53 protein-coding genes (2 of these 53 only partly in view) are annotated in these 55509 nt (G+C 70.8%); 30 read left to right on the forward strand and 23 right to left on the reverse strand.

The genetic code is table 11. The features are described from left to right. The 3 genes in view from H537_RS0104430 to H537_RS0104440 are tightly spaced (at most 41 nt apart) and all read right to left on the reverse strand, a layout consistent with a single transcriptional unit that may run on beyond the window. On the reverse strand, positions 1 to 221 hold the 5' portion of the coding sequence (locus H537_RS0104430) for an AmpG family muropeptide MFS transporter (protein WP_084150422.1). The gene continues 1384 nt to the left of window position 1, outside the view; 221 of the gene's 1605 nt are visible here — the first part of the coding sequence; the start codon lies at positions 219 to 221; the stop codon falls past the left edge of the window. A gap of 41 nt (positions 222 to 262) precedes the next feature. Beyond that, positions 263 to 1054 carry an anti-sigma factor family protein gene (locus tag H537_RS0104435; protein ID WP_028996931.1) on the reverse strand — a complete coding sequence of 264 codons (792 nt, stop codon included), beginning with the start codon at positions 1052 to 1054 and terminating at the stop codon, positions 263 to 265. A 23-nt stretch (positions 1055 to 1077) separates the two neighbouring features. Continuing rightward, on the reverse strand, positions 1078 to 1605 hold the full coding sequence (locus tag H537_RS0104440) for an RNA polymerase sigma factor (RefSeq protein ID WP_051241821.1): 528 nt from the start codon (positions 1603 to 1605) through the stop codon (positions 1078 to 1080). Between the two features lie 110 nt (positions 1606 to 1715). Between H537_RS0104440 and trxC the strand changes: the two genes are divergently transcribed. Continuing rightward, the gene (gene trxC, locus H537_RS0104445) at positions 1716 to 2150 is read left to right on the forward strand and encodes a thioredoxin TrxC (protein WP_028996933.1); all 435 of its coding nucleotides are present in this window, start codon (positions 1716 to 1718) and stop codon (positions 2148 to 2150) included. 21 nt (positions 2151 to 2171) lie between these two features. Here the strand turns inward: trxC and H537_RS0104450 are convergent, their stop codons facing one another. Continuing rightward, entirely contained in the window at positions 2172 to 3695 is a 1524-nt protein-coding gene (locus tag H537_RS0104450) for a PAS domain-containing sensor histidine kinase (RefSeq protein ID WP_238446602.1), read from the reverse strand. 128 nt (positions 3696 to 3823) lie between these two features. Between H537_RS0104450 and H537_RS0104455 the strand changes: the two genes are divergently transcribed. Beyond that, positions 3824 to 5110 carry a solute carrier family 23 protein gene (locus H537_RS0104455; RefSeq protein ID WP_028996935.1) on the forward strand — a complete coding sequence of 429 codons (1287 nt, stop codon included), beginning with the start codon at positions 3824 to 3826 and terminating at the stop codon, positions 5108 to 5110. Here the strand turns inward: H537_RS0104455 and H537_RS41135 are convergent. The 4 genes from H537_RS41135 to H537_RS0104475 all read right to left on the reverse strand — a co-directional run bounded on the left by H537_RS41135 (position 5107) and on the right by H537_RS0104475 (position 10575). Next, positions 5107 to 7257, reverse strand: coding sequence for a hybrid sensor histidine kinase/response regulator (locus H537_RS41135; RefSeq protein WP_051241824.1), 2151 nt, complete (start codon positions 7255 to 7257; stop codon positions 5107 to 5109). The genes H537_RS0104455 and H537_RS41135 overlap by 4 nt on opposite strands. Before the next feature lie 22 nt (positions 7258 to 7279). Next, entirely contained in the window at positions 7280 to 8101 is an 822-nt protein-coding gene (gene pyrF / locus H537_RS0104465) for an orotidine-5'-phosphate decarboxylase (RefSeq protein ID WP_028996936.1), read from the reverse strand. A gap of 124 nt (positions 8102 to 8225) precedes the next feature. Next, positions 8226 to 9596: an adenylosuccinate lyase gene (gene purB, locus H537_RS0104470; RefSeq protein ID WP_028996937.1), complete on the reverse strand. Its 1371-nt coding sequence runs from the start codon at positions 9594 to 9596 to the stop codon at positions 8226 to 8228. Between the two features lie 214 nt (positions 9597 to 9810). After that, positions 9811 to 10575: a lectin-like domain-containing protein gene (locus tag H537_RS0104475; RefSeq protein WP_051241827.1), complete on the reverse strand. Its 765-nt coding sequence runs from the start codon at positions 10573 to 10575 to the stop codon at positions 9811 to 9813. A gap of 379 nt (positions 10576 to 10954) precedes the next feature. Between H537_RS0104475 and H537_RS0104480 the strand changes: the two genes are divergently transcribed. From H537_RS0104480 to H537_RS0104535, 12 genes are all read left to right on the forward strand, one after another. Beyond that, on the forward strand, positions 10955 to 11947 hold the full coding sequence (locus H537_RS0104480) for a BMP family protein (RefSeq protein WP_043458186.1): 993 nt from the start codon (positions 10955 to 10957) through the stop codon (positions 11945 to 11947). A gap of 30 nt (positions 11948 to 11977) precedes the next feature. Then, positions 11978 to 13576, forward strand: coding sequence for an ABC transporter ATP-binding protein (locus H537_RS41140; protein ID WP_051241830.1), 1599 nt, complete (start codon positions 11978 to 11980; stop codon positions 13574 to 13576). Beyond that, positions 13566 to 14621: an ABC transporter permease gene (locus tag H537_RS0104490; protein WP_028996940.1), complete on the forward strand. Its 1056-nt coding sequence runs from the start codon at positions 13566 to 13568 to the stop codon at positions 14619 to 14621. The genes H537_RS41140 and H537_RS0104490 overlap by 11 nt, the downstream gene beginning before the upstream one ends. A 292-nt stretch (positions 14622 to 14913) precedes the next feature. After that, on the forward strand, positions 14914 to 15840 hold the full coding sequence (locus H537_RS0104495) for an ABC transporter permease (RefSeq protein WP_028996941.1): 927 nt from the start codon (positions 14914 to 14916) through the stop codon (positions 15838 to 15840). Between the two features lie 31 nt (positions 15841 to 15871). Further along, positions 15872 to 17143, forward strand: coding sequence for a GTP cyclohydrolase II (locus H537_RS0104500; RefSeq protein ID WP_028996942.1), 1272 nt, complete (start codon positions 15872 to 15874; stop codon positions 17141 to 17143). Then, on the forward strand, positions 17133 to 18434 hold the full coding sequence (locus tag H537_RS0104505; RefSeq protein WP_156901391.1) for a URC4/urg3 family protein: 1302 nt from the start codon (positions 17133 to 17135) through the stop codon (positions 18432 to 18434). The genes H537_RS0104500 and H537_RS0104505 overlap by 11 nt, the downstream gene beginning before the upstream one ends. Positions 18435 to 18495: 61 nt before the next feature. Continuing rightward, on the forward strand, positions 18496 to 19125 hold the full coding sequence (gene upp, locus H537_RS0104510; RefSeq protein ID WP_028996944.1) for a uracil phosphoribosyltransferase: 630 nt from the start codon (positions 18496 to 18498) through the stop codon (positions 19123 to 19125). Between the two features lie 5 nt (positions 19126 to 19130). After that, entirely contained in the window at positions 19131 to 20465 is a 1335-nt protein-coding gene (locus H537_RS41145; protein WP_051241877.1) for an amidohydrolase family protein, read from the forward strand. Positions 20466 to 20494: 29 nt separating this feature from the next. Then, on the forward strand, positions 20495 to 21112 hold the full coding sequence (locus tag H537_RS0104520; protein WP_028996945.1) for a glutathione S-transferase N-terminal domain-containing protein: 618 nt from the start codon (positions 20495 to 20497) through the stop codon (positions 21110 to 21112). 199 nt (positions 21113 to 21311) lie between these two features. Then, positions 21312 to 22493, forward strand: a complete 1182-nt coding sequence (gene metX / locus H537_RS41150; RefSeq protein ID WP_051241832.1) for a homoserine O-succinyltransferase MetX — start codon at positions 21312 to 21314, stop codon at positions 22491 to 22493. Continuing rightward, on the forward strand, positions 22490 to 23074 hold the full coding sequence (gene metW, locus H537_RS0104530) for a methionine biosynthesis protein MetW (RefSeq protein WP_028996946.1): 585 nt from the start codon (positions 22490 to 22492) through the stop codon (positions 23072 to 23074). Before metX ends, metW begins: the two co-directional genes overlap by 4 nt. 83 nt (positions 23075 to 23157) lie before the next feature. Further along, entirely contained in the window at positions 23158 to 24627 is a 1470-nt protein-coding gene (locus H537_RS0104535; RefSeq protein ID WP_028996947.1) for a M20/M25/M40 family metallo-hydrolase, read from the forward strand. A gap of 25 nt (positions 24628 to 24652) precedes the next feature. Here the strand turns inward: H537_RS0104535 and H537_RS48865 are convergent, their stop codons facing one another. Continuing rightward, positions 24653 to 25075 carry a hypothetical protein gene (locus tag H537_RS48865; RefSeq protein ID WP_051241834.1) on the reverse strand — a complete coding sequence of 141 codons (423 nt, stop codon included), beginning with the start codon at positions 25073 to 25075 and terminating at the stop codon, positions 24653 to 24655. Between the two features lie 23 nt (positions 25076 to 25098). Between H537_RS48865 and H537_RS0104545 the strand changes: the two genes are divergently transcribed. The 4 genes from H537_RS0104545 (at position 25099) to H537_RS0104560 (ending at position 28605) form a co-directional block, all read left to right on the forward strand. Then, a complete protein-coding gene (locus H537_RS0104545; protein WP_211234962.1) occupies positions 25099 to 25518 on the forward strand; it encodes a winged helix-turn-helix transcriptional regulator in 420 nt (139 codons plus the stop codon). A gap of 160 nt (positions 25519 to 25678) precedes the next feature. Continuing rightward, positions 25679 to 26221, forward strand: coding sequence for a TRAP transporter small permease (locus tag H537_RS41160; protein ID WP_043458187.1), 543 nt, complete (start codon positions 25679 to 25681; stop codon positions 26219 to 26221). Further along, the gene (locus tag H537_RS0104555; protein WP_028996949.1) at positions 26218 to 27516 is read left to right on the forward strand and encodes a TRAP transporter large permease; all 1299 of its coding nucleotides are present in this window, start codon (positions 26218 to 26220) and stop codon (positions 27514 to 27516) included. The genes H537_RS41160 and H537_RS0104555 overlap by 4 nt, the downstream gene beginning before the upstream one ends. A 48-nt stretch (positions 27517 to 27564) precedes the next feature. Then, positions 27565 to 28605, forward strand: coding sequence for a DctP family TRAP transporter solute-binding subunit (locus H537_RS0104560; protein WP_028996950.1), 1041 nt, complete (start codon positions 27565 to 27567; stop codon positions 28603 to 28605). A 51-nt stretch (positions 28606 to 28656) separates the two neighbouring features. Here the strand turns inward: H537_RS0104560 and H537_RS0104565 are convergent, their stop codons facing one another. Then, positions 28657 to 29709: an aminoglycoside phosphotransferase family protein gene (locus H537_RS0104565; RefSeq protein ID WP_051241836.1), complete on the reverse strand. Its 1053-nt coding sequence runs from the start codon at positions 29707 to 29709 to the stop codon at positions 28657 to 28659. A 148-nt stretch (positions 29710 to 29857) separates the two neighbouring features. On the opposite strand from H537_RS0104565, the gene H537_RS41165 reads away from it, so the two are divergent. The 3 genes from H537_RS41165 (at position 29858) to rsmA (ending at position 34603) form a co-directional block, all read left to right on the forward strand. Beyond that, positions 29858 to 32422 carry an LPS-assembly protein LptD gene (locus H537_RS41165; protein ID WP_051241839.1) on the forward strand — a complete coding sequence of 855 codons (2565 nt, stop codon included), beginning with the start codon at positions 29858 to 29860 and terminating at the stop codon, positions 32420 to 32422. Between the two features lie 64 nt (positions 32423 to 32486). Next, complete coding sequence (locus H537_RS0104575; protein ID WP_238446603.1) at positions 32487 to 33821, forward strand: peptidylprolyl isomerase; 1335 nt, start codon at positions 32487 to 32489, stop codon at positions 33819 to 33821. A 2-nt stretch (positions 33822 to 33823) separates the two neighbouring features. Next, positions 33824 to 34603 carry a 16S rRNA (adenine(1518)-N(6)/adenine(1519)-N(6))-dimethyltransferase RsmA gene (gene rsmA, locus H537_RS0104580; RefSeq protein ID WP_028996953.1) on the forward strand — a complete coding sequence of 260 codons (780 nt, stop codon included), beginning with the start codon at positions 33824 to 33826 and terminating at the stop codon, positions 34601 to 34603. Positions 34604 to 34874: 271 nt separating this feature from the next. Here the strand turns inward: rsmA and H537_RS0104590 are convergent, their stop codons facing one another. The 3 genes from H537_RS0104590 to H537_RS0104600 all read right to left on the reverse strand — a co-directional run bounded on the left by H537_RS0104590 (position 34875) and on the right by H537_RS0104600 (position 38256). Then, entirely contained in the window at positions 34875 to 35270 is a 396-nt protein-coding gene (locus tag H537_RS0104590) for a barstar family protein (RefSeq protein WP_028996954.1), read from the reverse strand. Positions 35271 to 35303: 33 nt separating this feature from the next. After that, positions 35304 to 35651: a guanyl-specific ribonuclease gene (locus H537_RS0104595; RefSeq protein WP_084150425.1), complete on the reverse strand. Its 348-nt coding sequence runs from the start codon at positions 35649 to 35651 to the stop codon at positions 35304 to 35306. A 310-nt stretch (positions 35652 to 35961) separates the two neighbouring features. Further along, positions 35962 to 38256 (reverse strand): NADP-dependent malic enzyme, encoded by a 2295-nt coding sequence (locus H537_RS0104600; protein ID WP_028996956.1) that lies wholly within the window; start codon positions 38254 to 38256, stop codon positions 35962 to 35964. Positions 38257 to 38364: 108 nt separating this feature from the next. Between H537_RS0104600 and H537_RS0104605 the strand changes: the two genes are divergently transcribed. From H537_RS0104605 to H537_RS41170, 7 genes are all read left to right on the forward strand, one after another. Continuing rightward, on the forward strand, positions 38365 to 40404 hold the full coding sequence (locus H537_RS0104605) for a PAS domain-containing sensor histidine kinase (protein ID WP_028996957.1): 2040 nt from the start codon (positions 38365 to 38367) through the stop codon (positions 40402 to 40404). A 103-nt stretch (positions 40405 to 40507) separates the two neighbouring features. Then, positions 40508 to 41164 (forward strand): response regulator transcription factor, encoded by a 657-nt coding sequence (locus tag H537_RS0104610; RefSeq protein WP_028996958.1) that lies wholly within the window; start codon positions 40508 to 40510, stop codon positions 41162 to 41164. 83 nt (positions 41165 to 41247) lie between these two features. Beyond that, positions 41248 to 42216: a thiamine-phosphate kinase gene (thiL, locus tag H537_RS0104615; protein ID WP_028996959.1), complete on the forward strand. Its 969-nt coding sequence runs from the start codon at positions 41248 to 41250 to the stop codon at positions 42214 to 42216. After that, positions 42213 to 42743, forward strand: coding sequence for a phosphatidylglycerophosphatase A family protein (locus H537_RS0104620; RefSeq protein ID WP_028996960.1), 531 nt, complete (start codon positions 42213 to 42215; stop codon positions 42741 to 42743). Before thiL ends, H537_RS0104620 begins: the two co-directional genes overlap by 4 nt. A gap of 157 nt (positions 42744 to 42900) precedes the next feature. Next, complete coding sequence (locus H537_RS0104625) at positions 42901 to 43404, forward strand: CinA family protein (RefSeq protein WP_028996961.1); 504 nt, start codon at positions 42901 to 42903, stop codon at positions 43402 to 43404. After that, positions 43401 to 44327, forward strand: coding sequence for a 2-hydroxyacid dehydrogenase (locus H537_RS0104630; RefSeq protein WP_028996962.1), 927 nt, complete (start codon positions 43401 to 43403; stop codon positions 44325 to 44327). Before H537_RS0104625 ends, H537_RS0104630 begins: the two co-directional genes overlap by 4 nt. A gap of 56 nt (positions 44328 to 44383) precedes the next feature. Beyond that, on the forward strand, positions 44384 to 45340 hold the full coding sequence (locus H537_RS41170) for a DNA-processing protein DprA (RefSeq protein ID WP_084150426.1): 957 nt from the start codon (positions 44384 to 44386) through the stop codon (positions 45338 to 45340). A 47-nt stretch (positions 45341 to 45387) separates the two neighbouring features. Here H537_RS41170 and holA read toward each other — a convergent pair whose 3' ends face one another. The 7 genes from holA to H537_RS0104670 are packed head-to-tail and all read right to left on the reverse strand — an operon-like array spanning position 45388 to position 52088. Further along, positions 45388 to 46428, reverse strand: coding sequence for a DNA polymerase III subunit delta (gene holA, locus H537_RS0104640; RefSeq protein ID WP_028996963.1), 1041 nt, complete (start codon positions 46426 to 46428; stop codon positions 45388 to 45390). A gap of 4 nt (positions 46429 to 46432) precedes the next feature. Then, positions 46433 to 46921, reverse strand: coding sequence for an LPS-assembly lipoprotein LptE (locus H537_RS0104645; RefSeq protein ID WP_028996964.1), 489 nt, complete (start codon positions 46919 to 46921; stop codon positions 46433 to 46435). A 5-nt stretch (positions 46922 to 46926) separates the two neighbouring features. Beyond that, complete coding sequence (gene leuS / locus H537_RS0104650; protein ID WP_028996965.1) at positions 46927 to 49554, reverse strand: leucine--tRNA ligase; 2628 nt, start codon at positions 49552 to 49554, stop codon at positions 46927 to 46929. Positions 49555 to 49586: 32 nt separating this feature from the next. Further along, positions 49587 to 50027, reverse strand: a complete 441-nt coding sequence (locus H537_RS0104655; protein ID WP_028996966.1) for an ExbD/TolR family protein — start codon at positions 50025 to 50027, stop codon at positions 49587 to 49589. Positions 50028 to 50031: 4 nt separating this feature from the next. Continuing rightward, positions 50032 to 50688, reverse strand: a complete 657-nt coding sequence (locus H537_RS0104660) for a MotA/TolQ/ExbB proton channel family protein (protein ID WP_028996967.1) — start codon at positions 50686 to 50688, stop codon at positions 50032 to 50034. Positions 50689 to 50703: 15 nt separating this feature from the next. Next, entirely contained in the window at positions 50704 to 51543 is an 840-nt protein-coding gene (gene dapB, locus H537_RS0104665; RefSeq protein ID WP_028996968.1) for a 4-hydroxy-tetrahydrodipicolinate reductase, read from the reverse strand. A gap of 11 nt (positions 51544 to 51554) precedes the next feature. Continuing rightward, positions 51555 to 52088, reverse strand: a complete 534-nt coding sequence (locus H537_RS0104670) for an outer membrane protein assembly factor BamE (protein WP_028996969.1) — start codon at positions 52086 to 52088, stop codon at positions 51555 to 51557. Between the two features lie 100 nt (positions 52089 to 52188). Here H537_RS0104670 and fur point away from each other — a divergent pair, with 100 nt between their 5' ends. Next, on the forward strand, positions 52189 to 52617 hold the full coding sequence (gene fur / locus H537_RS0104675) for a ferric iron uptake transcriptional regulator (RefSeq protein WP_028996970.1): 429 nt from the start codon (positions 52189 to 52191) through the stop codon (positions 52615 to 52617). 43 nt (positions 52618 to 52660) lie between these two features. Here fur and hprK read toward each other — a convergent pair whose 3' ends face one another. The 3 genes from hprK to hpf form a co-directional block, all read right to left on the reverse strand. Next, a complete protein-coding gene (gene hprK, locus H537_RS0104680) occupies positions 52661 to 53605 on the reverse strand; it encodes an HPr(Ser) kinase/phosphatase (protein WP_028996971.1) in 945 nt (314 codons plus the stop codon). A 37-nt stretch (positions 53606 to 53642) separates the two neighbouring features. Beyond that, positions 53643 to 54113, reverse strand: coding sequence for a PTS IIA-like nitrogen regulatory protein PtsN (gene ptsN / locus H537_RS0104685; protein WP_028996972.1), 471 nt, complete (start codon positions 54111 to 54113; stop codon positions 53643 to 53645). Between the two features lie 225 nt (positions 54114 to 54338). Continuing rightward, a complete protein-coding gene (gene hpf / locus H537_RS0104690) occupies positions 54339 to 54677 on the reverse strand; it encodes a ribosome hibernation-promoting factor, HPF/YfiA family (RefSeq protein ID WP_028996973.1) in 339 nt (112 codons plus the stop codon). A gap of 286 nt (positions 54678 to 54963) precedes the next feature. Between hpf and H537_RS0104695 the strand changes: the two genes are divergently transcribed. Continuing rightward, positions 54964 to 55509: the 5' portion of a Stp1/IreP family PP2C-type Ser/Thr phosphatase gene (locus H537_RS0104695; protein WP_028996974.1), read on the forward strand. 234 nt of this gene lie beyond the right edge of the window; only the first 546 of its 780 coding nucleotides appear in the window; the start codon lies at positions 54964 to 54966; its stop codon lies off the right edge, out of view.

Here is a 55509-nt window from a genome sequence, read left to right on the forward strand (position 1 = left end):
AGGAACTTGAAGGTGTAGGGCAGGCCCACGAGGCTGAGGAAGCCGATGGTGGCCACGTCCAGCCCCTCGGCCGAGAGCCAGGCCTGCATGGCCTGCCCGGTGAGCGCCAGCGGCAGCCCCGAGGCGAAGCCCAGCAGCGTGACGGCGAGAAAGCGGTGGATGGCGGCGGCGCGCTGGGCCGGGGTGCGCGCCGCGGCCGCGGCGGCGGTGGAAGGAGGCATCGCGGGATTCTAGGCAGCCGGGTTGGCCGGCCTGCCCGGGCTCAGCCGCCCGTCCCCGCCTGCGCCGTCTGCTGCTTGTGGATCTCCATCGCCAGCGCCAGCAGCTGGTCGCGCGGCAGGTCGCCCACCAGCGCGTAGCCGCAGCCGCTCTCGACCCAATAGAACAGGTTGAGCCCGTCCTGGCGCTCGAAGCGGAACGCCGCCGGCGTGCCGGCCTCGGGCTTGCGCAGGTACACCGTGACGCGGTGCTTCTCGCTGTCCTCGTACATCAGCTGCGCGCTCGGCCCCTCGGCATCGGGCAGCAGCCGCCCGCCCACCAGCGTGAAACCCTGGGGCTGCAGGTCGAACAGCTTCACCGGCAGCGCGGTGCGCTTGGTGAGCCAGCGCACCAGGTGCTCCTCGTTGGCGCCCACTTCCACCGGGTGGCGCTGCTCCGGGGCGTACACCGCGTGCGCCACCGCCGCGCGGTGCACCCACTGCCGCGGCGACTGCGCCAGCGGCTCGGGCAGCAGGTCCTGCCAGCGCCACATCGCCCCCGCCCCCAGCACCGCGCCGCCGCCCACCAGCAGCAGCACCGCCGCGGCGCGCGCCCACGGGCGTTGCGACAGCGGCCGCGGGCGCAGCAGCCGCTGCATCGAGGCTGGCACCGGCTCGCTCAGCACCAGGTCGAAGCGCGCGCGCAGCGCGTCGCGGTCGGCCCCCCACTGGCGCACGCGCTCGGCGTCCTGCGGGTGCTCGCGCAGCCATTGCTCCACCTGCGTGCGCTGCGCGGGATCGAGCTCGTCGTCCAGCCACGCGCTGAGCAGTTCGTCATCGATGCGGTCGGCGTCCATTCCCTCGTGCCTTTTCACTGCGCTCAGACCACGCGCCGCAGGTGCGAGCGCGATGGGGGCTTGCCGTCGCTCAGGATCCGGCGCAACAGCAGCCGCGCGCGGCTGATGCGCGACATCACGGTGCCCGGCGGGATGCGCAGCACCTGCGCCGCCTCGGCATAGCTCAGCTGCTCCACCACCACCAGCAGCAGCGGCTCGCGCAGCTCCGGCGTGAGCGTGCGCAGCGCCGCCAGCAGATCCAGCCGCAGCCCGATGTCCGGCGGCTGCACGGCCTGGCGATCCAGCTCCTGTTCCATGCGCTCGGGCTCCAGCACCGACAGCCGCGCCTCGCGCCGCAGCCCGTCCTGGTGCGCGTTGTGCGCGATGGACAGCAGCCACAGCAGCAGGTCGCGCCGCTCGTCGAACTGCTGCCAGCGCGACAGCGCCCGCTCCAGCGTGCTCTGCACCAGGTCGTCGGCGCGCGGGCCGTCGAACACGAGCGAGCGCGCATAGCGGCGCAGCCGAGGGATGGCCGCCAGCAGCAGCCGCTTGAAGTTGTCCGGAGCATCCACTTGCGAGGGTGTACGAGTGGCGTCGCCCCATTATTCCCATGTTGCGCAATTTTCCTGGCGCATGGCAGGGCCGCCCTTGTGCGGGGCGCGTGCGCCTCCACCATCGGGAGATGGACGCCTCCAACTCCACCCATGTCGCCTGCCCGCACTGCGCGGCGCTCAACCGCATTCCCAGCGCCCGGCTGGCCGAGGACCCGGTGTGCGGCCGCTGCGGCCAGGCCCTGCTTGACGGCCGGCCGCTGGCGCTCACCGACGCCGACTTCGAGCGCGTCGTGGCGCGTACCGAGCTGCCGGTGATCGTGGACCTGTGGGCGCCCTGGTGCGGCCCCTGCCGCAGCATGGCGCCCGCCTTCGAGCAGGCCGCGCGCGAGCTCAAGGGCCGCGCGCTGCTGGTCAAGGTGGACACCGACGCCAACCCGCACACCGCCGCGCGCTTCCAGGTGCGCAGCATCCCCACGCTGCTCAAGCTGCAGCAGGGCCGCGAGGTGGCGCGCCTCAGCGGCGCGATGCCGGCGGCGCAGATCGTGCGGTGGGCCGGGGTCTGAGCGGCGGGCCGCGGCGGCCGCTCAGGCCGGCGCCTTCGCCTGCGCCCCGAAGCGCAGCGAGAAGCAGCTGCCCTCGCCCACGTGGCTTTCCACCTCGATGCGCGCGCCCAGCAGCTCCGCCAGGCGGGCGCTCAGGTGCAGCCCCATGCCGGTGCCCTCGGGGCGGCGGCGCGGGTCGCCCACCTGCGTGAAGGCGCCGAAGAGCTTCTTCTGGTCCGCCTCGCTGATGCCCACGCCCGTGTCGCAGACCTTCACCAGCGTTTCCCGGCCTTCGCGGCGCAGCTCCAGCCGCACCGCGCCGTGCTCGGTGAACTTGATGGCGTTGTTGCTGAGGTTGATCAGGATCTGGCGCAGCGCGCGGCGGTCCACCTCCAGCACCGGCGCGCCCTCGGGCATGTCGAGCTCGAAGGCCAGCGACTTGGCCTGCGCCAGCGGCATCAGGCTGGCATGCACCTCGCGCAGCAGCGCGGCCACGTCCACCGGCTCGGGGCTGAGCTGCACCATGCCGGCCTGGATGCGCGCCACGTCCAGCAGGTCGTTGATCAGCGACAGCAGGTGCTCCGCGCTGCTCTTGACGATGCCCAGCTGCCGCTCCTGCTCCGACGTGAGCTCGCCGCTGAGCCGCATGAGCAGGATGCCGGTGAAGCCGATGATGGCGTTGAGCGGCGTGCGCAGCTCGTGGCTCATGGTGGCCAGGAAGCGGTCCTTGGCCTGGTTGGCCACCAGCAGCGCCGCGTTCTTTTCCTGCAGCTCGCGCTCGAAGCGCTTGCGCTCGGTGATGTCGCGGATGGCGCTCATCACGAAGCGGCCTTCCTCGGTGTCCAGCGGGCTCAGGCTGATCTCCACCGGGAACTCCTCGCCGCCCCCATTGCCGTCGCCGCGCAGCCCGTAGAGCTCCAGCCCCGCGCCCATGCTGCGCATCTGCGGCGTGCCGTGGTAGCGCGTGCGGTGGCCGATGTGCGCGTGGCGGTAGCGCGTGGGCAGCAGCGCCTCGATGGAGGAGCCCAGCACCTGGTCGCGCGGACGCCCGAACAGCCGCTCGGCCTGGCTGTTGAAGAGCACGATGCGTCCGCTGTCGTTGACGATGACGATGGCGTCGGGCACCGACTCGAGCAGGTTGCGGTAGCGCTGGCCGATCCACTGCGCGTCGCGCGCCACCTTCTGTGCCGTCACGTCGCGGTAGCTGTCGATGAAGCAGCGCAGCTCGCCGTTGCCGTCCGCGCCGTCCTCGCGCACCATGCGCTTGAACAGGTCCACGTACAGCAGCCGCCCGTCCTGGTGGCGGCACATGGCCGCGCGGGCCTGGGCCTCGCCGTCGAGCAGCGCGCGCTGCTGCAGCGCGGCGTGCTCCTCGGCGCGGTCCGCGGGCACCAGCAGCTCCACCAGCGGGCGCCCCAGCGCCTCCTGGGCCGTGTAGCCGAAGGTCTGTTGCGCCATGCGGTTCCACAGCCATACCTCCCCTTCGGGCGAGGTGACGATCAGCGCCTGCGGCGCCTCGTCGATGAGCAACTGCTCCAGGCCCCGGCGGGGCAATGCGTAGTCCACGTGGCTCCTCGGTCCACTCCAGGCTCCGAATCTAGCGCAGCCATGCGTTAGCGGGCATTCAAACGCGGGGGGCTTCTACACTGCCGCGCCTTTTTCCCGAATTGCCCGCAGTGCTGGAGCAACCCCTCATGAGCTTTTTCCCCCGCTGGCGTCCCGTGGACGCCCCCCCCGGCGCCGTGGTGGCGCCCGACGAGCGCCTGCCCTGGGCCCAGACCGCCGCGCTGGGCGTGCAGCACGTCATCGCCATGTTCGGCGCCACGGTGCTGGCGCCGCTGCTCATGGGCTTCGACCCCAACGTCGCCATCCTGATGAGCGGCGTGGGCACGCTGATCTTCTTCGTGCTCACCGGCGGGCGCGTGCCCAGCTACCTGGGGTCGAGCTTCGCCTTCATCGGCGTGGTCATCGCCGCCACCGGCTACCAGGCCGGCGGCCCCAACGCCAATTTGCCCGTGGCGCTGGGCGGGATCATCGCGTGCGGCGCGCTGTACGTGCTGCTGGGCCTGCTGGTGTCGGCCGCCGGCACGCGCTGGATCGAGTCGCTGATGCCGCCGGTGGTCACGGGCGCGGTGGTGGCCGTCATCGGGCTGAACCTGGCCTCGGTGCCGGTGAAGAACATGGCGCCCACGGGCTTCGACGCCTGGATGCAGGCCGCCACCTTCGTCAGCGTGGCGCTGGTGGCGGTGTTCAGCCGCGGGCTGGCGCAGCGGCTGCTGATCCTGGTGGGCCTGCTCATCGCCTCGCTGCTGTACGCGCTGCTGACCAACGGCCTGGGGCTGGGCAAGCCCATCGACCTCTCGGCCGTGGCCGCGGCGCCGTGGTTCGGGCTGCCGCGCTTCGCGGCGCCGGTCTTCGACGGCCACGCCATGCTGCTGATCGCGCCGGTGGCGGTGATCCTGGTGGCGGAGAACCTGGGCCACCTCAAGGCCGTGGGCGCCATGACCGGGCGCGACATGAACCCGTACATGGGCCGCGCCTTCATCGGCGACGGCCTGGCCACCATGGCCAGCGGCGCCATCGGCGGCACGGGCGTGACCACCTACGCCGAGAACATCGGCGTCATGGCGGCTACGCGCATCTACTCCACGGCCATGTTCGTGGTGGCGGCGCTGGTGGCGCTGGTGCTGGGCTTCAGCCCCAAGTTCGGCGCGCTGATCCAGGCCATCCCGCTGGCGGTGATGGGCGGCGTCTCGATCGTGGTCTTCGGCCTGATCGCCGTCTCCGGCGCGCGCATCTGGGTCTCCAACCGCGTGGACTTCTCCGACAACACCAACCTCATGGTCGCGGCCATCACGCTGGTGCTGGGCACGGGCGACTTCACGCTGCGCTTCGGCGACTTCGCCCTGGGCGGCATCGGGACGGCGACCTTCGGGGCGATCGGGCTGCACGCGCTGCTGCGCAGGGGGAAGCGGGGCTAGACCCTCAACACCCTCTGCAGCGTCGCCAGCAGCTTGGACGCGTCGATGGGCTTGGTGAGGAAGTCGTTCATGCCGGCGGCCAGCGCCTCGTCGCGCTCGCACGGCAGCGCCGCGGCGGTCAGGGCCACGATGGGCAGCGTCTGCGGGTCGAAGCGCCGGCGCAGCTCGCGCGTGGCCTCGCGCCCGCCCATGCGCGGCATCTGCATGTCCATCAGCACCGCCTGGAACGGGCGGTTCTCCTGCAGCGCGCGGTCCACCGCCTCCAGCGCCTCCAGCCCGTCGACGGCGCCCGTCACCTGCGCGCCCCACTGCTGCAGCATGGCCGTGGAGATGGTCATGTTGACGAAGTTGTCCTCCACCATCAGCACGCGCACGCCCGCCAGGGCGTGCGCCGACGGCACGGGCGCGGGTGCGGGCAGCACCACCGGGGCCGCGCCCGCGGGCAGCGGCAGCTCGAACCAGAAGCGCGCCCCCCGCCCCGGACGGCTGGCCACGCCCACTTGGCCGCCCATGAGCTGCGCCAGCTCGCGGCAGATCGACAGCCCCAGCCCCGTGCCGCCATGGCGCCGCGTGGTGGAGTCGTCGGCCTGGATGAAGGGCTGGAACAGCTGCGCCTGCGTGGCCGCATCCAGCCCCGGGCCGGTGTCCTCCACCTCGAAGCGCACCCGCTCGCACGCCACGGCGCGCGCGCTCAGCCGCACCATGCCCTGCTCGGTGAACTTCAGCGCGTTGCTCAGGTAGTTGCCCAGCACCTGGCGCAGCCGCACCGGGTCGCCATGCGCGCCCTGCGGCAGCGCGGGGTCGATGTGCAGCTCCAGCGCCAGGCCGTGCGTGCTGGCGATGGCGGCGTAGCCGCGCTGCAGCCGCTGCAGCAGCGCCTGCAGGTCGAAGTCCTGCGGGTGGATGTCGAGCTTGCCGGCCTCGATCTTGGACAGGTCCAGGATGTCGGAGATCACCGCCATCAGCGTGTCGGCGCTGTCGAGCATCTGCGCCAGGTACTGCTGGCGCTTGTCCTCCTCCAGCCCCGGCGCGCGAGCGAGCTGCGCCAGGCCCACCAGCGCGTTGAGCGGCGTGCGCAGCTCGTGGCTGGTGTTGGCGAGGAAGGCGCTCTTGGCGCGGCTGGCGGCCTGCGCCTGGTCCAGCGCCTGGCGCAGCTGCAGCCGCGACTGCTCGCGCAGCGCTTCGGCCGCCGCCGTGGCCCGGCGCGCCACCGTGAAGTCGCGCCCCACGCCCCAGTAGCCCAGGAAGCGGCCGCGCGCGTCGTGGCGCGGCTCGCCGCTCACGCGCAGCCAGCGCAGCGCGCCCGGCCCGGCTTGCCAGGTGATGCCCACCTCGCGCAGCGGGCGGCAGCCCTGCAGCTCCGCGCGCTGGGCCTCGATCACCGCGGCGTCCGCGCGCAGCGCCGGCAAGGCCCACAGCGGCTGGCCCCAGGGGCCGGGCAGCGCCTGGAACCGGCCGCGGCGGTCACGCCGCAGCACGCGCGTGAGCCGCCACTGGTCGTCGGTCTCCCAATAGAACTCGGCCGCCACGGACAGCAGCGCTTCGAAGCGCTGCCCGCCGTCGGCGCCCTTGTGCAGGAACATCTCCAGCACGCCGTTGAGCACGCGCCCGCCCGCGGCGCCGGTGAGCAGCACCACCACCTGCAGCGCGAACTGCAGCGCCAGCGGCTGCGCCCCGTGGGCCGGCAGCGCGCCGGTGTGGTGTCCCCACGCCAGCGCGCCCAGCAGCAGCAGGCCCAGCGCGTCCACCAGCAGCGCCGTGCGCTTGCGCGCCACGGCGCCGCACATGCAGGCCAGCACTGCCAGGAAGCCGCTGCCCGCGCCGCCCAGGCCGCGGTCCACCAGCCACGCGATCAGCGCGACGGGCAGCAGCGCCGCCAGCGACACGCGCCGCACGGCCGCGTCCAGTGCGCCCTCGCGCGTGCGCAGCGCGCACAGGCTCACGCCGCACAGCAGCAGCTCCGACAGCAGCAGCGCCACGCGCTCGGCGCCTTCCACCTGCACGCCGGGCAGCGCCAGCAGCGCGCCGCTGCCGGCCGCCGCCGCCGCCGCGGTGGCAAAGAAGAAGCGCGCCACGCGCGGACGCACGTCCTGCTGCGGCTCGGGCAGCAGGCCCGCTTCGGCGCGGGATGTCAGCGCGCTCCACATGGCCTGCTTCCGCCGGGAAGACTCAGCCGGCGCGGGCGGCGTTGAGCACGTCGCGCGTGCGCTGCGCCTCGGCGCGGGCCGCGGCCGCGAAGTCCGCGCCCGAGCTGGCGTAGAGCACGGCGCGCGAGGAATTCACCATCACGGTGCCGCCCGGGCGCAGCCCGGCGCGGATGGTGGAGGCCGCGTCGCCACCCTGCGCGCCCACGCCGGGGATGAGCAGCGGCAGCGTGGGCGCGAGCTCGCGCACGCGCTCGATCTCCGCCGGGAAGGTGGCGCCCACCACCAGGCCGAGCTGGCCGTGGCGGTTCCACGGGCCTTGGGCCAGCCGCGCCACGCGCTCGTACAGCAGCTCGCCGCTGTCCAGCCGCTGCGCCTGCAGGTCGCTGCCGCCGGGGTTGGAGGTGCGGCACAGCAGGATCAGCCCCTTGTCGGGGTAGGCGTCCATGTAGGGCTCGATCGAGTCCAGGCCCATGAAGGGAGACAGCGTGAGCGCGTCGGCCTGGTAGCGCTCGAAGGCCTCGCGCGCGTACTGCTGCGCGGTGGAGCCGATGTCGCCGCGCTTGGCGTCCAGGATCACCGGCACGCCCGGCGCCACGCGGTGGATGTGCTGCACCAGCCGCTCCAGCTGCTCCTCGGCGCGGTGCGCGGCGAAGTAGGCGATCTGCGGCTTGAAGCAGCTCACCAGGTCGTGCGTGGCCTCGACGATGGCGGCGCAGAAGTCGTAGATGCGCGAGGCGTCGCCCTTCCAGTCGCCCGGGAATTTCGAGGGCTCCGGGTCCAGGCCCACGCACAGCAACGACGGGCTGCGCGCCTCGGCGGCCTGGAGCAGGTCGGTGAACTTCATGGGGAATCCGTGTTGGGGTTCGGAAATGCCGGTGGCGGCCTGCTTATCGGCACGCCGGGGCGGCGTGTGAGGGCCGGCGCGGCCGGAAATGCATCCCGGCGCCGCGCCCTGCCCTCTCTGGGACTCAGATCCGCTTGGCCAGCGCCTCGGCGCAGCCGGTGTAGCTGCCGGGGGTCAGCTCCTTCAGGCGCGCGCGCTCGCCTTCGGGCAGCTCCACCAGCGTGTCGATGAAGCCGGCGATGGCCTCGCGCGTGATGGCCTTGCCGCGGGTCAGCTCCTTCAGGCGCTCGTACGGGTTGGGCAGGCCGTAGCGGCGCATCACGGTCTGGATCGGCTCGGCCAGCACTTCCCAGGAGGTGTTCAGGTCGGCGGCCAGCGCCTCGCGGTTGAGCTCCAGCTTGTCCAGGCCGCGCGACAGCGATTCCAGGCCCAGCACGGCGTAGCCCAGCGCCACGCCCATGTTGCGCAGCACGGTCGAGTCGGTCAGGTCGCGCTGCCAGCGGCTGATGGGCAGCTTCTGCGCCAGGTGCGTCAGCACCGCGCTGGCCAGGCCGAAGTTGCCTTCGGCGTTCTCGAAGTCGATGGGGTTGACCTTGTGCGGCATCGTGCTGGAGCCGATCTCGCCCGCCTTGGTCTTCTGCTTGAAGTAGCCCAGGCTGATGTAGCCCCAGACGTCGCGCGACCAGTCCACCAGGATGGTGTTGGCGCGGGTGACGGCGTCGAACAGCTCGGCCATGTAGTCGTGCGGCTCGATCTGGATCGTGTAGGGGTTGAAGGTCAGGCCCAGTTGGCCTTCCACCACCTGGCGGCTGAAGGCTTCCCAGTTGACGGCCGGGTAGGCCGAGAGGTGCGCGTTGTAGTTGCCCACCGCGCCGTTCATCTTGGCCAGCAGCTTCACGTCGGCGATGCGCGAGCGCGCGTGGCGCAGGCGGGCCACGACGTTGGCGATCTCCTTGCCCACGGTGGTGGGGCTGGCGGTCTGGCCGTGAGTGCGGCTGAGCATGGGCTCGGCGGCGAACTGGTGCGCCATGGACGCCAGGCGCTCGATGACGCGGTCCAGCGTCGGCAGCAGCACCTGCTCGCGCGCGGCCTTGAGCATCAGCGCGTGGCTGGTGTTGTTGATGTCCTCGCTGGTGCAGGCGAAGTGCACGAACTCGCCGGCGGCGTGCAGCTCGGCCTGGCCTTCGAAGCGGGACTTGATCCAGTACTCCACGGCCTTGACGTCGTGGTTGGTGGTCTTCTCGATGTCCTTGATGGCCTGCGCGTCGGCCTCGGAGAAGTTCTGCACCAGGCCGCGCAGCAGCTCGCGCGCCGCCTGCGACAGCGGCATGAACTCGGCAAAGCCGGCGTCTGACAGCGCGATGAACCACTCGACCTCGACCTGCACGCGGCGGTGCATCAGGCCGAACTCGGACAGCAGGGGGCGCAGCGCAGCCACCTTGGCGGCATAGCGGCCGTCCAGCGGCGACAGGGCGGTGAGGGCGGAAAGGTTCATGGCGGGAGCTTCCGAATTCAGACGGGCAAACCCTCAATTGTAGGTGTGCCCCCTCTTGACATCCGTTGGCTTGCCCGAGGCCACGCTCGGCCTTTGCGAGGCCACCGGCGCGTGCCGCAGGCCTGGAAAAGGAAAACGGCAGCCGGGCGCAAGGCGCGGCTGCCGTTTGGGGGTGCACCGGGGCCGCCGCGAAGGTGGCCCGGTACGCAAGGGATCAGGCGCGGGTGCGGCGGCGGCGCACCGCCCCGAGGCCGGCCAGCGCCACGCCGGCCAGCGCCAGCGAGCCGGGCTCGGGCACCGCGCCGATGGGGGCGTAGGTGCTGTTCATCTGCCAGCTCAGCACGTCGTGGTTGGCATAGGCGCCGCCCGTGCCCGAGGTGAAGCCGACGTAGGCGTTGGTGGAGCCCAGGTCCAGCGCGATGTCGCGGGTGTAGCTCAGCAGCGCCGCGGTCGGACGGGTCAGCTCCTGCGTCAGGCGCACTTCCAGCTGGTGGCTGCGGCCGTCGTAGTCGACCCAGGCGTTCCAGATGCCGCCGTTGTTCATGTCGCCTTCGGTCACCGGCACGAGCGACACCGAGTTCACGTTGCCGTTCACGTCGAAGCCCACGTGGTTGCCGTTGTTGGCGTCGCCGGCCCCGTTGTTCCAGGTGTCGAACTCGATGCCGATGCTGTGCTGGATGCCGCCGTAGCCGATGCCCTGGCCGACGCTGCCGACGTTGTTCGACACGGTCTGGATCGCGAAGACCAGGCCGTCGGCGCCGCAGCTGCTGCCCTGGCACATGCCGCCGGCATTGGTGAAGCGGAACTGGAAGTAGGTGCTGAAGGACGCGTTGTCCGCCAGCGAAACCGTGTTGGTGGAGAAGGCGCTGCCGCCCTTGTAGTTCTGCGCCGACGTCACCCGCAGGGCGCCATTCACGGCCGCGGCTTCGCCGTTGAGCTTCAGGCCGGCCGTGCTGGAGAAATCGGCGTAGTTGAACACCGTCGAAGCGCCGGCATGCAGGCACGTCAGGGTGGCGGCAACCGCAAGCGCGGAACGAAGAATGATTTTTTTCACGAAGGCAACCCCTCAAACTGGCAGGTGAGTAACGAAATAGCAAGGTCCGTACCGTTTGCCCAAGCTGTTGATTTAATTGGGGTTTTATTTCTTGCCGCTTGGTGTGGTCTGGGGGGTGTAAAGAAGTCCGACAACCAGGGGCCCGCGCCGTCCCTTGCGCCGTGGCGTCCTGGGCGCTGCTTCGCCGCTTGGGCCGTGCGTGCCGTGTCCGTGGCGGGCCGTGTGCAAAAGCCTTGCGCCATCTGGAACAGCTCTTGCGTCAGGCCGTGTACAACACACGAATCACTTGAAGGAGGGGATTCCCATGCATTCGATGCCTCGTCGTCCGCTGTTGGGCCTGCTGGCCGGTGCCGCGCTGGTGGCCGCGGCCGGTCCTGCGCTGGCGCAGTCCAAGCTCAAGGTGGCGGCGATCTACACCGTGCCGGTGGAGCAGCAGTGGGTCAGCCGCATCGACAAGGCGCTCAAGGCCGCGGCGGCGCGCGGCGAGATCGAGTACGTGTTCAGCGAGAACGTGGCCAACGCCGACTACGAGCGCGTGATGCGCCAGTACGCCGAGGGTGGCAACGCGCTGGTGGTGGGCGAGTCCTTCGCGGTGGAGGCTGCAGCGCGCAAGGTGGCCAAGGACTATCCCAAGGTCGCCTTCCTCATGGGCAGCTCCGGCAAGCCGCAGGCGCCCAACTTCTCCGTCTTCGACAACTACATCCAGGAGCCGGCCTACCTCACCGGCATGGTCGCCGCGGGCATGAGCAAGAGCGGCAAGATCGGCATGGTCGGCGGCTACCCGATCCCCGAGGTCAACCGGCTGATGAACGCCTTCATCGCCGGCGCGCGCGAGGTCAACCCCAAGGCCGAGTTCAGCATCAGCTTCATCAACAGCTGGTTCGACCCGCCCAAGGCCAAGGAAGCGGCCTTCGCCATGATCGACAAGGGCGCCGACGTGATGTACGCCGAGCGCTTCGGCGTGTCGGACGCGGCCAAGGAGCGCAAGGTGCTGGCCGTGGGCAACGTGATCAACACGCAGAGCACCTACCCCGACACCGTGGTGGCCTCGGCGCTGTGGAACATGGAGCCCACCATCGAGGTCGCGCTCAAGAAGGTGAAGGCCGGCCAGTTCTCGGCCGAGGACTACGGCGCCTACTCGACCATGAAGCACAAGGGCTCCGAGCTCGCGCCGCTGGGCACCTTCGAGGCCAAGGTGCCGGCCGAGCTCAAGGCCCGCGTCAAGGCCAAGGAGAAGGCCATCCTCGACGGCTCCTTCGTGGTCAAGGTGGACGACAGCGCCCCGAAGGCCAAGTAAGCGCACGAGCCGCAGTCCCGGGCTTTTCCCGTGAGCGACCCCTCCCCTGCCGCCGCCGACGCGCCGCTGCTGCGGCTCTCCCACATCAGCAAGCGCTTCGGCGCGCTGGTGGCCAACGACGACATCTCGCTGGAGCTGGGCCGCGGCGAGGTGCTGGCCCTGCTGGGCGAGAACGGCGCGGGCAAGAGCACGCTGATGGCGATCCTGTTCGGGCACTACCTGCCCGACGCGGGCCGCATCGAGGTGGACGGCAGGCCGCTGCCGCCGGGCGACACCCGCGCCGCGCTGGCCGCGGGCATCGGCATGGTGCACCAGCACTTCACGCTGGCCGACAACCTGAGCGTGCTGGACAACGTGATGCTGGGCACCGAGCCGCTGTGGCAGCCCTTCTCGCGCCGGCGCGCCGCGCGGGAGCGGCTGCTGGCGACGGCGCAGCGCTTCGGGCTGCACGTGGACCCGGAGGCGCGCATCGGCGAGCTGTCCATCGGCGAGCGGCAGCAGGTGGAGATCCTGAAGGCGCTGGTGCGCGGGGCGCGGGTGCTGATCCTGGACGAGCCCACCGCGGTGCTGACGCCGCAGCAGAGCGAGGCGCTGTTCGCCACGCTGCGCGGCATGGTGCGCGAGGGGCTGTCCATCGTCTTCATCAGCCACAAGCTCGACGAGGTGCGGCGCGTCTCGGACCGCGTCGCGGTGCTGCGCGCGGGCAGGCTCGTGGCGCGCTTCGACAGCCTGGAAGGCGTGGACAAGGCGGTGCTGGCCGAGGCCATGGTGGGCCGCGCGCTTGCACCGGCGGGGCGCAGCGTGCGCCAGCCCGGTGCACTGGTGTGCCGGCTGCGGGACGTGCACGTGGCCGGCAAGCCGCGCCCGAAGCTCGACCGCGTGACGCTGGAGCTGCACGCCAACGAAATCCTGGGCATCGCCGGCATCTCGGGCAACGGCCAGCAGGTGCTGGCGGACCTGCTGTGCGGCGTGCAGGCGCTGGACGGCGGCACGCTGGTGTTCGAGGGCCGGCGGCTGCCCGCGCGGCCGCGCGCCTGGCTGGCCGCGGGCGTGGCGCGCATCCCGGAGGACCGCCACGCCGTGGGCGCCATCGGCGACCTGGCGCTGTGGGAGAACGCGGTGCTGGAGCGCTACGCGGGCGCGAGTTTTTCAATCCTGGGCTGGCTCAGGCGCCGCCGCGCGCAGGCGCATGCGTTGTCGCTGGTGAAACGCTTCGACGTGCGCGGCACCGAGGGCGGCGGCCTGGCGACGCCGGCGCGGCGGCTGTCGGGCGGCAACCTGCAAAAGCTCATTCTGGGCCGCGCGCTGGCGGGCGACCCGGCCGCGCCGGCGCCCAAGCTGATCGTGGCGAACCAGCCGACCTGGGGCCTGGACGTGGGCGCAGTGGCCTACGTGCACGGCCAGCTGCAGCAGGCCTGCGCCGAAGGGGCGGCGCTGCTGCTCATCAGCGACGACCTGGACGAGCTGTTCGCCCTGTCGGACCGCATCGCCGTGATGCACCACGGCCGCCTGGGCGCGGCGCGCAAGACGGCTGAATGGACGCGGGGCGAGATCGGCCTGGCCATGGCGGGCGCGGCGGCGGCGCCGGTTTCTTCTTCTTCGACCGACGAGGTGGTGCATGCGGCTTGAACGGCGCGCCGCGCCTTCACGCGCCATGGCGCTGGCCGCGCCGCTGCTGGCCGTGGCGCTGACGCTGGCGCTCAGTGCCGCGCTGGTGGCCTGGGCCGGCGCGCCGGTGGGGCGCGCGTACTGGCTGCTGATCGAAGGCGGCTTCGGCTCGCGGCTGGCGCTCACGGAGACGCTCACGCGCGCCACGCCGCTGATCCTCACCGGGCTGGCGGCGGCGGTGGCCTTCCGGGCGCGGCTGTGGAACATCGGCGCCGAGGGGCAGCTTTACGCCGGCGCGCTGGCCGCGGTGGCGGTGGCCGGCGCGGGCGGCTCCTTCGCGTTGATGATCGCCGCCGCCATGGCCGCGGGCGCGCTGCTGCTGCTGGGGCCGGCGCTGCTCAAGCGGCTGGGCGTGGACGAGGTCGTGACCACGCTGCTGCTGAACTTCATCGTGCTGCTGGGCGTGTCGGCCATGCTCGACGGCCCGATGAAGGACCCGATGGCCATGGGCTGGCCGCAGAGCATCGCGCTGCCCGAGGAACTGCAGATCGGCAACCTGGTGCCGCGCAGCCGGCTGCACAACGGGCTGCTGGCGGCACTGGGGCTGGCCGCGGCGCTGGCCCTGCTGCTGCGGCAGACCACGCTGGGCTTCGAGATCCGCGCCGTGGGCGCCAACGCGCGCGCCGCGGCCTTTGCCGGCATGCCAGTGCAGCGGGTGACGGTGCTGGTGGCGCTGATGTCCGGCGCGCTGGCCGGGCTGGCCGGCGCGATCGAGGTGGCGGGCCGCGCCGGCTACCTGACGCTGGACATGTCGCCGGGCTACGGCTACAGCGGCATCGTGGTGGCGATGCTCGCGGGGCTGAACCCGCTGGGCGTGGTGGCGGCGGCCACCTTCGTCGCCGGCATCCTGGTCGGCGCCGACGGCATGAGCCGCCAGGTGGGCGTGCCCACCTACATCGCCGACGTGATCGTCGCGCTGGCGCTGATCACCATGCTCATGGCGACACTGCTGGTGAACTACCGCGTGGCATGGCGCCGGCCGGCGGCGGTGGGAGGGACGGCGTGATGCGGGGCCGTCTTGGTGAATTCGGGCTGTTCTGTCGCACGAAGCACGAGCGGCAGCCCTTCCACTTCGTCATTCCCGCGAAGGCGGGAATCCAGGCGGTCCCCAAGCAGGCTGCAAGCAATGACGTTGGAAGGTGGGCCGTTCCGAATTCCTGGCGTGCGAACGTTGTCGCTGGCGATCAGGCGTGGGACCGCCTGGATTCCCGCCTTCGCGGGAATGACGGAATAGTGGGCGTGGCGCCTCAGCTCACGGCTGGCGACAGCACCGCTTCTGCTCTGAACGGCGGTGCGGCATGAGCGAAATCCTCGACCTCCTCTCCGCCGCCCCCTTCTGGGTCGCGGTGCTGCGCATTGCCACGCCGCTGGTCTTCGGCACGCTGGGCGTGCTGCTGTGCGAGCGCGCCGGGGTGCTGAACCTGGGCGTGGAAGGGATCATGGTCGCCGGCGCCTTCGCCGGCTGGCTCACCGTCTATGCCGGCCACGGCCTGTGGAGCGGCGTGCTGGTGGCCGCCGCGGTGGGCGCGCTGCTGGGGCTGCTGCACGCCTTCCTGACCGTCACGCTGGCGCTGAGCCAGCACGTCGCCGGGCTGGGCCTGACGCTGCTGGCCACCAGCCTGGCGAGCTACGCCTACCGCGTGAGCTTTCCCAAGGTGGAGCGCCCGCCCACCATCACGCCCTTCGAGCCGCTGAGCGCGCTGCCCGTGCCGGTGCTGGCCGAGCAGACGGCGCTGACGCTGCTGGCGCTGGGGCTGGTGCCGCTGCTTGCGTACTTGCTGCACCGCACCCCCCTGGGCCTGGCGATCCGCATGGTGGGCGAGAACCCGGCCGCCGCCGAGGGCCAGGGCCTGTCGGTGGCGCGGCTGCGCACCGGCGCGGTGGTGGCGGGATCGGCGCTGATGGGCGTGGCCGGGGCCTTCCTCACGCTCTCGGCCTTCAACGCCTTCTACTTCAACATGGTCAACGGCCGCGGCTGGGTGTGCGTGGCGCTGGTCGTCTTCGCCTCGTGGCGGCCGGGCAAGGCCCTGCTGGGCGCCCTGCTGTTCGCCTTCTTCGACGCGTTGCAGTTGAGGCTGCAACAAGGCGGCGCCGTGGAGGCGCTGCCCTACCAGGTGTGGCTGATGCTGCCCTATGCCATGGCCATCGTCGCGCTGGTCGTGATGGCACGGCGGGCGGCTTATCCTCAAGCCTTGATGAGGCCCTACCGCAAGGGCGAGCGCTAGCTACCAGTTAAGCAGCAGGAAGGAGACCGTGATGAGCACCGAATCGTCCACCTCCACCAAGGGCGGCAGCCACATACGGCTGACGTCCCATCCCGGCCAGGGTGCCGGCGGTGCGCCGGCCATCCACTGGGGGGCGGCGGATCCGAAGGAGCGCGGGCCGCTCATCGGCACCACCGCCAACCGCAGCCAGCGCAACGTCATCGGCACGCACAGCGGCAGCTACGGCGTGTACCGCGCGCTGGCGGTGGCCGCGGGCAACCTGACCAAGGGCCACCGCGCCGACCTCACCAACACCGCGCCCACCGAGCGCATCGGCCCCTACCCGCAGTGGGCCGACCCGGAGAAGATCGTCTCCATCGACCCCTGGGGCGCCTCGGTGGCGGAGGTCTTTGCCGAGCAGCTGGCGCAGGGCGTGGACATCCGTCCCACCATCGCCGTGACGCAGGCGCACATCCACCTGCCCGAAGTGCGCCAGGCGCTGGCGTTCCAGCGGCTGCAGGTGGACGGGAAGATCCTGCTGGAGGACAGCTCCGCCACCGTCACCAAGATCGCCGTGGAGCCCGTGTGGTGGCTGCCCGGCGTGGCCAAGCGCTTCGGCGTGAGCGAGGCGGTGCTGCGCAAGACGCTGTTCGAGGAGACCGGCGGCATGTACCCGGAGCTGGTCACGCGCGGCGACCTGGAGGTGTTCCTGCCGCCCATCGGCGGGCAGACGCTCTACGTCTTCGGCAAGGTGCAGGACCTGGCCAACCCCGAGGTCACGCTCACGGCCCGGGTGCACGACGAGTGCAACGGCTCGGACGTGTTCGGCTCCGACATCTGCACCTGCCGGCCCTACCTGACACACGCGATCGAGGAGTGCATCAAGGGCGCGCAGGCCGGCGGCGTGGGGCTGATCGCCTACAGCCGCAAGGAGGGCCGCGCGCTGGGCGAGGTCACGAAGTTCCTGGTCTACAACGCGCGCAAGCGCCAGGTGGGCGGCGACAGCGCGGACAAGTACTTCCTGCGCACCGAGTGCGTGGCCGGCGTGCAGGACATGCGCTTCCAGGAGCTGATGCCCGACGTGCTGCACTGGCTGGGCATCCGCAAGATCCACCGCCTGGTGAGCATGAGCAACGACAAGTACGACGCCATCACCGGCAGCGGCATCGAGGTGGGCGAGCGCATCAAGATTCCCGACGAGCTGGTTCCCGCGGACGCCCGGGTGGAGATCGAGGCCAAGATCGCGGCGGGCTATTTCACCGACGGCAGCGTGCCGGACGCCGACCGGCTGGCGGCCACGAAGGGGCGCAACCTTGTCGAATGACCTCAACCCCACGCTGAGCCCCGGCGACGTGGCCGAGGGCGTGCGGCGGCTGCGCCAGGCCGCCACGGTGCGCGAGCGCTGCGCCAACCTCACGCAGGCGGTGCGCGAGGGGCGCTCGGAGCATTTCCGGCTCGACGAGTCCCGGCTGGACGAGGTGGCGCAGCGCATCGCGGCGCTGACCCGCGCGCGCTTCCCCGACGGGCGCGTCCCGCTGCACAGCCGCTGGCGCCATTTCGAGGCCGGCGGCGTGAACCGGCTGGCCGAGGTCGATGCCAGGCTCGCCGGCCACAGCCAGGTGGCGCGGGCGCGGGCGCACATCGAGCTGGTGCTGATCAGCGTGCTGCTCGATGCCGGCGCCGGCGCGCAGTGGCAGTACGTCGAGACGGAGACGGGGCAGACCTTCACGCGCTCCGAAGGGCTGGGGGTGGCGAGCCTGCGCGGCTTCCTGGCCGGCGCCTTCTCCAGCGACCCGGGCGATCCCTGCCGGGTGGACGCCAAGGCGCTGTCGCGCCTCGACGTGCCCACGCTGGCGGCGATCTTCCAGGTGCGCGAGATCAATCCGCTGCTGGGCCTGGAGGGCCGCGTCGCCCTGCTGCGCCGGCTGGCGCAGGCGCTGCGCGCGCAGGTCGAGACCTTCACGGCCGATGGCCGCCCGGGCCACCTGTTCGACGCGCTGACGCACCACCACCACGCACCGCGGCTGCACAACCACCACGTGGTGCCGGGCAGCACGGCGCTGCACCACCAGGTGTCGGCGGCGCGGCTGCTGCAGGCGCTGCTGGACGCCTTCAGCGCCATCTGGCCCAGCGGGCAGCAGTTCATGGGCGTGCCAGTGGGCGACGCCTGGGCGCATCCGCTGGCCGGTGGCGAAGGGCCCAGCGCCGGCTGGGTGCCCTTCCACAAGCTCAGCCAGTGGCTCAGCTACTCGCTGGTCGAGCCTTTCCAGGCCGCGGGCGTGCAGATCACGGGGCTGGAGGAGCTCACCGGGCTGCCCGAGTACCGCAACGGCGGGCTGCTGCTCGATGCCGGCGTGATCCAGCCGCTGGACGCGGAGTTCGGCACCCGGCTGCGCGTGCCGGGCGAGCAGTGGGTGATCGAGTGGCGCGCGCTGACCGTGACGCTGCTCGATGCCCTGCTGCCGCGCGTGCGCACGCTGCTGGGCGACGACGCACTGCCGCTGGGCTGCCTGCTGGAGGGCGGCAGCTGGGCGGCAGGGCGGCAGATCGCCGCCGAGCGCCGCGGCGGCGGCGCGCCGCCGGTGGCCATCGACAGTGACGGCACCGTGTTCTGAGAAGTCCGGCAGCCACAAGCCAGAAGACACAAGCACCGATTCACCACGAGGGAGAAGGCCCATGCCCGTCGTTCACGTCATCGACCATCCGCTGGTGCAGCACAAGCTCACGCTGATGCGCGAGAAGGACCGCAGCACCAACAGCTTCCGCCGGCTGATGCACGAGCTCAGCATGCTCATGGCCTACGAGGTCACGCGCGACATGCCCACGCAGCTGATCGACATCGAGACGCCGCTGGAGACCATGCGCTCGCCGGTGATCGACGGCAAGAAGACCGTGTTCGTCTCGGTCATGCGCGCCGGCGGCGGCTTCCTGGACGGCATGCTGGAGATCATTCCCGGCGCGCGCGTGGGCCATGTCGGGCTGTACCGCGACCCGCGCACGCTGATGGCGGTGGAGTACTACCTCAAAATGCCTGACCAGATGGAGGAGCGCGACGCCATCGTGCTCGACCCGATGCTGGCCACCGGCAACTCCGCCGCGGCGGCGGTGGAGCGGCTCAAGGAGTTCAAGCCGCGCTCGATCCGCTTCGTGAGCCTGCTGGCCGCGCCGGAGGGGCTGCAGAACTTCCACGCCCAGCATCCGGACGTGCCGGTGTACACGGCCGCCATCGACCGCCAGCTCGACGAGCACGGCTACATCCTGCCGGGCCTGGGCGACGCCGGCGACCGGCTCTTCGGCACCAAGTGATGCAGATGCAGGACTTGCTGTTGCGCAACGTGGCGCTGCCCGACGGGCGCGCCGGCGTGGACGTGCTGGTGCGCGAGGGGCGCATCGCCGCGGTGGGGCCGGCGCTGCCGGCGCCGCAGGGCATTCCCGCCCTGGACGGCGGCGGCTGGCTGCTGAGCCCGCCCTTCGTGGACGCGCATTTCCACATGGACTCCACGCTCAGCCACGGCCAGCCGCGGGTGAACGAAAGCGGCACGCTGCTGGAAGGCATCTCGCTGTGGGGCGAGCTGAAACCGCTGCTGACGCAGGAGGCGCTGGTGGAGCGTGCGCTGCGCTACTGCGACTGGGCCGTGGCGCGCGGGCTGCTGGCGATCCGCTCGCACGTGGACGTCTGCGACCCGCGGCTGCTGGCGGTGGAGGCGCTGCTGCACGTCAAGCGGCAGGTGGCGCCCTACCTCGACCTGCAGCTGGTGGCCTTCCCGCAGGACGGCGTGCTGCGTTGCCCGGGCGCTCTTGAAAACCTCAAGCGCGCGCTGGACCTGGGCGTGGACGTGGTGGGCGGCATCCCGCACTTCGAGCGCACCATGGCCGACGGTGCCGAGAGCGTGCGGCTGCTGTGCGAGCTGGCGGCCGAGCGCGGCCTGCGCGTGGACATGCACTGCGACGAGAGCGACGACCCGCTGTCGCGCCACGTCGAGACGCTGGCGCAGCAGACGCACCGGCTGGGGCTGCATGGGCGGGTGACGGGCTCGCACCTCACGTCCATGCACTCGATGGACAACTACTACGTCTCCAAGCTGCTGCCGCTGATGGCCGAGGCGCAGCTGCACGCGGTGGCGAACCCGCTCATCAACATCATGCTGCAGGGCCGGCACGACACCTACCCGAAGCGCCGCGGCATGACGCGCGTGCCGGAGCTGCTGGCCGCGGGCGTGAACGTGGGCTTCGGCCACGACTGCGTGATGGACCCTTGGTATCCCCTGGGGTCCGCCGACATGCTCGAAGTCGCCGCGATGGGGCTGCACGTGGCGCAGCTGGGCTCCGTGGCCGGGCAGCGCGCCTGCTTCGACGCGGTGACGGTGAACAACGCGCGCGTCCTGGGGCTGGAAGGCTACGGGCTGGAGCCGGGCTGCCGTGGGGATTTCGTGCTGCTGCAGGCGCGCTCGCCGCAGGAGGCGATCCGGCTGCGGGCGCCGCGGCTGCTGGTGGTGCGTGGCGGGCGGGTGCTGGCGCGCGCGCCGGTGCAGGCGGTGGCGCTGGAGCTGCCGGGCCGGCCGGCGCGGGTGGACTTCACGCTGGCGCCGCCAGCCCGGGACGAGCCCGGGGTGGCGCCGCCGGGCGGTCCGGAGGCGGGCCCCTAAAATCGGCCCCAACACAAACACAGGCAGGCATGAAGCTCATCGGATCGCTCACCAGCCCCTACGTGCGCAAGGTGCGCATCGTGATGGCGGAGAAGAAGCTGGACTACCAGTTTCTGCAGGAAGACGTATGGAACAGCGACGCGATCCTGGCCTCCAACCCGCTGGGCAAGGTGCCCTGCCTGATCACGGAGTCCAACGACGCGGTGTACGACTCGCGCGTGATCGTGGAGTACGTGGACACGCTCTCGCCGGTGGGGCGGCTGATCCCGGCGGCGGGCCGTGAGCGCGCCGAGGTGCGCACCATCGAGGCGCTGGCCGACGGGATGCTGGACGCGTCGATCCTGGCGCGGCTGGAGCTGACCTGGGGCGGCCGCAGCGAGGCCCAGCGCAGCCCGGCCTGGGTGGACCGCCAGATGGCGCGCGTGCACAGCGCGCTCAAGGCCATGTCGCAGGCGCTGGGCGACGATGCCTGGTGCGTGCACAACCATTTCTCGCTGGCCGACATCGCCGTGGGCTGCGCGGTGGGCTACCTCTCCTTCCGCTTCCCGCACATCGACTGGCGCGGCGACCATCCCAACCTGGCGCGCCTGTCGGACAAGCTCGAAGCGCGCGCGAGCTTCATCGCCACGGCCGTGCCCAAGGGCTGACGAAGGGTTGATCTGCCGCAGGCGCCGCCCTGGCGCCGCGGCCCGGGACGGTGTCGGGCGTGGCCTATACTGTTCTTTCAGCGCCGATTTGTTCCGGATTGCGGGCGCTCAACAAATGCAGCTAAAGAGGGACGCCCAGACCCGGTGTCCGCTTTCAGCGACGCCGGGTTTTTTGCTTCTGGAGGGACGGGTTTCATCCATGGGTTCTATAGGGCATGTCACGCCGCAGCGCATGCATTTCCCGCAGCCGCTGCCGCTCAAGAGCGGCGCGCAGCTGCCAGACTACTCGCTGACGTATGAGACCTACGGCACGCTCAACGCCGCGCGCAGCAACGCCGTGCTGGTGTGCCACGCGCTCAACGCCAGCCACCACGTCGCCGGCACCTACGCCGGGCAGGAGAAGAGCGAAGGTTGGTGGGACAACCTGATCGGTCCGGGCAAGCCGCTGGACACGAACCGCTTCTTCGTCATCGGCGTCAACAACCCCGGCTCCTGCTTCGGCTCCACCGGGCCGAAGGACCTGAACCCTGCCACCGGCCAGCCCTGGGGCTCGGACTTCCCGGTGGTGACGGTGGAGGACTGGGTCAACGCGCAGGCGCGGCTGCTGGATGCGCTGGGCATCGAGCAGCTGGCGGCCGTGATCGGCGGCAGCCTGGGCGGCATGCAGGCGCTCTCCTGGACCATCCAGCACCCGCAGCGCGTGCGCCACGCGCTGGTGATCGCCAGCGCACCGAACCTCTCGGCGCAGAACATCGCCTTCAACGAGGTGGCGCGCCGCGCCATCTGCACCGACCCCGAGTTCCACGGCGGCCACTTCTACGCCCACGGCGTGGTGCCGCAGCGCGGGCTGCGCGTGGCGCGGATGATCGGCCACATCACGTACCTCTCCGACGACTCGATGGAAGCCAAGTTCGGCCGCGCGCTGCGCGCCGCGGAGCTGGCCTACAGCACGCAGCAGATCGAGTTCCAGATCGAGAGCTACCTGCGCTACCAGGGCGACAAGTTCAGCGAGTACTTCGACGCCAACACATACCTGCTGATCACGCGCGCGCTGGACTACTTCGACCCCGCGCGCGAGCACGGCGGCGACCTGTCTGCGGCCTTGGCGAAGGCCTCCGCGAAATTCCTGGTGGTGAGCTTCACCACCGACTGGCGCTTCTCGCCGTTGCGCTCGCGCGAGATCGTGCAGGCGCTGCTGGACAACGGCCGCGACGTGGCCTACGCCGAGATCGACGCGCCGCACGGCCACGACGCCTTCCTGCTGGAGGACCCGCGCTACCACGGCGTGGTGCGCGCCTACTTCGAGCGCGTGGCGGCGGAGGCCGAGGCCCAGGCCGCCACCGCCCCGGCCGTGGCCGTGAGCCAGAGGGAGGCCGCATGAGCGACCGTCAAGCCATGGCGCTGATCGCCGAGCTGGTGCCCAAGGGCAGCCGCGTGCTGGACCTGGGCTGCGGCAACGGCGCGCTGCTGGCGCTGCTGCGCGACCAGCGCGGCTGCACCGGCTACGGCGTGGAGATCGACGACGCGAAGGTGCTGGAGTGCGTCAAGCGCGGCGTCAACGTCATCCAGCGCAACCTGGACGAAGGCCTGGGACTGTTCCGCGACGGCAGCTTCGACGTGGTGCTGCAGCTCGACACCCTGCAGCACCTGCGCAACACGGCCGAGCTGCTGCGCGAGACGGCGCGCGTGGGGCGCAGCGCGATCGTGAGCTTCCCGAACTTCGCGCACTGGCCCAACCGCTTCTCGGTGCTGCGCGGGCGCATGCCCGTGACCAAGACGCTGCCCTACCAGTGGTACGACACGCCCAACATCCGCGTCGGCACCTTCGCCGACTTCGAGGTGCTGGCCGGCCAGTGCGGGCTGCGGGTGCTGCAGTCCTTCGGGCTGCACAACGGGCGCAAGGTGGATGCGTGGCCGAACCTGATGGCGAGCACGGCGGTGTTCAGGCTGGAGCGCGGCTGAGCGGCTGCTCGTCGGCTTCCCGCCTCCGCCAGGAGTGAAAAAGGCGGCTCCTAGAATGGGTTGATCCCCTCCCGGAGCCCGCCATGAACGCCCCCGAACGCCTCCCCTTCCCTGACCCCCAAGCCCTGAGCGCCTTCGCCGACGCGGCGTGGAAGGAGCGCATCCTGCCCGCGCTGGTGGACTACATCCGGGTGCCGGCCAAGAGCCCGATGTTCGACAAGGACTGGGCGCAGCACGGCCACATCGAGCGCGTGCTGCAGGACGCGGCGGCCTGGGTCGAGTCCCGCCGCGTGCCGGGACTCAAGCTGGAAATCATCCGCTTGCCCGAGCGCACGCCGGTGATCTTCTTCGAGGTGGAGGCGACGGCCTCCGGCGGCTCCGGCCAGACGGTGCTGTTCTATGGCCACCTGGACAAGCAGCCCGAGTTCAACGGCTGGCGCTCGGACCTCGGCCCCTGGACGCCCGTGGTCGAGGACGGCCTGCTCTACGGCCGCGGCGGCGCCGATGACGGCTACGCCATCTACGCCGCCGTCAGCGCCATCGAGGCCCTGAAGGCGCAGGGCACGCCGCACCCGCGCTGCGTGGGCCTGATCGAGACCTGCGAGGAAAGCGGCTCCTTCGACCTGCCCGCCTACGTCTCCGCCCTGGGCGCGCGCCTGGGCGACGTCGGCCTGGTCGTGTGCCTGGACTCGGGCGCCGGCAACTACGACCAGCTTTGGCTCACCACCTCGCTGCGCGGCATGGTCAGCGGCGTGCTGAAGGTGCAGATCCTCACCGAGGGCGTGCACTCGGGCGACGCCAGCGGGCTGGTGCCGTCGAGCTTCCGCATCCTGCGCCAGGTGCTGGACCGGCTGGAGGACGCGCGCACCGGCGCGCTGCTGCCCCCGGACTTCCACGTCGAGATTCCCGCGGACCGCGTCGCCCAGGCCCGGGCGACCGCGGCGGCGCTGGGCGACGAGGTCTGGAAGCGCTACCCCTGGGCCTGCGGCAACGACGGCACGCCGGCGCTGCCCACCACCACCGACCCGGCCGAGGCGCTGCTCAACCGCACCTGGCGCCCCACCCTCTCCGTGACCGGCGTGGACGGCTTCCCGGAGCTGTCGCAGGCCGGCAACGTGCTGCGGCCCTACACCGCCTTCAAGCTCTCGCTGCGCCTGCCGCCCACGCTGGACGGCCACAGCGCCGCGCTCAAGCTGCAGCAGCTGCTGGAGGACAACGCGCCCTACAACGCCAAGGTCACCTTCCACGCCGATGGCCGCGCCGGCGCGATGGGTGCCAACGGCTGGAACGCCCCGTCGCTGCAGCCCTGGCTCGCCACCGCGCTGGACACCGCCAGCCAGGCGCACTACGGCGCGCCCTGCGGCTTCATCGGCCAGGGCGGCACGATCCCGTTCATGGGCATGCTGCAGGAGGGCTTCCCCAAGGCGCAGATGATGGTCTGCGGGGTGCTGGGACCGAGAAGCAACGCCCACGGGCCCAACGAGTTCCTGCACCTGGACTACGCGCGCCGGCTCACCGCGGCGGTGGCGCAGGTGGTGGCGGCGATGCCCTGAAGCGGGCGCCCGGCCGGCGGGCCGCTCAGGCGGCGGAGGCCTGCGGCTGGCGGCCCTGGGGGCCGTGCAGTTCATGGTCCGGGGCGGCCGGGCGCCACAGCCACAGCAGCGCGGCGATCAGCGCCGCGTTGAACATCGGGAAGGCCGAGACGCCCAGCGGCACCACGCCCGCCAGCGTGTAGACGAGGCCGACGCCCAGGTCCACGAGCTGGATGAGCACCATGTTCAATATCCAGAACCGGTGCTCCTGCGGCGCGCGGGCCATGACGAAAAGCCCCAGGCCATAGGCCAGGAATCTCGCGGCCAGCATGCCCAACGGATAGGCGATGTCGGCCGCCGGCACGGAATGGCCGATCAGGTGCAGAAACTGCCGCGGCGCCACCAAATAGAAAATACCCAGAATAAGCTGAACGGCGCCCACGATGCGCAGGAAAATGCGAAGCTTCATGACGTGAATTCCCTCGGTTTGGAATGAGCGAGATGCCAGGGAGTCGCATTGCGCCCCGCAAGAACGCACTTTTTGGTGAGCTGCTTACCTTTTGGTTAGTCATGGCGGAAAAAGAAAATCACGATCCCTGCCTCGCGGGCTGCCCGGTGCAGGCCACCGCCAGCGTCATCGAGCACAAATGGGCTACCTTGATCGTCCGGGATTTGCTCTCCGGCAAGAAAAGGTTTTCGGAGCTGCAGCGCTCACTGGGTTCCATCAGCGCCAAGATACTCAGCGACCGGCTCAAGGACCTGGAACAAAAAGGCTTGCTGCGGCGCACGGTTTATCCGACGGTGCCGCCTTCCACCGAATATGAGCTGACCGAGCTGGGAAAGGAAATCGAAATCGTCATCCGGGCCATGCAAGTTTTCGGGCTGCAGCTCCAGGCCCACGCGCGGGGCTGAGGGCACGCGCCGGGCGGCGTTGCGCTCCCGGCGCTTTGGCGGGGCCGCCGGCGTGCCGCGCACGCGCTACGCAGCACCCGCAAGGGCCGGGGCAGCGCCAGCGGTAACAATCGTGGTCTTTGCCTGAATCGGCCCGGTCGTCGCCGGGCCCCGCGTGACCATGAAGCCCGACGCCCCCGCCGACGCGCCGCTGCCCTCGGCGGCCCTGATCGACGAAGCCCCCGAGGAAGTGAAAGTCAAGGTGCCGCTGGCGCTGGAGGACTGGCTGGCCGTGCTGTGCATGGGTGCGCTGTGCCTGATCACCTTCGCCAACGTGCTGGTGCGCTACTTCACCGACCAGTCGCTGGCGTGGACGGAGGAGATCTCCGTCTTCCTGCTCATCGTCGTGACGCTGGCCGGCGGCTGCGCCGCCATGGCGCGCGACCGCCACATCAAGATCGAGTACTTCAGCGAGAGCGGCTCGCCTGAGCGCCGCCGGCGCCTGGCGCGCATCGGCGCGCTGTGCTCGACGCTGTTCTTCCTGGTGCTCGCGGGCCTGAGCGTGCGCCTGGTGTGGGACGAGTACCGCTTCGAGGAGACGACGCCCGGCATCGGGCTGCCCAAGTGGTGGTACTCGATCTGGCTGCCGGTGCTGTCCCTGGCCATCGCGCTGCGCGCCTTCGGCCTGTTCCTGCGCAACGCACGCAAGGGAGGCGCGCAATGATCGCCGCGCTGCTGTTCGCGCTCTTCATCGTGCTGATGCTGCTGGGCGTGCCCATCGGCGTGGCGCTGGCCATCGGCGGCGGCGTCGCCATCGCGCTGGCCAACACCACGACCCAGTTCTTCGGACTGCTGGCGCTGCCGCAGAACTTCTACGCCGGCCTGGCCAAGTACCCGCTGCTGGCGATCCCGATGTTCGTGCTGGTGGGCTCCATCTTCGACCGCTCCGGCGTGGCGCAGCGGCTGGTGAACTTCGCCATCGCCATCGTCGGGCGCGGGCCGGGAATGCTGCCGCTGGTGGCGATTGCCGTGGCGATGTTCCTGGGCGGCATCTCGGGCTCGGGCCCGGCCACGGCCGCGGCGGTGGGCAGCGTGATGATCGCGGCCATGGCGCGCGCGGGCTACCCGGGCGCGTACTCCGCCAGCGTGGTCGGCGCGGCGGCGGCCACGGACATCCTCATCCCGCCCTCGGTGGCCTTCATCGTCTACTCGGTGATGGTGCCCGGCGCCTCGGTGCCGGCGCTCTTCGCCGCCGGCATGGTGCCGGGCGTGCTCGCCGGGCTGGCGCTCATCATCCCGGCGGTCTGGCTGGCGCGGCGCCACGGCATGGGCGCGGCGGAGGCCAGGCTGCCGCGGCCGGCGTTCTGGCCGGCGCTCAAGCAGGCGTCCTGGGGGCTGGCCGCGCCGGTGCTGATCCTGGGCGGCATGCGCGCGGGCTGGTTCACGCCCACCGAGGCCGCCGTGGTCGCGGTGTTCTACGGGCTGTTCGTGGGCATGGCGGTGCACCGCACCATCGGCCTGCGCGACCTGTTTCCCATCCTGCGCGAGGCGGCCGAGACCTCGGCCGTGATCATGATGGTGGTGGCGCTGGCCGGGATCTTCGCCTACGCGCTCTCCACGCTCTCCGTCATCGACCCGATCACGCAGGCCATCGTCCACTCCGGCCTGGGCGAGTGGGGCGTGATGGCGCTGGTGGTGCTGGTGCTGATCGTGGCGGGCATGTTCCTCGACGGCATCTCCATCTTCCTGATCTTCGTGCCGCTGCTGCTGCCGCTGGTGCAGGCCTTCCGCTGGGACCCGGTGTGGTTCGGCGTGATCCTGACGCTGCTGGTGGCGCTGGGCCAGTTCACGCCGCCAATGGCGGTGAACCTGATGGTGTCCTGCCGCATCGCGGGCGTGCGCATGGAGTCCACGATTCCCTGGGTGCTGTGGCTGCTGCTGGCCATGGGCCTGGCGATGCTCGCGGTGATCGTCTTCCCGCCGCTGGCGCTGTGGCTGCCGCAGCGCCTGGGCTACTGAAGAAGCCCGCTTTCCTGTCCAAGAACCCCTCCACGGAGACTGCACGAGATGAAACGCCGCAACCTGTTCGCCGCCGCCGCCACCGCGCTGGCCACCGTCCTGTCGCTGGGCAGCGCCCACGCCCAGGTGCCTGCCAACTACAAGCCCGAATACAAGATGTCGCTGGTGCTGGGCACGGCCTTCCCGTGGGGCAAGGGCGGCGAGATCTGGGCCGACCTGGTCAAGCAGCGCACCAGCGGGCGCATCAACATAAAGCTCTACCCCGGCGTGTCGCTGGTGCAGGGCGACCAGACGCGCGAGCTCACCGCCATCCGCCAGGGCGTGATCGACATGGCCATCGGCTCGACCATCAACTGGTCGCCGCAGGTCAAGGAGCTCAACCTGTTCTCGCTGCCCTTCCTGATGCCGGACTACGCCGCCATCGACGCCATCACCCAGGGCGAGCCGGGCAAGGACATCTTCAAGACGCTGGAAAAGGGCGGCGTGGTGCCGCTGGCCTGGGGCGAGAACGGCTTCCGCGAGCTGAGCAACTCCAAGCGCGACATCCGCAAGCCCGAGGACCTCAAGGGCCTGAAGCTGCGCGTGGTGGGCTCGCCGCTGTTCATCGACACCTTCACCGCGCTGGGCGCCAACCCCACGCAGATGAGCTGGGCCGACGCGCAGCCCGCGCTGGCCAGCGGCGCGGTGGACGGGCAGGAGAACCCGCTGTCCATCTACACCGCCGCCAAGCTGCACACCGTGGCGCAGAAGCACCTGACGGTCTGGGGCTACATGGCCGATCCGCTGATCTTCGTGGTCAACCGCGACGTGTGGGAGAGCTGGACCCCGGCCGACCGCGACATCGTGCGCCAGGCCGCGGTGGACGCGGGCAAGCAGCAGATCGAGATCGCGCGCAAGGGCCTGACCGAGGCCGAGGCGCCGGTGCTCAAGGACATCGCCGCCAACGGCGTGAGCGTGGTGAAGCTGTCGGCCGCCGAGCGCGAGGCCTTCGCCAAGGCCACGCGCCCGGTCTACGACAAGTGGAAGAAGACCGTGGGCGAGCCCTTGGTGGCCAAGGCCGAGGCGGCCGTGGCGGCGCGCAAGAAGTAAGGCGCCGCACCCCAGGAAAAGGCGCTGCCGCGGCAGCGCCTTTTTTTCAGCTCAGAACGTGTACCCCGCCTCCACCGCCGCGCCGGACAGCGGCTCCAGCAGCGGCAGCAGCGGCTGCAGCTGGCGGTAGCGCAGCGCGACCTTGGTGGCGTAGGCGAAGAAGCGCGGCAGGTCCTGCACGTAGCGGTCCTTGCCGTCCCGGTGCTTGAGGCGGCAGAAGATGCCCAGCACCTTGAGGTGGCGTTGCAGGCCCATGTACTCCAGCGCGCGCCAGAACTCGCCGAAGTCCTCCTTGAGGCCGCCGTCCAGCGGCACGCCGGCCTCGCGCGCGGCCTGCCAGTAGCGCACCGCCCAGTCGATCTCGCGCTCCTCGTCCCAGGAGATGAAGGCGTCGCGCAGCAGCGAGGCGATGTCGTAGGTCACGGGGCCGCGCACGGCGTCCTGGAAGTCCAGGATGCCCGGGCCCTGCTGCCCCACCATGAGGTTGCGCGGCATCCAGTCACGATGCACCGCCACGCGCGGCTGCGCCAGCGCGCTGGCCGTCAGCAGCGCGGCGATGCGGTTCCAGTGCTCCTGCTGCGACTCGGTCCAGGTGACGCCGAACTCGCGCTGCACGCACCACTCGGGGAACAGCGCCAGCTCGCGCTGCAGCAGCGCGCCGTCGTAGTTGGGCAGCGTGGCGGGGTCGATGCGCACCTGCCACTGCACCAGCGCGGCGATGGCCTGGCGCATGAGCGCGTCGGCCTGCGCGGCGTCGGCCTGGCGCAGCGCGTCCAGGAACAGCTGCTGGCCCAGGTCGGACAGCAGCAGGAAGCCGTGGGTCTCGTCCACGGCCAGCAGCTCCGGGCCGTTCAGGGCGGCGCCCTGGATCAGCTGGGCGACGTGCACGAAGGGCCGCACGTCCTCCTGGGGCGGGGGCGCGTCCATGACGATGCGCGAGGCGCCGTCGGCGCCGTCGATGCGGAAGTAGCGGCGGAAGCTCGCGTCGGCCGAGGCCGGGCGCAGGGTGTGCAGCTGCAGCCCGTGCTGCGCCGCCAGCGGCGCGAGCCAGGCATTGAAGGCCTGCGCGCGCGCAGGATCGGTCCAGGTGATGGTGGTGCTCATGGGGGACAGGGCCAGGCGCGGCGGCGCCGCGGGCAGTGAGGGTCCGGACAGACCCTCATGGATAATCGCCCCGATTTTACGAACCGCACCCGGCGCCCTTCCTGACGCCGGCCCGGCCGCCGCCCGGCCCGACAGCCTCCTTGCCGCCTTGCGCCTGCCTGCCCACGCCCGCCCGTCCGCCCCATCCCTGACGCTGCCGCGCCCGCGTGCCGAGCGGCTGCTGGCGCTGGCCCTGCTGGCCGGGCTGCCGCTGGGCGCCGCGGCGCAGGTGCTGCTGCCCGAGGAAAGCGCGCCGCCGCCCATGGAGGTCCAGCCTGCCGGGCCGGGGGCGATGCCCGCTGCTCCGGCCGCCCCGGTTGTGCCGGCGGCGTCGGCCGCGGCCGGCGTTCCGGCCGCAGCGACGCCCGCTTCCGCCCGGGGCTCGGCCCCGGCGCTGGTCGCGCCCCCATCCGCCGGCCCTCGGCGTGCGCAGATCGGTCCCGAAGGCGGCCCGGTGGAGGTGCAGGCCGACCGCATCGGCGGGCGCCCGGACGTGGAGATGGAGGCGCAGGGCAACGTCGAGCTGCAGCAGGGCAACCTGCACGTGTGGGCGGACCAGGTCAACTTCCGCCAGGACCAGCAGCTGCTCAAGGCCCGCGGCAACCTGCGGGTGGAGCAGGACGGCAACCGCTTCAAGGGCCAGGAGCTGCAGCTGCAGCTCGACACCCGCGAGGGCTTCGTGCTGGAGCCCGAGTACTTCCTGGCCCTGACGCAGGCCGGCGGGCAGGCCGAGCGCATCGACCTCCTGGGCCCCAACCGCGCGCGCATCGTCCAGGGCACCTACACCAGCTGCACGCCCGAGGGCGGCGGCGCGCCGGCGTGGCTGCTGTCGGCCGACGAGGTGGAGCTGAACGTGGACGCCAACGAGGGCATCGCCCGCGGCGGCGTGCTGCGCTTCCTGGACGTGCCGATCCTGGCCGCGCCGCGGCTGAGCTTTCCGCTGTCGAGCGAGCGCAAGTCGGGCTGGCTGCCGCCCACCATCAACATCGACAACCGCAGCGGCCTGGACGTGGCGGTGCCCTACTACTGGAACATCGCCCCCAACCGCGACGCCACCTTCACGCCCACGCTGTCCACGCGCCGCGGCCCGGGCATCAACAGCGAGTTCCGCTACATGGAGCCGGCCTACCAGGGGCGGCTGAACTTCAACCTGCTGCCCAACGACCAGGTGGCCGACCGCGAGCGCTGGGCGCTGGGCTTCGACCACAACGGCAGCGGCGCGGGCTTCGGCTACCGGCTCGAAGGCGTGCGGGTGTCGGACGACAACTACTGGAAGGACTTCTCCCGCGGCTCGATCTCGCTGCTGTCCGCGCGCACCGGCGCCACCCTGACGCCGCGGCTGCTGCCGGTGGACCTCAACGCCGACCGCAACCTGGGCAGCTTCGGGCTGCCCGGCGGCCAGTGGACCGGCTACGCCCGCGCGCTGAGCTGGCAGGTGCTGCAGGACACGGATCCGCTGGGCCGGATCCTTCCGCCCTACGAGCGGCTGCCGCAGATCGGCGTGCGGGGCGGCAGCCCGCTGGCCGGCGGGCTGCGGATGGACCTGCAGACCGAGTTCAACCGCTTCAGCGCCGCCCCCACGGCCGCCGCCGGCACCATCACCGGCTCGCGCTGGCACGCACTGGGCTCGCTCAGCCGTCCCTTCAGCGCGACCTGGGGCTGGTTCACGCCCAAGTTCTCCTTCAACGCGGCGAGCTACGCCACCGACCAGGCGATGAGCGACGGGCGCACCAGCGCCGCGCGCGTGATTCCCACCTTCAGCGCCGACGCCGGGCTGGTGTTCGAGCGCGCCTCCATGCTGCTGGGACGCAACCTGCGCCAGACGCTGGAGCCGCGGCTGCTGTACGTGTACACGCCCTACCGCGACCAGGGCGCGCTGCCGCTGTTCGACACGGCGGGCAAGGACTTCAACATCACCTCGCTCTACAGCGAGAACGCGTTCTCGGGCGTGGACCGGGTCAACGACGCCAACCAGATCACCGCCGGCGTCACCACGCGCTTCCTGGACGAGGCTGGCGGCCAGGAGCTCGCGCGCTTCGGCGTGGCGCAGCGCGTGCAGTTCTCCGACCAGCAGCTCACGCCCGAAGGCGTGCCCATCACGCAGCGGCTGTCGGACCTGCTGCTGCTGGGCTCGTCATGGCTGACGCCGCTGTGGGCCGTGGACGGCTCGCTGCAATACAACCACTCGACGCGGCGCGTGTCGCGCTCGGTGCTGGGCGCGCGCTACTCGCCCGGGCCCTACCGCACGCTGAGCCTGCGCTACCGCTTCACGCGCGACTTCAGCGAGCAGCTGGAGGCGGGCTGGCAGTGGCCGGTGTACGGGCGCGCACCGGGCGCGCTGATCCAGGGCGGCGGTGGCAGCGGCAACGGCAGCTGCGGCGGCGGCAGCCTCTTCAGCGTCGGTCGCGTGCTCTACAGCATGCGCGACAGCCGCATCACCGATTCCATCGCCGGCTTCGAGTACGACGCGGGCTGCTGGATTGCCCGCGTGGTGGGCGAACGGTTGTCCACCGGCCGCACGGAAGCCACCACGCGGCTGCTGCTGCAACTGGAGCTGGTTGGTCTTTCGCGGCTGGGCAGCAACCCGCTGCAGGTCCTCAGGGACAATATCCCGGGCTACCGGCTGCTGCGCGAGGACGTCGCGCCGCTGCCGCCGCCCGCTTCGTATGAGTGATTTGCCGTTGCGCGGCCCACGGCTGCGCCTTTCCAGGCCCGGTCGCGGCCGCCCCCAAGCCATCGTGAGTGACCCCTTGTTTCGCAAGCCCAAGACCCTCGTGCTCGGCTGGCTGCTGGCGGCGTGCGCGCTGCAGGCGCCGGTGCCGTCCGCCCTCGCCGCCGCCAGCGCACCGCGCACCGCGGACTTCATCGTGGCCGTCGTCAACCAGGAGCTGGTGACGGCGGTGGAGATCGAGCAGCGCCTGGCGCGCATCCGCGCCGAGGCCGCGCGCGCCGGTCAGCGGCTGCCGCCGGAGGACCAGCTGCGCCAGCAGGTGCTGGAGGCGCTCATCGACGAGCGCGTGATCCTGAGCTATGCCCGCGACAACGGCGCGCGCGTGGACGACGCCGAGCTGGACCGTGCCGTGAACAGCGTCGCGGCGCAGAACCAGATCACGCCGGCGCAGCTGCGTGACCGGCTGCGCCAGGACGGCATCGACATGCAGCGCTTCCGCGCCAACCTGCGCGACCAGATCATGATCGAGCGGGTGCGCGAGCGTGAGCTGCAGCAGCGCATCCGCATCAGCGACGCCGACATCGACGCCTTCATCGAGAAGCAGCGCCGCGAGATGGGCGGCCAGAGCGAATACAACATCGCGCAGATCCTGGTGCCGGTGTCCGATGGCGCGCCGGCGGCCGAGGTCGAGCGGCTGCGCGCGCAGGCCGAGCAGGCGCTGCAGCGCGTGCTGGGCGGCGAGGACTTCGCCGCCGTGGCGCGCCAGGTGTCGCAGGACGACAACCGCGAGCGCGGCGGCGAGATCGGCATGCGGCCCGCGCAGCGGCTGCCCGACGTGTTCGTGGAGCGGGTGCGCGGCCTGCAGCCCGGGCAGGTGGCGCCGCAGCTGCTGCGCACCGGCGCGGGCTTCCACGTGCTCAAGCTGCAGGACAAGCGCGACAGCGCCACGCTGCGCGTGACGCAGACCCACGCGCGCCACATCCTGCTGCGCCCCTCGGCCCAGCTGTCGGCGGACGTGGCCAAGCAGCGGCTGGCCGAGTACCGGCGCCAGATCGAGAGCGGCAAGGCGCGCTTCGAGGACGTGGCGCGCGCGCAGTCGCAGGACGGCAGCGCCGCGCAGGGCGGCGACCTGGGCTGGACTTCGCCGGGCTCCTTCGTGCCCGAGTTCGAACAGGCCATGAACGCGCTGCAACCGATGGGGCTGTCGGAGCCGGTGGTCTCGCGCTTCGGCGTGCACCTGATCCAGGTGCTGGAGCGACGCGAGGTGGCGGTGGAGCCCAAGCAGCTGCGCGAGCTCGCGCGTGACGCGCTGCGCGAGCAGCGCTTCGACCAGGCGTATGCCGACTGGGTCCGCGAGCTGCGCTCGCGCGCCTACGTCGAGATGCGCGAGAACCCCCGCTGAGCATGGGACAGCACATCGCGCGCAAGCGCTTCGGGCAGCACTTCCTGTCCGACACGGCCGTCATCGACGCCATCGTGCGCGCCATCGACCCGCGTCCGGGGCAGCCGCTGGTGGAGATCGGTCCCGGGCTGGGCGCCATGACCAATCCGCTGGTGGCGCGCTGCGGCGCGCTCACGGTGGTGGAACTCGACCGCGACCTCGCGGCGCGGCTGCGCCGGCGCCCGGAACTCACGGTGGTGGAGTCCGACGTGCTGCAGGTGGACTTCCGCGCCCTGGCCGCCGAGCGCGCCGCGCAGGGCCCGCTGCGCGTGGTGGGCAACCTGCCCTACAACATCTCCTCGCCGATCCTGTTCCACCTCCTGCCCGCGGCCGACGTGGTGCTGGACCAGCACTTCATGCTGCAGAAGGAAGTGGTGGACCGCATGGCCGCCGCGCCCGGCGGCAAGGACTACGGGCGGCTGTCGGTGATGCTGCAGTGGCGCTACCAGGTGGAGTCGCTGTTCGACGTGCCGCCCGAGGCCTTCGAGCCGCCGCCGCGGGTGGACTCCTCCATCGTGCGTATGGTGCCGTGGCCGAAGCCGGCGGCGCTGGACGCGGCGCTGCTGCAGGAACTCGTGGCCGTGGCCTTCTCGCAGCGCCGCAAGCTGCTGCGCAACACGCTGGGCCGCTGGCTGGAGCAGCGCGGCTTCAGCGGCGACTTCGACGTGCAGCGCCGCGCCGAGGAAGTGCCGGTGGACGAGTACGTCGCGCTGGCCGCGGCGCTGTCGCCGGCGACGGCCTGAACCGGAGCCGCCTGGAGCGCGGGCCCGGAGCCCGGGCGCCCGAGCATGAAAAAAGCGACCCGAGGGTCGCTTTTTCTTTGGGCACCGGTGCCGAAGCGGAGTGCTTCAGCTCAGGCCGCGCTGCGCCACATCGCCGTGTCGAAGGCGCTGCACATGAGCGGCATGTTGGTACCGAAATTCGCCTGTTGCTGGGCCTTCGTGAGGGCCTTCGGCTTTTCCGTGGGGGCCACCTCAGTAGCCCGCTCCCATGACCCGTTTTCTTGGGAGCGGGCTACTGAAAAGAATAGAAGCACCTGAATGGGACTTTCCGCTCGGCCCAGAAGTCGGCCGCGTCGCGGAACACGTCCAGCAGCTGCTCGCGCGCCTCGCGGTCGAAGCGCGGGTTGTCTGGCAGCTGCTCCAGGACGACCACGAAGCCCGGCTGCGCGCCGGACTTGTGAACCAGGTCCGTCATGCAGTCGTAGAGCGCATCGAGGTTCTTGCCAAAGTGCGCCGGGAACAGAAACGACTGCGCGATGCTCTCCAGCACCTCCTGCTTGGACTGGGCGTTGCCGAGGTTGGCGTGGAGGAAATGCTGGCCGGCGCCCTGGGCGGCCTGCATCAGATCCTCGACGCGGTAGGCGCGTATCGACTGGACGATGTTTGGTCGGACGGTCTGCAACAGCATGGTCGCGTTACCTCCTGGAGTCACACAAATCGGTCATCGGTCGGCCACGATGCGGCGGAAGCTCGCGTAGTGGTCGCTTGTGTAGTAGCAGACTTCAGGATTCGTGGGCGGCTTGCCGCCACAGACGATGCGCTGAGCGCCGCGATCGCGGCTGCCGGAGGTTGGCACGGTGTACTCCCTGTAGTGGCCGCGCTCGCGCACGGGCAAAAGCCGCTCGCGATTGAAGAACACGCTGCCATCCTTCTGGTAGGGAAAGGGACCGCCGGCGCGGATCAGCCGTTCGGTGGACTGCGCCGGTGCCGGCAAGGCCGACAGTGGCACCTCCTGCAGCGCGGCTGGCGCATCGGCCGGGGCCCGGCTCCACGCCGGCTCCCAACCCATGCCGCCCAAGAGTGCGGCGGCTGCAACGAAAGCGAATCCCCACTTGCGCAAGAACCACCGTCGCTGCGGCTGAGCACTCCTCAACACGGGATAACCCTGAAATCTGCGAAAGGCAGGATGGTAGCGAAAGCCCTAAGGAAGCTCAAGTTTTTGCCTCAAATTGCAGCAGCACCCGAAGGCTATAGGAGGCATAGGCGTGAAGATTCCGCACCCGGGTGCACCAGGACCGTGCATTTCGGTCCGGAGTGCACCGGGCGCGGGAGGCGCGGCGCGGCTCACGCGTCCGCGCCGACACGAGGGCTGCGGGAGATCAGCGCGGCGCGTTGGCGTCCGCGACCGTCAGCGCCGTCATGTTGACGATGCGGCGCACGGTGGCCGAGGGCGTGAGGATGTGCACCGGCTTGGCCGCGCCCAGCAGGATCGGGCCGATGGCGATGCCGCCGCCCGCTGCCGTCTTGAGCAGGTTGTAGGCGATGTTGGCCGCGTCGATGTTGGGCAGCACCAGCAGGTTGGCCTCGCCCGTGAGCGTGCTGCGCGGCATCTGCGCCTCGCGCTGCCTGGGGTCCAGCGCGGTGTCGCCGTGCATCTCGCCGTCCACTTCCAGCCACGGCGCCTGCTGCTGCACCAGCGCCAGGGCCTCGCGCATCTTCACGGCCGAGGGCTGGTTGCTGGAGCCGAAGTTGGAGTGCGACAGCAGCGCGGCCTTGGGCTCGATGCCGAAGCGGCGCAGCTCCTCCGCGGCCAGGATAGTGATCTCGGCGATCTGCGCGGCGGTGGGGTCGTAGTTGACGTGCGTGTCCACCAGGAACAGCTGCTTGTTCGGCAGGATCAGCGCGTTCATGCACGCGTAGTTCTCGACGCCCGGGCGGCGGCCGATGAGCGCGTCGATGTGCACCAGGTGCAGCGCCGTGGTGCCCCAGGTGCCGCAGATGAGACCGTCCACCTCGCCCTTGTGCAGCAGCATGGCGCCGATGAGCGTGAGGCGGCGGCGCATCTCGATCTTGGCGAACTGCGCCGTGACGCCCTTGCGCTCCATGAGCTGGTGGTACGTCTGCCAGTAGTCGGTGTAGCGCGCGTCCTGCTCGATGTTGACCACGTCGTAGTCGCGGCCCAGCTCCAGGCGCAGGCCGAACTTCTGCACGCGCTGCGCGATCACGGCCGGACGGCCGATGAGCGTCGGGCGCGCCAGACCTTCGTCCACCACGATCTGCACCGCGCGCAGCACGCGCTCCTCTTCACCCTCGGCGTAGGCCACGCGGCGCGCCTGCGCCGTCTTGGCCACCGCGAAGATGGGCTTCATCGTCGTGCCCGAGGCGTAGACGAAGTGCTGCAGCTTCTCGCGGTAGGCGTCCATGTCCTGGATCGGACGCGAGGCCACGCCGGAGTCCACCGCCGCTTGCGCCACCGCCGGCGCGATCTTGATCATCAGCCGCGGGTCGAAGGGCTTCGGGATCAGGTACTCGGGGCCGAAGCTCAGGTTGGCGCCGGCATAGGCCGCGGCCACCACCTCGCTCTGCTCGGCCTGGGCCAGCTCGGCGATGGCGTGCACCGCCGCGATCTCCATCTCCACCGTGATCGTCGTGGCGCCCGAGTCCAGCGCGCCGCGGAAGATGTAGGGGAAGCACAGGACGTTGTTGACCTGGTTCGGGTAGTCGGTGCGGCCGGTGGCCATGATGGCGTCGTCGCGCACCGTCTTGACCTCCTCGGGCGTGATCTCCGGCGTGGGGTTGGCCAGCGCGAAGATCAACGGCTTGGTCGCCATGCGCCGCACCATGTCGGGCTTGAGCACGCCGCCGGCGGACAGGCCCAGGAACACGTCGGCGTCCTCGATCACCTCGGACAGCGTGCGTTGCGAGGTCTCCTGCGCGAACTCGGCCTTGTCCGGGTCCATCAGCTCGGTGCGGCCCTGGTAGACCACGCCGGCGAGGTCCGTGACCCAGATGTTCTCGCGCGGCAGGCCCAGCTTGAGCAGCAGGCCCAGGCAGGCCAGCGACGCGGCGCCGGCGCCCGAGGCCACGAGCTTGACCTTGGTGATGTCCTTGCCCACGACCTTCAGGCCGTTGAGCAGCGCCGCACCCACGACGATGGCGGTGCCATGCTGGTCGTCGTGGAAGACGGGGATGTTCATGCGCTCGCGCAGCTTGCGCTCGACGTAGAAGCAGTCCGGGGCCTTGATGTCCTCGAGGTTCACGCCGCCGAAGGTGGGCTCCAGCGCGGCAATGATCTCGATGAGCTTGTCGGGGTCCTTCTCGGCGAGCTCGATGTCGAACACGTCGATGCCGGCGAACTTCTTGAACAGGACGCCCTTGCCTTCCATCACCGGCTTGGACGCCAGCGGGCCGATGTCGCCCAGGCCCAGCACGGCGGTGCCGTTGCTGACCACTGCCACCAGGTTGCCGCGCGCGGTGTAGCGGAAGGCCGCCGACGGATCAGCCACGATCTCTTCGCACGCGTAGGCCACGCCCGGCGAGTACGCCAGCGCCAGGTCGCGCTGGTTGACCATGGACTTGGTCGCAGCGATGGACACCTTGCCCGGGGTCGGAAACTCGTGGTATTCGAGGGCGGCACGGCGCAACTCGGCGCGCTTGTCTTCAGCAGTGGACATGTGAAAAGTCGTTCTGGCTGTGCGGGGGGCAACGATTGTAGGAGCCGTCAAGTTGACTCCCCTCAAGTCAGGGCAGCTTTGCGTGCCTGACGCATACTGCGCGCCCCCATGAATGCCCTGCAGCTCCTTCGCAATGCCCTGCCCGGCCGCGTCCGGCGCGCGCTGCTGTGGGGCGCGCTGGTGGCGCTGCTGCTGGTGGCGCAGACGCTGCTGGTGATGCTGACGGTGCGCCACGAGGCCTCGCGCCAGCAGGAGGCGGTGGAGCGCGTGGCCGACGAGGTGGCGGCCGAGCTGCGCCGCACCGTGATGCGCAGCGTGCAGGCGCTGCAGGCGCAGCTGTGGAGCGGCGGCGGCGCCGCGCCCTGGCAGGCCGGCGCCACGGAGCTGCTGCGCACGCAGCGCGAGGTGCTGCGCGTGGAGCGGCGCGGGACCGACATGGTGCTGCTGGGCAGCCTGGCCTCGCCCTACAGCGCGCCGCTGTTCGAGCAGCTCGGCCGCGACCAGATGAGCGCCGAGACCGAGCTGACCTGCTCGGCCGCGCGCCGTGCCAGCGCGCCGGCCTTCTCGCGCAGCTACTTCGTGCCCCAGCCCGGCGGGCTGGGCGTGGAGGTGATCGACGCCTGCATCCCGGTGCAGCGCGACGGCGGGCACGACGGCTTCGTGGTGCTGAGCTTCGGCCTGGGCTCGCTGCTGGAGGAGTCCGCGGGCGCGCAGCGGCTGCGCCGGCACGAGTTCTCCATCGTCGAGATGGACGGTACGCGCCTGGCGCGCGCGGGCATGGCGCGCGGCGCGGGCTTCTACCACGCGCGCCACCTGCTGGAGCTGCCGGGCAGCGCGCTGCAGCTGCGCGTGGACAGCGCCGAGGGCAGCCCGCAGCTCATCCCCAACCTGTCCACGGCGCTGGTGCTGGGGCTGTCGGTGGTGCTGTTCGCGCTGCTGCTGCTGCTGGCGCGCGACGTGCGCCGCCGCGCCCAGGCCGAGCACGCGCTGGCCGAGGCGCTGGCCTTCCGCAAGGCGATGGAGGACTCGCTGAGCACCGGGCTGCGCGCGCGCACGCTCGATGGGCGCATCTCCTACGTCAACCCGGCCTTCTGCACGATGGTGGGCTTCAGCGCCGACGAGCTGCGCAGCACCGCCCCGCCGCCGTACTGGCCGCCCGAGCACGTGGAGGAATACACCGAGCGCCAGGCCGCGCGCATGCGCGCCGAGCCGGTGGACAACCCGCACCAGGAAGGCTTCGAGACGGTGTTCATGCGCCGCGACGGCGAGCGCTTCCCGGTGATGATCTACGAGACCCCGCTGGTGGACGGCGCAGGCCGCCACACGGGCTGGATGAGCGCGGTGCTGGACATGAGCGCGCAGCGCCGGGTGGAGGAGCTCTCGCGCCAGCAGCAGGAGCGGCTGCAGGCCTCGGCGCGGCTGGCCACGGTGGGCGAGATGGCCTCGCTGCTGAGCCACGAGCTCAACCAGCCGCTGGCGGCCATCGCCAGCTACGCCACCGGCTCGCTGAACCTGCTGCAGCAGCCCGACGACCAGACGCCCGACATGCTGCGCCACGCCGTCACGCGCATCGCCGAGCAGGCCGAGCGCGCGGGGCGCGTCATCAAGAGCGTGCACGACTTCGTGCGCCGGCGCGAGCAGGCGCGCGAGAGCATCCGCGCCGACCAGCTCATCGACGCCGTGCTGCCGCTGGTGCGGCTGCAGGCGCGCAAGAGCGGCACGCGCATCGAGCTGGAGTACCCGGACCCGATCCCGCGTGTGATGTGCGACCGCACGATGGTGGAGCAGGTGCTGCTCAACCTCACGCGCAACGGCATCCAGGCCATGGAGACGTCCACGCCGCAGCCGCAGCGCTTACTGCGGCTGCGCGTGCACCCGTCGCAGGAGGGGCGCGTGGGCTTCAGCGTCATCGACGCCGGCCCGGGCATCCCGGCGGAGGTGGCGCAGCGGCTGTTCACGCCCTTCTTCACCACGCGCAGCGAAGGCATGGGCTTGGGGTTGAGCCTGTGCCGCACCGTGATCGAGCAGCACGGCGGCGCGCTGGAGTTCGAGAGCGTGCCGCAGCCCGAGGGCCCGGGCGGCACCGAGTTCCGCTTCACGCTGCCCGATGCCGCGCGCGTGGCGCGTGCCGTGCCGGTGCGGGCCTGAGCCGGTTTCCGGTTCGCCCGGCGCCCTTCGACAAGTTCAGGACAGGGTTGCCGAAGGGCCGCGCCCCGCCTGAACGCGGGCTTACATGGCCGATACTCTCGCGATGCAACCCCCGCTCGGTCTCCCCATGGTGTACCTCGTCGATGACGAGGATGTGGTGCGCGACGCGCTGGCCTGGCTGCTGCGCTCGCGGCGGCTGCTCTCGGAAGGCTTCAACAGCGCCGAGGCCTTCGAGGCCATGCTCGATGCGCTGCCCCCCGCCACGCAGGCAAGCTGGCCCGAGGCTCCCTCGTGCCTGCTGCTGGACGTGCGCATGCCCGGTGCCAGTGGCCTGACGCTGTTCGAGCGCCTGGCCGAACGCGGCGTCACCGCCGCGCTGCCCGTGATCTTCCTTACCGGCCACGGCGACGTGCCCACGGCGGTGGCCGCGGTCAAGCGCGGCGCCTTCGACTTCGTCGAGAAGCCCTTTTCCGACAACGCGCTGGTGGACCGCGTGGAGCAGGCGCTGGCGCTGTCGGCCGAGGCCATCACGCGCCGGCGCGAGACCCGGGCCAAGTCGCAGGCGCTGTCCGAACTCACCGAGCGCGAGCGCGACGTGATGCAGCTGGTCATCGAGGGCAAGCCCAACAAGCTCATCGCCAACGCGCTGGGCATCAGCGTGCGCACGGTGGAAGTGCACCGCGCGCGGCTGTTCGAGAAGATGAACGTGAAGTCCGCCGTCGAGCTGGCCAACCTGCTGCGCGAGCAGGGGCAGGCCTGAGCCGCGGCGCGGCCGACTTCGCCGGCGCCGCGGCGCCCGTCTTCCCTTCCCTGTTCCTTCTCAACGATTTGCGTGCCATGGCTTTGGGCGAGTTCGACCTGATCGCGAAATTCTTCAAGCGCCCGGTGCGGCGCGCGGCGCTGGGCGTGGGCGACGACTGCGCGCTGCTCAACGTGGCGCCGGGCATGCAGCTGGCGGTGTCCAGCGACATGCTGGTGGAGGGGCGGCACTTCCTCTCCACCGTGCTGCCGGCGCGGCTGGGCCACAAGTCGCTGGCGGTGAACCTGAGCGACCTGGCGGCCTGCGGCGCGCGCCCGCTGGCCTTCACGCTGGCGCTGTCGCTGCCGCGCGCGGACGCCGCGTTCCTGGAGGGTTTCTCCAGCGGGCTGTTCGCGTTGGCGGACGAGCACGGCATCGAGCTCGTGGGCGGCGACACCACGGCCGGGCCGCTGAACATCTGCATCACCGTCTTCGGCGAGGTGCCGGCCGGCCGCGGGCTGCTGCGCTCGGGCGGGCGGCCCGGCGACGACCTGTGGGTCAGCCACCCGCCGGGCGGCGGCATCGGCGACGCGCGGCTGGCGCTGGAGGTGTTCCGCGGCCACGTGTCGCTGGACGGCTGGGATTTCGAGAAGGTGCGCCATGCCATGGAGCAGCCGCGTCCGCGCGTGGCGCTGGGGCTGGCGCTGCGCGACCTGGCGCACAGCGCCCTCGACGTGAGCGACGGGCTGCTGGGCGACCTGGGCCACTTGCTGCGCGCCTCGCGCGTGGGCGCGCGCGTGGACGCCGATGCGCTGCCGCGCAGCGCGGTGCTGGCGGCGCAGCCGCGCGCGCTGCAGCTCGAATGCGGCCTGGCCGGCGGCGACGACTACGAGCTGCTGTTCAGCGCCTCGCCGCAGCGGCGCGAGGCGGTGCTGGCCGCGGCGCGCGCCGCGGGTGTGGGCGTGGCGCGCATCGGCGAATTGCAGTCCGAGCCGGGGCTGCGGCTGGTGGACGGCTACGGCTCGCCGCTGCAGGACACCTTCGCCAGCTTCGACCATTTCCTGTCGGCATGAGCACGTCCGCGCCGCGCCGGCCCGACCTGCGCTTCCTGCTGGCGCACCCGGCGCACTGGATCGCGCTGGGCTTCGGCAGCGGCCTCGCGCCCAAGGCGCCGGGCACGGTCGGCACGCTGTGGGCCTGGGTGAGCTACCTGGTGCTGGACCACTGGCTCACGGCCGCGCAGTGGGGCTGGGTGCTGCTGGCGGGATTGGCCGTGGGCTGCTGGGCCTGCACGCGCACCGCGCAGCACCTGAACGTCGCCGACCCGGGCGCGATCGTCTGGGACGAGGTCATCGCCTTCTGGGCCGTGCTGTGGCTCGCCATGCCCATGGGCCTCGTCGGACAGGCAGTGGCCTTCGGGCTGTTCCGCTTCTTCGACGCCGCCAAGCCGGGGCCGGTCGGCTGGGCCGACCGGCTGTTCAAGATCCGCGACGGCCGCACGCCGGGCTGGGCCCAGGGCGTCGGCATCCTCATCGACGATGTGGTGGCGGCCTTCTGCACCGTGCTGGTGATCGCCTTGTGGCGGCGCTTCGTGATGTGAGCGCTGGCCGGTGAGGCTGTTTGGCGCCAGCCGAGAGCCGAGGCGTGACGCTCACCACTTCGTCATTCCCGCGAAGGCGGGAATCCAGGCGGTCCCACGCCGGAGCGCAGCGACCAGGCAGGCACGCCCAGTCTTCAACCCCAAGGAGACCCATCCCATGACCTTCCCCGACGACCTGGAGCCGCAAGTGAACGCCCTGGCCGAGGCGCTGCGCGCCCGCGGCTGGCGGCTGGTGACGGCCGAGAGCTGCACCGGCGGCCTGATCGCCGCGGCCTGCACCGCGGTGGCGGGCTCCAGCGACTGGTTCGAGCGCGGCTTCGTCAGCTACAGCAACGAGGCCAAGACCGAGCTGCTGGGCGTGCCGGCCTCGCTCATCGGTGCCCATGGCGCCGTGAGCGAGCCGGTGGCGCGCGTGATGGCCACCGGCGCGCTGGCGCATGCGCATGCCGATCTGGCGCTGGCCGTCACCGGCATCGCCGGCCCGGGCGGCGCGGTGCCGGGCAAGCCGGTGGGCACGGTCTGGCTGGCCTGGGCCCTGCGCAGCGGCCCGGCCGGCGCCGAGCTGCTGCAGCTCGGCGGCGACCGTGCCGCGGTGCGCGCCGTCACCGTGCAGCGGGCGCTGGACCGCGCCTTGTCCCTGGCCCAGGCGGGTGCCGCATGAAGCTCGCGCTGGTCGGCCAGCTCGGTGCGGCCGAGCGGCAGGCGTGGATGGCAGCGCTGCAGCACGCCCTGCCCGAGGCGCAGTGGGTGGAGGCCGCACCCGGTGCCGAGGTGGACGTGGTCCTGGTCGCCAACCCGCCGCCGGGACAGCTGCAGGGTCTGAAAGGCCTGCGCCTGATCCAGTCGCTGTGGGCGGGCGTGGACCGGCTGCTGGCGGACGCCACGCTGCCGCAAGGCGTGCCCATCGCCCGCATGGTCGATCCGGCCATGAGCGCGGCGATGGCGGAGACGGCGCTGTGGGCGGTGCTGTCGCTGCAGCGCGGCTTCTTCGACTACGCGCGGCAGCAGCGCGAGGCCATCTGGCGCGTGCTGCCGCAGCGCCGCGCCGACGAGGTGCGGGTGACGGTGCTGGGCCTCGGCGAGATGGGGCTGACCGCCGCGCGGCGCATGGTGGCGCAGGGCTACCGCGTCCAGGGCTGGAGCGCCCGGCCGCGCCAGGAGCCCGGCATCGACAGCGTGCACGGCGAGGAGGCTCTGCCGGCGCTGCTCTCGCGCAGCGACGTCGTGGTGAACCTGCTGCCGCTCACCGCCGCCACGCGTGGGCTGTTCGACGCCCAGCGCCTGGCGCTGCTGCCCGAAGGTGCCTGCGTGGTGAACCTGGCGCGCGGCGGGCACGTGGTGGAAGCCGATCTGCTGGCCGCGCTGGATGGAGGGCGGCTGCGGCATGCGGTGCTGGACGTGTTCCAGGCCGAGCCGCTGCCGGCAGACAGCCGCTTCTGGAGCCACCCGCGGGTGACGCTGTTGCCGCACGCGGCGGCGCTGACGGATGCGCGCAGCGCGGCAGGAATCGCGGCGGCCAATGTCCGGGCCGTCATGGCCGGGAACCCGCCGGCGCACCGGGTAGAGGCCGAGCGGGGGTATTGAGGGGCGAATCGACGGGCTTCGCACTTGCTGGAGGTGTTTTTCCAGGCACGTGACCCATGAATGAAGCCTTGTCCCCCAATACCCGGGCGATCCTGCTGCTGACGGGCCCGCTGATGGGCGGACGCGGCGCGGCGCCCTCGGAATTGCTGAAGCTTGCCGAATACAACGCCCTGGCCCGGCATCTGCGCGAATTGAAACGCCAACCGGCGGATTTCCTGGGGCCGGAGGCTGACGAACTCCTGCATAACTGCCACGCCGTGATCGACGAATCCAGGCTGCGCTGGCTGCTGGGGCGCGGCTTCGTGATGGAGCAGATCGTGGAGCGCTGGAATGCTCAAAACATCTGGGTGCTCAGCCGGGCTGATGCTGAATATCCCCGGCGTTTCAAGGCCCGTTTGCGGGAGAACGCGCCCGCGGTGATTTACGGCTGTGGCGACAAGCCATTGCTCGAATCCGGCGGCCTGGCCGTGGTCGGCTCGCGCCACTTGGACGACGCGCTGGTGGACGAGACGATGACGGTGTGCCGCCTGGCGGCGCAGGCCGGCAAGACGTTGATATCCGGCGGCGCTCCGGGCATCGACCAGATCGCCGTGGGCACCGCGCTGCGGGCAGGAGGCCGGGTCAGCGCCGTGCTGGCGGACAGCTTGTCCAAGAACGTTTCGACCCGCGAATACCGCAACCCGCTGCGCGACGGCCAACTGGTTCTGATGTCGCCTTACGACCCAAACGCCACTTTCAATGCCAGCCTGTCCACGCAGCGCAACAAACTCATTTATGCGCTGGCGGACGTGGGGCTGGTGATGAGCGCGAGTTTCAGGAAGGGACAGACTTGGGCCGGCGCCGTTGAACAACTCGACAAGCTCAGGTTCGTGCCGGTGTACGTTCGATCCACGAGCGGGTTGTCTTCCGGGCTTGATGCTTTAGGTGCCAAGGGGGCGATGCCTTGGCCCAATCCCCAGGATGCCGCCGCATTCGAGCCGTTATTTCAGGTCGATGCAGCGGCTCCGCGATGAGGTCACGTTTGAAATAAAGCGGACTGCGAAATATTTGCAGAGTTCGCTTATTTCAACCCCTGCATCACCATCAACGCCAGTTTCTGCAACCCATCCCAGGGTTCCGAAGGCCATTCCGGGTGTTTGAGGCCTTTGACCAGGCCGTCGCAGATCCGCGCCGCCTGCAGCCAGGCGGTGAGCTGCGCGTCCGTCACGCGCGGCAGCGCGCGCTCGAACAGCCGCTCGCGCGGGCCCCAGGCGCGCGCCTCGCGCAGCGCCATCGGCAGCGGTTTTCCCTGCGACAGCGCGTCGCGCCCGCGCTTGAGCGCGCGGATGTCCTCCGCCAGCGTCCAGTGCACCAGCACGGCGGCTTCGCCTTCGGCGCGCAGGCCCTGCAGCATGCGCAGCGTGCGCGCGGCCTGGCCGGCCAGCACCGCCTCGCTCAGCTTGAACACGTCGTAGCGCGCGACGTTGAGCACCGCCTGCTCCACCTGCTCGAAGCCCAGCTCGCCCTCGGGGTAGAGCAGCGCCAGCTTCTCCACCTCCTGGTGCGCTGCCAGCAGGTTGCCCTCCACGCGGTCGGCGAAGAAGGAAAGCGTCCGCTCGCCCTCCTCGCCCGGCGCCACGCGCTGGCGGTGCGCGGCCATGCGCCGCGCGATCCAGGCCGGCAGCTCGCGCCGCTCCACCGGGTCGATGCGCAGGCTCACGCCCGCGCCGTCCAGCGCCACGAACCACGCGCTCTGCTGCTGCTGGCGGTCCAGCCGTGGCAGCTGCACCAGCGTCAGCACGTCGGGGTTGAGTTGCTCGCAGTAGCGCTGCAGCGCCACGGAGCCGTCCTTGCCGGGCTTGCCCGAGGGGATGCGGATCTCGATCAGCTGCCGGCTGGCGAAGAGGCTCATCTCCTGCGCCGCGCCCAGCAGGCTGCTCCAGTCGAAGTGGTTGCCGCTGACGGTGAAGACCTGCCGCTCGGTGCAGCCCGCGGCGCGCGCCGCGGCACGGATGGCGTCGCCCGCCTCCTGCATCTGCAGCGGCTCGTCGCCGTACAGCGTGTAGACCGGCCTCAGCCCCTGCGCCAGATGCGCGTTCAAACCCTGCGCTCGCAACTGCACGGCGCTAGCTCTCCCGCACCGCCTGCAGCCGGCGCAGCACCTGCTGGGCGATGTCGCTTTCCATGTCGCGGTAGAGCTCGTCCTGCTCCAGCTCCTTGGCCAGCGCGATGTTCTCGCTGTAGCTCATGTCGCGGAACAGCAGCAGCTCGGTGGGCGGCAGCAGCGGCTTGCCGGCCCGGGTGCTGAGCCGGTAGCCGAAGCGCACGCGCAGCTGCAGGTCGCGCACCTGGCCGAAGGAGGTGCTGGCCACCACGCCGCGCTCGCGCCGCTCGCGCAGCGCCTCCAGCACCACCTGCGCCTGCTGCGGCGCGTCCACCACGGTCACGCTCTCCGGCAGCGTGCGCTTGATCGCCTCGGCCACGGGTGAGCGCGGCGCGAAGCCCACCAGCGCCAGGCGCTCGAAGGGCAGCGGCTGCGGGCGCCGCAGCGCGAAGCCGCAGCCGCCCAGCAGCGGCGAGAGCGTGGCGGCGGCCAGCAGGGTGCGGCGTTTCATGCGGTTCAGACCACCACGTTGACCAGGCGGCCCGGCACCACGATCACCTTCTTGGGCGCCTTGCCTTCGGCGAACTTCTGGAAGTCGGGGCTGGCCAGCGCGGCGGCCTCGATGGCGGCCTTGTCGGCGCCGGCGGGCACGCTCACGGCGCCGCGCAGCTTGCCGTTGACCTGCAGCACCAGCTCGATGCGGTCCTGCACCAGCGCCGCCTCGTCCACCTGCGGCCAGGGCGCGTCCAGCAGGTCGCCCAGCGGCTCGGCGTAGCCCAGCTGCTGCCACAGCGCGTGCGTGACGTGCGGGCAGGCCGGGTACAGCGTGCGCAGCAGCACCGAGAAGGCCTCGCGCTGCACCGCCGCGGCGGCGGCGCCTTCGGCCTTGAAGCCTTCCAGCGCGTTGAGCAGCTTCATGCAGCCCGACACCACGGTGTTGTATTGCATGCGCTCGTAGTCGTAGCTGACCTGCTTGAGCACGAGGTGCACCTCGCGGCGCAGGGCGCGCGCGGCGTTGTCGCCGGCCTGCGCCGGGTCGCCGCCCGAGCGCAGCACCTCGGCGTTCTTCACGCCATAGCCCCACACGCGCTTGAGGAAGCGGTGCGCGCCTTCGACGGCGGCGTCGTTCCACTCCAGCGTCTGCTCCGGCGGCGCGGCGAACATCACGAACAGGCGCGCGGTGTCGGCGCCGTACTGCTCGATGAGCTGCTGCGGATCGACACCGTTGTTCTTGCTCTTGCTCATCGTGCCCACGCCCTCGTAGGTCACGTCCGAGCCGTCGCTCTTGAGCTTGGCGCCGACGATCTTGCCGCCCGCATCCAGCACGTTCTCGACCTCGTGCGGCCAGAAGTACTCGATGCCGCCCTTGTCGGTGCGGCGGCTGTAGATGTGATTCAGCACCATGCCCTGCGTGAGCAGGCGCTTGAAGGGCTCGTCGACCTCGACCAGCTTCAGGTCGCGCATCACCTTGGTCCAGAAGCGCGCGTAGAGCAGGTGCAGGATCGCGTGCTCGATGCCGCCGATGTACTGGTCCATCGGCATCCAGTACTTGGTGCCGCCGGCGACCATCGCGTCCTCGTTCTTCGGGTCGCAATAGCGCATGAAGTACCACGAGCTGTCCACGAAGGTGTCCATCGTGTCGGTCTCGCGGCGCGCGTCGCGGCCGCAGCAGGGGCAGGCGACATTGAGGAAGTCGGCGCGCTTGTTCAGCGGATTGCCGCTGCCGTCGGGGATGCAGTCCTCCGGCAGCACCACCGGCAGGTCCTTCTCCGGCACCGGCACGGCGCCGCAGGACTCGCAGTGGATGATGGGGATCGGCGTGCCCCAGTAGCGCTGGCGGCTGATGCCCCAGTCGCGCAGGCGCCAGGTGGTCTTCTTCTCGCCCAGCCCCTTCTCGGCCAGCAGCGCGGCGACCTTGTCCACCGCGGCCTTGTACGACAGGCCGTCCAGCACGCCGGAGTTGACGTTCACGCCGCGCTGCTTGTCGCCGTACCACTCGGCCCAGGCCTGGTCGGAGAAGCTCTCGCCTTCCACCGCCACCACCTGCTTGATCGGCAGGCCGTACTTCAGCGCGAAGGCGAAGTCGCGCTCGTCGTGCGCGGGCACGCCCATGACGGCGCCGTCGCCGTAGCTCATGAGCACGTAGTTGCCCACCCACACCTCGACCTGCGCGCCGGTGAGCGGGTGCGTGACGAACAGCCCGGTGGGCTGGCCCTTCTTCTCCTGCGTGGCCAGCTCGGCCTCGGTGGTGCCGCCGTGCTTGCACTCGTCGATGAAGGCGGCGAGCTGCGGATTGGTCGCCGCGGCGTGCGTGGCCAGCGGGTGCTCCGGCGCCACGGCGCAGAAGGTCACGCCCATGATCGTGTCGGCACGGGTCGTGAAGACGTAGAGCCTGCCGTCCTGGATCAGCGCGCCGTCGGCGCCGCGGATCTCGTGCGGGAAGGCGAAGCGCACGCCCTCGCTCTTGCCGATCCAGTTCTCCTGCATCAGCTTCACGCGCTCGGGCCAGCCCTCCAGGCCGGTCTGCACGTGCTGCAGCAGCTCATCGGCGTACTGGGTGATCTTCAGGTAGTAGCCCGGGATCTCGCGCTTCTCCACCGGCGCGCCGGAGCGCCAGCCGCGGCCGTCGATGACCTGCTCGTTGGCCAGCACGGTCTGGTCCACCGGATCCCAGTTCACGACCTGGGTGCGGCGCTCGCAGATGCCGGCTTCCAGCATCTTCAGGAACAGCCACTGGTTCCACTTGTAGTAGTCGGGCTTGCAGGTGGCGATCTCGCGCGACCAGTCGATGGCCAGGCCCAGGGCCTGCATCTGGCCCTTCATGTACTCGATGTTGGAATAGGTCCACTGCGCCGGCGGGACCTGGTTCTTCATCGCCGCGTTCTCGGCCGGCAGGCCGAAGGCATCCCAGCCCATGGGCATCAGCACGTTCCAGCCGTTCATGCGCAGCTGGCGCGCGAGCATGTCGTTGATCGTGTAGTTGCGCACATGGCCCATGTGCAGCTTGCCGCTGGGATACGGCAGCATCGAGCAGGCGTAGAACTTGCGCTTGCTTTCATCCTCGACGACGCGGTAGGCGTCGCGCGCATTCCAGTGCGCTTGGGCGGCCGACTCGACCTCGGCGGGGACGTACTTTTCGTTCATGGGCCGGGATTGTAGGAGCCGGCCCGAGGCCCCTATTTCGGGGCCGATGCCGCCGCGCCGGCTTGTGGCGGCTCCGTCACGAAGCCGATGCGCGTGAGCCCGCTCTTCTGCAGCAGCGCCAGCAGCTCGGCCACGCGGCCGTAGGGCACGGCGCGGTCGGCGCGCAGTTGCACCTCGGTCTGCGCATTGCGCTGCGCCGCCTGCTGCAGCTTCTGCGTGAGCGCCGCCTCGTCCAGCGGCTGGTCGTCGAGGAAGGCCTGGCCCTGGGCGTCCAGCGCCAGGTTCAGCGGCTCCTGCGCCTCGCTGGCGGCGCCCTCGGCCTGCGGCAGGTCCAGTCGCAGGCTGGAGGTCATCAGCGGCGCGGCGACCATGAAGATCACCAGCAGCACCAGCATCACGTCGATGAGCGGCGTCATGTTGATGTCGCTCATCGGCTTCGCCGGTTTCTTGCTCTCCAGGCGGCCGAAGGTCATGGGCTCAGGCGTCCCGCGTGCCGTCGAGCACCAGCTCGCGCAGGTCGTGGGCGAAGCCTTCGAGCTCGGCCTCGTTGCCAGCGATCCAGCGGCCGAACACGTTGTAGGCCAGCACCGCGGGGATCGCGACGGCCAGGCCCGCGGCCGTCATCACCAGCGCCTCGCCCACCGGGCCGGAGATCTTGTCGATGCTCACCGAGCCCTCGCCGGCCATGCCGATGAGCGCGTGGTAGATGCCCCAGACCGTGCCGAACAGGCCGATGAAGGGAGAGGTGGAGCCGATGGAGGCCAGGGCGACCTGCCCCATCTGCAGCTGCGCCAGCACGCGGTGCAGCGCGTCACGCAGCCGCCGCGTGAGCTGGGAGTCGGCATGGCCGTGCGACTCCAGCGTGCCGCTGCGCGCGCCGGCCTGCGCCGCGTCCACCAGCGGCAGCAGCAGCTGCTCGCGGTCGAGCTGGTGGAGCCGTTCGCGCGCCGCGTCCAGCGCCGGCGCGGCCCAGAACGCGGGCACGCCGCGCGCGATGTCGCGCGACGCGCGGCGCAGCAGCCAGCCCTTCCAGAGGATCAGCACCCACGCCGTGATGGACATCAGCAGCAGCAGCGCCGCCACGGCGCGGCCGATGGCGTCACTGCGCGCCCAGAACTCCTGAAGGCCTTCCACCGTGCGGCGGCGGCCTCAGGCCCAGCCCAGCACCGCGTCCATGCCGAACAGGCCGCTGGGCTTGTCCGCCAGGAAGCGCGCCGCGCGCAGGCTGCCTTGGGCATAGCCGGCGCGGCTGCTGCTCTTGTGGCTGACCTCGATGCGCTCGCCGGTGCCGGCGAACAGCACGGTGTGGTCGCCGATGATGTCGCCGCCGCGCACGGTGGCGAAGCCGATGGTGCTGGGGTCACGCTCGCCGGTGACGCCCTCGCGACCGTAGACGGCGCATTCCTTGAGGTCACGGCCCAGCGCCGCGGCCACGACCTCGCCCATCTTGAGCGCGGTGCCGCTGGGCGCATCGACCTTGTGGCGGTGGTGGGCCTCGATGATCTCGATGTCGTAGCCCTGGTTCAGCGCGCGCGCGGCCATGTCCAGCAGCCGCATCACCACGTTCACGCCCACGCTCATGTTGGGCGCCATGACGACGGCGACGTCCTGCGCGGCTTCGCTGATCTGCCCCTTCTGCTCGTCGCTGAAGCCCGTGGTGCCGACGACCAGCTTCACGCCCAGCTCGCGGCACACCTGCAGGTGCGCCAGCGTGCCTTCGGGGCGGGTGAAGTCGATCAGCACCTGGGCCTGGGCCAGGCCTTCGCGCAGGTCCGAGACGATGGGCACGCCCGAGGGACGGCCGAGGAAGGCAGAGGCGTCCTGGCCCAGCGCGGGGCTGCCGGGCTGGTCCAGCGCGCCGGCGAGCTGGCAGTCGTCGGCCTGCAGCACGGCCTCGATGAGCATGCGGCCCATGCGCCCGGAGGCGCCGGCGATGGCGATGCGCAGCGGCGCGGCGGCGCCGGTGGAGGAGGAAGCGTTGGTGGTCATGCGGCGAAGGGTCAGGGCTCCAGCGGCGGGTACGCCCGCGTGGCGCCGGTGGGCGCGGCGGCGGGCGCGGTCTCGGTGCGCGGCGGCGCGGGCAGCTTCGCGCGCTGCTCCGGCGTGAGCTCCAGAACCGGCAGCTTGGAAGGCACCTTGGCGGTGCTGATGGAGGAAACGAATTCCTGCTCGGAGGGCAGGTCCTGCGCGGCGTCCAGGCGCTGCAGCCGCTCGCCGTCGAAGTACGCGGTGACGCTGCGGCGCTGCGGCTCGGCGCCGGTGCGCCGGATGGTGAAGATGTAGTCCCAGCGGTCGGCGTGGAACACGTCGGTGAGCAGCGGCGAGCCCAGGATGTCGCGCACCTGCGCGCGGCTCATGCCGGGCTGGATCGCCGCAGCCTGCTCGCGCGTCACCACGTTGCCCTGCACGATCTCGATGCGGTAGGGCGTGATCACGCCGAGCAGGTTCTGGTCCGAGGACTGCAGCGAGGCGCAGCCTGCCAGCGAGCAGGCCGCCAGCAGTGCGGCGGACAGACGGAAGACTTGGCGATGCATGGGATGGGCCTGCGTCGGACCGGGCCTCGCAGGGCTGGCTATGATCCGGCCCATTCTACTGGCCCCCTTTCGGGGGCTTGTCCTGTTCAAGAGAGCCGTCATGACGCATGCCGATGAACTCAAGAGCAGCGGCCTGAAGGCAACGCTGCCGCGCATCAAGATCCTGGAGGTGTTCCAGAAAACCAGTCAGCGGCACATGACGGCCGAAGACGTCTTCAAGGCGCTGCTGACCGAAGGCTCGGACATCGGGCTGGCCACGGTGTACCGCGTGCTGATGCAGTTCGAGCAAGCCGGGCTGCTCACGCGCAGCCATTTCGAGTCGGGCAAGTCGGTGTTCGAGCTCAACGAGGGCCAGCACCACGACCACCTGGTGTGCCTGACCTGCGGCCGCGTGGAGGAGTTCTTCGACCCGGAGATCGAGCGCCGCCAGCGCGCCGTGGCCGAGGCGCGGGGCTTCACGATCCACGATCACGCCCTCGCGCTGTACGCCACCTGCACCAAGTCGGAGTGCCAGTTCCGGCCGAAGTAACTCTTCTTTTCCCCGGGCTCCGGGCCCGCGCGGCGGGCAGCGCTCAGCGCTGCATCGCCTTCTGGTGGCGCTGGATGAACTCGTTGTAGGTGTCGATGCCGCGCAGCTGCAGGATGGTGTTGCGCACCGCCGCCTCCACCAGCACCGCGAGGTTGCGGCCCGCGTCCACCGCGATCACGACCTTGCGCACCGGCACGCCGAGGATCTCCTCGTACAGCGGCTCGTAGGGCAGGCGCTCGAATTCGCGCTCCAGCGTCTCGCGGCGCACCAGGTGCACGATGAGCTTGAGCTTCATCTTCCGCCGCACCGCCGTCTCGCCAAAGATGGCCTTGATGTCCAGCAGGCCGATGCCACGCACTTCCAGCAGGTTGAGCAGCAGCTCGGGGCAGCGGCCTTCCAGCGCGTTCTGCGCCGTGCGGTGGATGTCCACCGCGTCGTCGGCCACCAGGCCGTGACCGCGCGAGATCAGCTCCAGCCCCAGCTCGCTCTTGCCCAGGCCCGACTCGCCGGTGAGCATCACCCCGAGGCCCAGGATGTCCATGAACACGCCGTGGCGCGTGGTGCGCTCGGCGAAGAGCTGGCCCAGGTAGCTGCGCAGCACGTCGATGACGTGGCCGGCGGACTCCTTGCTGGCGAACAGCGGAATGCCCGCGCGCTCGCACAGCCGCAGCATCACTTCCGGCGCCGGCTGGTTGTCGGCCACCACCACCATCGGCGGCTCCAGCGTCAGGATGCGCGTGGCGCGGCGCTCCTGCACCTCGGCAGGCACGGCGGTGAGGTAGCGCACCTCGCGCTCGCCCACGATCTGCACCCGGTAGGGGTGGATGTAATTGAGAAAGCCGACGAGGTCGGCCGAGGAGTGCGCCTCGCGCACCGCGGCCTCGTCGAAATGGCGCTCGGGATGGGCGTGACCCGCCACCCATTCCCAGCGCAGCGCCTTGCGGTGTTCCTCGAACAGCGCCTCGGCGCTGACGGAGATCGGTTTCATGCGGCAGAGCCTCCGGGGCGAAGCCGCAGCGCGGATTTCAGGCGACTGATTTGAGCGGCTCCCAGTTCTGGATCAGCTTGTGCAGCGCGGCCGCGTCGGGCTCGGCCTTGAGGCGCTCGCGCAGCTCGCGGTCGCTGAGCATCTCGGCAATCTCGGACAGGATTTCCAGATGCCGCTGCGTCGCGGCCTCGGGCACCAGCAGGAAGATCAGCAGGCTCACCGGCTCGTCGTCCGGCGCGTCGAAGGGGATGGGGTGCTGCACGCGCAGCACCGCCGCGAGCGGATTCTTCAGGCCCTTGATGCGGCCGTGCGGGATGGCCACGCCATGACCCAACCCGGTGGAGCCCAGCCGCTCGCGCGCGAACAGGTTGTCCGATACGGTGGCGCGGGCAATGGCGTGCTGGTTCTCGAACAGCAGTCCCGCATGCTCGAAGACCCGCTTCTTGCTGGTGGCTTCGACGTTCACCAGCACATTGGTGGCAGGCAGGATGGCGGCGAGACGGTTCATGATGCTTTCTCCGCAGCGCAGGTCTTCCGGGCGGTTGCGGAGACTGTGACAGGGCGTTCGATTATAGAAAGCCCTCTTGTCACGCCCCCCGGAGGGCCTCCCTCAACCAGTCCGGTGTTGCGTGAATGCTGCGCACATCCGCCCACCGGAGCTTTTAGCAAAAAGCGGCCCCGCGGGGCCGCTTGGTGCGGAGCCGGGGACGGCTCCGGGTCAGTTGCTGAACGCTCAGACGCTCGCGGGCATGCGCTTGGCAGAAGCGTGATGGTGCTCCTGCGTACGGTCCTTGTGGCGCATGACCTGCCGGTCGAGCTTGTCCATCAGCTGATCAATCGCGGCATACAAGTCTTCGTGCGACTGCTCCACGAAGATGTCTCTTCCCTTGACATGCAGCGTCACCTCGGCGCGTTGGCGGCGATCCTTTTCCTTGGACTTGTCAATCGCCAGCAGCACGTTCACATCAACCACCTGGTCAAAGTGGCGCGTGACTCGATCCAGCTTCGTCAGCACGTACTCGCGCAGGGCCGGAGTCACGTCGAGATGGTGTCCGCTGATCGTCAGATTCATCAGAGCCTCCTTTCGGAAGGGTTGCTACACACGGGAGGTGACCGCAGCACCGACCCGTTGAATTCAGTTTGCCCCCGAGCCCGGGTAGTGACAAGGCGATGACAGTACGGTTTGGCGGCGCATTACGGTAAGAGTTGACGCATCGCAAGGCCTGCTCCAAAACGCGAAACCGCGCGCATTGCGCCTTGATGCGACATTTGCCACCCGCGCGGCGGTTTCCCGGGTGCGTCCATGCCGCCATGGGTACGGCCGGCACGGCACAATGCCCGCGGACCCCAAGCACACCATGAACCCCGAGTTCTTCAGCGCCATCGACACCGGCCGCGCGCGCAGCAACAACGAGGACGCGGTGGCACTGGACGAGGCTGCGGCGCTGGCCGTGCTGGCTGACGGCATGGGCGGCTACAACGCCGGCGAAGTCGCCAGCGGCATGCTCACCACGCAGTTGCGCAACGAGCTCGGCCGCTGGCTGCAGGAAACCGCGCACGCGGCCACCGACCAGGAAGTGCGCCGCGCCATGGAGTTGTGCGTCGGGCAGGCCAACCGCGCCATCTTCGAAGCCGCACGCGCCAACCCGCAGTACGCCGGCATGGGCACCACGCTCGTGATGCTGGTGTTCCGCGCCGGCCACGTGCTCAGCGGCCATGTGGGCGACTCGCGCGCGTACCGGCTGCGCGGCGCCAAGCTCATGCGGCTCACGCGCGACCATTCGCTGCTGCAGGAGCAGATCGACGCCGGCCTAATCACGCCCGAGCAGGCGGCCTTCAGCGCCTACAAGAACCTCGTCACCCGCGCCGTGGGCGTGGAGGAGCGCGTGCTGCTGGAGACGCAG

It is taken from the genome of Azohydromonas australica DSM 1124 (assembly GCF_000430725.1).
Classification (GTDB): Bacteria; Pseudomonadota; Gammaproteobacteria; order Burkholderiales; family Burkholderiaceae_C; genus Azohydromonas; species Azohydromonas australica.

Excerpts from the sequence above, each read along its gene's own strand:
- H537_RS41145 (WP_051241877.1), top strand. The coding sequence starts at position 19,131 with ATGCAGGACTTGCTGTTGCGCAACGTGGCGCTGCCCGACGGGCGCGCC.
- H537_RS0104645 (WP_028996964.1), bottom strand. The coding sequence starts at position 46,921 with ATGAAACGCCGCACCCTGCTGGCCGCCGCCACGCTCTCGCCGCTGCTG.
- H537_RS0104625 (WP_028996961.1), top strand. The coding sequence starts at position 42,901 with ATGACCTTCCCCGACGACCTGGAGCCGCAAGTGAACGCCCTGGCCGAG.
- H537_RS0104630 (WP_028996962.1), top strand. The coding sequence starts at position 43,401 with ATGAAGCTCGCGCTGGTCGGCCAGCTCGGTGCGGCCGAGCGGCAGGCG.
- H537_RS48865 (WP_051241834.1), bottom strand. The coding sequence starts at position 25,075 with ATGAAGCTTCGCATTTTCCTGCGCATCGTGGGCGCCGTTCAGCTTATT.
- H537_RS0104555 (WP_028996949.1), top strand. The coding sequence starts at position 26,218 with ATGATCGCCGCGCTGCTGTTCGCGCTCTTCATCGTGCTGATGCTGCTG.
- H537_RS0104605 (WP_028996957.1), top strand. The coding sequence starts at position 38,365 with ATGAATGCCCTGCAGCTCCTTCGCAATGCCCTGCCCGGCCGCGTCCGG.
- H537_RS0104560 (WP_028996950.1), top strand. The coding sequence starts at position 27,565 with ATGAAACGCCGCAACCTGTTCGCCGCCGCCGCCACCGCGCTGGCCACC.
- purB (WP_028996937.1), bottom strand. The coding sequence starts at position 9,596 with ATGAACCTTTCCGCCCTCACCGCCCTGTCGCCGCTGGACGGCCGCTAT.
- H537_RS0104655 (WP_028996966.1), bottom strand. The coding sequence starts at position 50,027 with ATGACCTTCGGCCGCCTGGAGAGCAAGAAACCGGCGAAGCCGATGAGC.
- H537_RS0104455 (WP_028996935.1), top strand. The coding sequence starts at position 3,824 with ATGAGCTTTTTCCCCCGCTGGCGTCCCGTGGACGCCCCCCCCGGCGCC.
- H537_RS0104500 (WP_028996942.1), top strand. The coding sequence starts at position 15,872 with ATGAGCACCGAATCGTCCACCTCCACCAAGGGCGGCAGCCACATACGG.
- H537_RS41135 (WP_051241824.1), bottom strand. The coding sequence starts at position 7,257 with ATGTGGAGCGCGCTGACATCCCGCGCCGAAGCGGGCCTGCTGCCCGAG.
- hpf (WP_028996973.1), bottom strand. The coding sequence starts at position 54,677 with ATGAATCTGACGATCAGCGGACACCATCTCGACGTGACTCCGGCCCTG.
- hprK (WP_028996971.1), bottom strand. The coding sequence starts at position 53,605 with ATGAAACCGATCTCCGTCAGCGCCGAGGCGCTGTTCGAGGAACACCGC.
- H537_RS0104435 (WP_028996931.1), bottom strand. The coding sequence starts at position 1,054 with ATGGACGCCGACCGCATCGATGACGAACTGCTCAGCGCGTGGCTGGAC.
- fur (WP_028996970.1), top strand. The coding sequence starts at position 52,189 with ATGACGCATGCCGATGAACTCAAGAGCAGCGGCCTGAAGGCAACGCTG.
- H537_RS0104535 (WP_028996947.1), top strand. The coding sequence starts at position 23,158 with ATGAACGCCCCCGAACGCCTCCCCTTCCCTGACCCCCAAGCCCTGAGC.
- leuS (WP_028996965.1), bottom strand. The coding sequence starts at position 49,554 with ATGAACGAAAAGTACGTCCCCGCCGAGGTCGAGTCGGCCGCCCAAGCG.
- H537_RS41160 (WP_043458187.1), top strand. The coding sequence starts at position 25,679 with ATGAAGCCCGACGCCCCCGCCGACGCGCCGCTGCCCTCGGCGGCCCTG.
- H537_RS0104620 (WP_028996960.1), top strand. The coding sequence starts at position 42,213 with ATGAGCACGTCCGCGCCGCGCCGGCCCGACCTGCGCTTCCTGCTGGCG.
- H537_RS0104495 (WP_028996941.1), top strand. The coding sequence starts at position 14,914 with ATGAGCGAAATCCTCGACCTCCTCTCCGCCGCCCCCTTCTGGGTCGCG.
- H537_RS0104565 (WP_051241836.1), bottom strand. The coding sequence starts at position 29,709 with ATGAGCACCACCATCACCTGGACCGATCCTGCGCGCGCGCAGGCCTTC.
- H537_RS0104480 (WP_043458186.1), top strand. The coding sequence starts at position 10,955 with ATGCATTCGATGCCTCGTCGTCCGCTGTTGGGCCTGCTGGCCGGTGCC.
- H537_RS41170 (WP_084150426.1), top strand. The coding sequence starts at position 44,384 with ATGAATGAAGCCTTGTCCCCCAATACCCGGGCGATCCTGCTGCTGACG.
- pyrF (WP_028996936.1), bottom strand. The coding sequence starts at position 8,101 with ATGAAGTTCACCGACCTGCTCCAGGCCGCCGAGGCGCGCAGCCCGTCG.
- H537_RS0104595 (WP_084150425.1), bottom strand. The coding sequence starts at position 35,651 with ATGGGTTGGGAGCCGGCGTGGAGCCGGGCCCCGGCCGATGCGCCAGCC.
- upp (WP_028996944.1), top strand. The coding sequence starts at position 18,496 with ATGCCCGTCGTTCACGTCATCGACCATCCGCTGGTGCAGCACAAGCTC.
- rsmA (WP_028996953.1), top strand. The coding sequence starts at position 33,824 with ATGGGACAGCACATCGCGCGCAAGCGCTTCGGGCAGCACTTCCTGTCC.
- H537_RS0104670 (WP_028996969.1), bottom strand. The coding sequence starts at position 52,088 with ATGCATCGCCAAGTCTTCCGTCTGTCCGCCGCACTGCTGGCGGCCTGC.
- metX (WP_051241832.1), top strand. The coding sequence starts at position 21,312 with ATGGGTTCTATAGGGCATGTCACGCCGCAGCGCATGCATTTCCCGCAG.
- dapB (WP_028996968.1), bottom strand. The coding sequence starts at position 51,543 with ATGACCACCAACGCTTCCTCCTCCACCGGCGCCGCCGCGCCGCTGCGC.
- ptsN (WP_028996972.1), bottom strand. The coding sequence starts at position 54,113 with ATGAACCGTCTCGCCGCCATCCTGCCTGCCACCAATGTGCTGGTGAAC.
- H537_RS0104590 (WP_028996954.1), bottom strand. The coding sequence starts at position 35,270 with ATGCTGTTGCAGACCGTCCGACCAAACATCGTCCAGTCGATACGCGCC.
- trxC (WP_028996933.1), top strand. The coding sequence starts at position 1,716 with ATGGACGCCTCCAACTCCACCCATGTCGCCTGCCCGCACTGCGCGGCG.
- H537_RS0104545 (WP_211234962.1), top strand. The coding sequence starts at position 25,099 with ATGAGCGAGATGCCAGGGAGTCGCATTGCGCCCCGCAAGAACGCACTT.
- H537_RS0104610 (WP_028996958.1), top strand. The coding sequence starts at position 40,508 with ATGCAACCCCCGCTCGGTCTCCCCATGGTGTACCTCGTCGATGACGAG.
- metW (WP_028996946.1), top strand. The coding sequence starts at position 22,490 with ATGAGCGACCGTCAAGCCATGGCGCTGATCGCCGAGCTGGTGCCCAAG.
- H537_RS0104520 (WP_028996945.1), top strand. The coding sequence starts at position 20,495 with ATGAAGCTCATCGGATCGCTCACCAGCCCCTACGTGCGCAAGGTGCGC.
- H537_RS0104600 (WP_028996956.1), bottom strand. The coding sequence starts at position 38,256 with ATGTCCACTGCTGAAGACAAGCGCGCCGAGTTGCGCCGTGCCGCCCTC.
- H537_RS0104490 (WP_028996940.1), top strand. The coding sequence starts at position 13,566 with ATGCGGCTTGAACGGCGCGCCGCGCCTTCACGCGCCATGGCGCTGGCC.